This is a genomic window from Streptomyces globisporus C-1027 (assembly GCF_000261345.2).
Classification (GTDB): Bacteria; Actinomycetota; Actinomycetes; order Streptomycetales; family Streptomycetaceae; genus Streptomyces; species Streptomyces pakalii.
In genome coordinates, this window is sequence record NZ_CP013738.1 from 3,997,867 (window position 1) to 4,054,298 (window position 56,432).

Below are 56,432 nucleotides of genomic sequence, written 5' to 3' on the forward strand. Positions count from 1 at the left end.
CATGTGCGGCGGCTCGGCGAACCACCGCTGCTTGCCCGCCCAGACGAACGGCGACAGGTTCCGGTTGACCGTGGCCAGGCCCGCGCGGGCGACGCCCTTGGCCCTCGGCATCACGCCGTGCAGCGCCTTGGGCGCCTCCAGGCCGACCCCGTGGGACGTACCGCCGGCCACCACGACCAGCCAGCCGTCGGAGGCGGCCTTCTGCTGGCGGTAGCCGAACCGGTCGCCCTTGACGACGGGGGTGACGTCCAGGACGGCCCCCCGGTACTCCGTTGCCTCGTGGTCGCCGAGCCAGAGCCGGGTGCCGATCCGGGCGCGGAAGCGGGTCTGCGGGAACTGCTGCTGGAGCCGGGCCAGCTCCTCGGCGCGCAGATGGCTGACGAACATCGTGTGCAGCGGCAGCCGGGCCGCGCGCAGCCGGTCCATCCAGCCGATGACCTCCTCGACGGCGTCGGAGCCGTCGGTGCGGTCCAGCGGCAGGTGCAGCGCGAAGCCTTCGAGCCGTACGTCCTCGATCGCCGCGTGCAGCTGTCCCAGCTCCTCCTCCTTGACGCCGTGGCGCTTCATCGAGCTCATGCACTCGATGACGACCCGGGCGCCCACCAGGGCGTGCACCCCGTCGACGGAGGAGACGGACCGGATGACGCGGTCCGGCAGCGGTACGGGCTCCTCGCCCCGCCGGAACGGGGTCAGGACGAGCAGGTCCCCGCTGAACCAGTCCTTGATCCGGGCCGCCTCGTAGGTCGTCCCCACGGCGAGGGTGTCGGACCCGAAGCGGATCGTCTCGTCGGCGAGGCGCTCATGGCCGAAGCCGTAGCCGTTGCCCTTGCAGACGGGGACGAGCCCGGGGAACTGGTCGATCACGGACTTCTGGTGCGCCCGCCAGCGCGCGGTGTCGACGTAGAGGGAGAGCGCCATGGCCGGCCCGGAACCTTTCTGGTGGCTGCGGTGAATCAGGGAACGAACGGGTGGTGCCGCGAAGGGGATTGAAGCCGGTCAGCGGCGCGACATGTAGATGTCGAGCGCCTTGTGGAGCAGCTTGTTGAGCGGGAAGTCCCACTCGCCGACGTACTCGACGGCCTCGCCGCCGGTGCCGACCTTGAACTGGATCAGACCGAAGAGGTGGTCGGTCTCGTCCAGCGAGTCGCTGATGCCGCGCAGGTCGTAGACGGTCGCGCCCATCGCGTAGCTGTCGCGCAGCATGCGCCACTGCATCGCGTTCGACGGCCGGACCTCGCGCCCGATGTTGTCGGAGGCGCCGTAGGAGTACCAGACGTGTCCGCCGACGACGAGCATCGTGGCCGCGGAGAGGTTCACGCCGTTGTGCCGGGCGAAGTAGAGCCGCATCCGGTTGGGGTCCTCGGAGTTGAGGACGGTCCACATGCGCTGGAAGTACGACAGCGGGCGCGGCCGGAAGTGGTCGCGCACGGCGGTGATCTCGTACAGCCGCTGCCACTCGGCCAGGTCCTCGTAGCCGCCCTGGACGACCTCGACGCCGGCCTTGTCGGCCTTCTTGATGTTGCGGCGCCACAGCTGGTTGAAGCCCTTGAGGACGTCTTCCAGGGAGCGGTTGGCCAGCGGCACCTGGAAGACGTAACGGGGCTGTACGTCGCCGAATCCGGCGCCGCCGTCCTCGCCCTGCTGCCAGCCCATCTTCCGCAGGCGGTCCGCGACCTCGAAGGCGCGCGGCTCGATGTGGGTGGCCTCGACGTCGCGCAGGCGCTTCACGTCCGGGTCCTGGATGCCGGACTTGATGGCCGCGGAGTCCCAGCGGCGGATGACCACCGGCGGGCCCATCTTCACGGAGAAGGCGCCCTGCTGCTTGAGGTGGGCGAGCATCGGCTGGAGCCAGTCGGCCAGGTTCGGTGCGTACCAGTTGATGACCGGGCCCTCGGGGAGGTACGCCAGGTAGCGCTTGATCTTGGGCAGCTGGCGGTACAGGACGAGTCCCGCGCCGACGATCTGGCCGTCCCGGTCGAACCAGCCCAGGTTCTCCGAGCGCCATTCGGACTTCACATCAGCCCACGCCGGGACCTGGCAGTGACTGGCCGAAGGCAGGCTCTGGATGTACGCCAGATGCTGCTCTCGGCTGATGGTCCTCAGGGTCAGACTCATGCGGGGCGCTCCTCGGCAGGTGTGTCCCCATCGGTCAGGGGCTCCGGCTCTCGCGCCGAAGCCTACTGTGACCGAGGGGCGCCCGGCCTGGCCCCGGGGGGACGGAATGCGACGCGGACCGGTGCGGGGTGCCCGGGCACCCCGCACCGGTCCGCGTTCCGGCCGGTGCTCCGGTCAGGTGATCACGCCGCCGAAGAGGCCGCCGTGGGCCATGCCGAGGTAGAAGCCGACCGCGGAGGCCCCGAGCCCCATGATCAGGCCGAACCTCTCCCACGTGGTCTTCGAGATGTACTGGCCGTAGGCGCCGGTCAGAATCCCGATGAGGCCTGCCCAGGAGCTGATCAGGTGCAGATGGTGGAACATCGCCGTGACGAACGCGAGGATGCCGAGCACCCCGGTCACCACCATCAGGACGTCTTGGACGGGGTGCGGCTTACCGTCCGTCGCGAAGAGCGAACCGGTGGCGGGGCGGCCGGTCGGTGACCGGGGGCCGGCGGGGCGGATGGTCTGTGCCATGGAGTACCTCCTGGCCGACAGGTGGGCGGTGGATCCGCGCCTCTCCCGTTGCTGCGGGTGTAGCGCCTCTCACACCGCATCTGTCTCGATTGTGCCCTCTGAGCTCCTGATTTCAACCGGAAGCCGGTCTACGGGTAGTCTGTACGGTCTGCACCGGTGTCTGCCCAGGCCAGCACGGCGAGCCTCTCCCCGAACCTCCTCCACGGGATCGTTCGGGAGCGGATTGTCAGTGTCGGGTGTTCTCCTCGGGGACGCCGTTGCATCACGCATCACGACCCTCCTGCCACGGAACGACCGTGGCCGCTGAGTCCAAAGGAGGTGGGTTCCACATGCGTCACTACGAGGTGATGGTCATCCTCGACCCCGATCTCGAGGAGCGAGCAGTCTCCCCGCTGATCGAGAACTTCCTCTCCGTTGTCCGTGAGGGCAACGGAAAGGTGGAGAAGGTCGACACCTGGGGCCGTCGTCGGCTCGCCTACGAGATCAAGAAGAAGCCCGAGGGCATCTACTCGGTCATCGACCTGCAGGCCGAGCCTGCGGTCGTCAAGGAGCTCGACCGCCAGATGAACCTGAACGAGTCGGTCCTCCGGACCAAGGTCCTCCGTCCCGAAGTCCACTGAGCATCTAGCTCAGCGGTTTTCGGGTCCGAGTAGCAGCAAGCAGCCAGAAGCAATCCCCGCCGAGAGGTTCACCCATGGCAGGCGAGACCGTCATCACGGTCGTCGGCAATCTCGTCGACGACCCCGAGCTGCGCTTCACCCCGTCCGGTGCGGCGGTCGCGAAGTTCCGTGTCGCGTCCACTCCCCGCATCTTCGACCGGCAGACCAATGAGTGGAAGGACGGCGAAGGCCTGTTCCTCACCTGCTCGGTCTGGCGTCAGGCGGCGGAGAACGTCGCGGAATCGCTCCAGCGAGGCATGCGCGTCGTCGTGCAGGGCCGGCTGAAGCAGCGGTCCTACGAGGACCGTGAGGGCGTCAAGCGCACGGTCTACGAGCTGGACGTCGAGGAAGTCGGCCCCAGCCTCAAGAACGCCACGGCCAAGGTCACCAAGACCACCGGTCGCGGTGGTCAGGGCGGCCAGGGTGGATACGGCGGCGGCCAGCAGGGCGGCGGCAACTGGGGCGGCGGTCCCGGTGGCGGTGGCCAGCAGGGCGGCGGCGGTGCACCCGCCGACGACCCGTGGGCGACCGGCTCGCCGGCCGGCGGCCAGGGCGGGGGACAGCAGGGCGGTGGAGGCGGCTGGGGCGGAAGCTCCGGCGGTTCCGGCGGCTCCTCTGGCGGCGGCTACTCGGACGAGCCTCCCTTCTAGGGCTGCTCGTACCCCCACTTCTTGATCACACAGGAGAAACACCATGGCGAAGCCGCCTGTGCGCAAGCCTAAGAAGAAGGTCTGCGCGTTCTGCAAGGACAAGACCCAGTACGTGGACTACAAGGACACGAACATGCTGCGGAAGTTCATTTCCGACCGCGGCAAGATCCGTGCCCGCCGCGTCACCGGCAACTGCACGCAGCACCAGCGTGACGTCGCCACGGCTGTCAAGAACAGCCGTGAGATGGCGCTGCTGCCCTACACGTCCACCGCGCGATAAGGGAAGGGTGACAACAGCATGAAGATCATCCTCACCCACGAGGTCTCCGGCCTCGGTACCGCCGGCGACGTCGTCGACGTCAAGGACGGGTACGCCCGCAACTACCTGGTTCCGCGTGGCTTCGCCATTCGCTGGACCAAGGGCGGCGAGAAGGACGTGGCGCAGATCCGCCGCGCCCGCAAGATCCACGAGATCGCGACGATCGAGCAGGCCAACGAGATCAAGGCCAAGCTCGAGGGCGTGAAGGTCCGTCTGGCTGTTCGCTCCGGCGACGCCGGCCGTCTCTTCGGCTCCGTGACCCCGGCCGACGTCGCTGCGGCGATCAAGGCTGCCGGTGGTCCCGACGTCGACAAGCGTCGCGTCGAGCTCGGCTCGCCGATCAAGACGCTCGGCGGACACCAGGTGTCCGTCCGTCTGCACCCCGAGGTCGCAGCGAAGCTCGGCGTCGAGGTCGTTGCTGCCTAAGGGCAGAGCTCAGCAGAGCCACTGAAGGGCCGCACCCTCTGGGTGCGGCCCTTCGCTGTGTCCGGATGCGCTGCGTTCGCAGGCGCGGTGTTTCACGTGAAACGAGGGTGCTGTTTCACGTGAAACAGCACCCTCGGAACAGGCAGCGGATTCAGCTGATCAGCGGGTGGCCCCGGTCACGATCCACCGGCCCGACCGGGTCCGCAGCCAGAGCGTGATCAGGCGGACCGTCATCATGAGGGTCATCGCCCACCAGAGCGCGGTGAGTCCGCCGCCGAGAGTGGGCACCAGGAGCGCGACAGGAGCGAAGACGGCGAGCGTCACCAGCATCGCCCAGGCGAGATAGCGTCCGTCACCGGCTCCCATCAGGACGCCGTCCAGCACGAAGACCACGCCGGCGATCGGCTGAGAGACCGCCACGACCAGGAGCGCGGGGAGCAGGGTGTCCTTCACCGAGGGGTCGCTCGTGAAGAGCGGGATGAACAGCGGCCGGGCGAGCACGATGAGGACGCCGAGCACGATGCCGCAGCCGATACCCCACTCGACCATGCGGCGGCAGGCCTCGCGTGCGCCCTTCTCATCGTCCGCCCCGAGATAGCGGCCGATGATCGCCTGCCCCGCGATGGCGATGGCGTCGAGCGCGAAGGCGGTCAGGCTCCAGAGGGAGAGGATGATCTGGTGCGCGGCGATGTCGACGTCCCCGAGCCGGGCGGCGACGGCGGTGGCGATCATCAGGACGGCGCGCAGGGACAGGGTCCGGATCAGCAGGGGTACGCCGGCGCGCGCGCTGGCCCTGATCCCGGCCGCGTCGGGGCGCAGGGACGCACCGTGCTTCCGTGCTCCGCGGATCACCACGACGAGATAGACGGCGGCCATACCCGCCTGCGCGATCACCGTTCCCCACGCGGATCCTGCGATGCCGAGCCCGGCCCCGTAGACGAGGGTCGCGTTGAGGACGGCGTTCGCCGTGAAACCGCCGATGGCGACGTAGAGCGGGGTGCGGGTGTCCTGGAGGCCGCGCAGTACGCCGGTGGCGGCGAGCACGACGAGCATGGCCGGGATCCCGAGGATGGAGATCCTCAGATACGTGATGGCGTACGGGGCCGCGGTGTCGGACGCGCCGAAGACGTCGACGAGCCAGGGAGCCGTCGGGATCGCGAGGGCGACGACGGCGGCTCCGAGCAGAAGGGCGAGCCAGATGCCGTCCATGCCTTGGCGGATGGCGGCGGGCAGGTCGCCCGCCCCCACGCGGCGGGCGACGGCCGCCGTGGTCGCGTAGGCGAGGAAGACAAAGATGCTCACGGCCGTCATCAGGAGGGCTGCGGCGATGCCGAGGCCGGCCAGTTGGGGGGTGCCGAGGTGGCCGACGACGGCGCTGTCGACCATCACGAACAGGGGCTCGGCGACGAGTGCGCCGAACGCCGGGACGGCAAGGGCGATGATCTCGCGGTCGTGCCGTCGGCGGCCGTTCTTCGAGGTCGCGGAGGCCTGGGTCATGGGGTCAATCTAATCTTCCACAGGTAAGAGATGCAATTGACTAGTGGTCCTTACCTGCACCCCGCTGGGGCCAACCGTCCCGTGCCGTTTGCGCTGATCTTGAAATGAGGGCGGAAGTTTTTCTCCCCCACAGTCAGTGGACGGAGAACATGCAGGTCAGGATGGTCACGGTAGGAGTGCTATGAGTTTGTCCACAGCGCTGTCCCCCGATCCGTGCACAGGTTCGGCAGGGTTCTCCACAGCATCTGGTCCGTCGTCCACATGCCCTGTGGATAACCAGATTGGCTGACGGTGCCCAGGGGCCTACCGTGGTGCGGCGCCCGCACTCCGTTCCGGCACCGGAATCCACCGAACCAGACGCGCCGGAAGTGGAGTCGGGCGACCTGTTTGTCGGTGCCGTGCCGTAAGAAAGAGTGGCACGGCTAGGTCCGCGATGCGGACGGGAGGAGGCGGCCCGGTGAGCATTCCCGAGCCTTTGGACGACCCCTGGACCGAGACCGGTCCCGGGGACCGTCTGCCTGTCTCCCGTCAGCGTCGCGGGGACCGCAAGGGGCGCGAGGACCGCCATGACCGCGGCTCGGACGAGGCCTGGGACAGTGGCGCCCCCAGTTTCGAACGGGTGCCGCCCCAGGATGTCGACGCCGAGCAGTCGGTCCTCGGCGGCATGCTGCTGTCCAAGGACGCGATCGCCGAGGTCGTCGAGGTCATCAAGGGCCACGACTTCTACCGCCCCGCCCACGAGACCGTCTTCACGGCGATCCTCGACCTCTACGCCAAGGGCGAGCCGGCCGACCCCATCACGGTCGCCGCCGAGCTGGTGAAGCGCGGAGAGATCACCAAGGTCGGCGGAGCGCCGTATCTGCACACCCTGGTGCAGTCCGTGCCCACCGCGGCCAACGCCTCGTACTACGCAGAGATCGTCCACGAGCGGGCGGTGCTGCGGCGGCTGGTCGAGGCGGGCACGAGGATCACGCAGATGGGATACGCGGCGGACGGGGACGTCGACGAGATCGTCAACTCCGCGCAGGCCGAGATCTACGCGGTCACCGAGCAGCGCACCAGCGAGGACTACCTCCCCCTCGGCGACATCATGGAGGGCGCGCTCGACGAGATCGAGGCCATCGGCTCGCGCAGCGGCGAGATGACCGGTGTGCCGACGGGCTTCACGGACCTCGACGCCCTGACGAACGGTATGCACCCCGGCCAGATGATCGTCATCGCGGCCCGCCCCGCGATGGGCAAGTCCACGCTCGCGCTGGACTTCGCACGCGCCGCGTCGATCAAGAACAACCTGCCCAGCGTCATCTTCTCCCTCGAAATGGGGCGCAACGAGATCGCGATGCGTCTGCTGTCGGCCGAGGCGCGGGTGGCCCTGCACCACATGCGGTCCGGCACGATGACGGACGAGGACTGGACGCGGCTCGCGCGCCGGATGCCCGAGGTCTCGGCCGCCCCGCTCTACATCGACGACTCCCCCAACCTGTCGATGATGGAGATCCGGGCGAAGTGCCGTCGGCTCAAGCAGCGCAACGACATCAAGCTCGTGATCATCGACTATCTGCAGCTGATGCAGGCCGGCGGATCGAAGCGGTCCGAGAGCCGTCAGCAGGAGGTTTCGGACATGTCGCGAAACCTGAAGCTGCTGGCCAAGGAGCTGGAGGTCCCGGTGATCGCGCTCTCGCAGCTGAACCGTGGCCCCGAGCAGCGTACGGACAAGAAGCCGATGGTGTCCGACCTGCGTGAATCCGGCTCCATCGAGCAGGACGCCGACATGGTCATCCTGCTCCACCGCGAGGACGCGTACGAGAAGGAGTCACCGCGCGCGGGCGAGGCCGACATCATCGTCGGCAAGCACCGTAACGGCCCGACGGCCACCATCACCGTGGCCTTCCAGGGCCACTACTCCCGCTTCGTGGACATGGCGCAGACCTGACGGGGCTCAGCCCTTCGCCAGGGCGCGGGTGAGGAGCGGGAGCAGGCGGTCCCAGTGGAGCCGCAGGCCGGCCGGGTCGAAGGCGTCGGTGTCGGACATGGTGAAGCCGTGGACGGTGCCGGGGTAGATCTCCGAGGTGTAGGCGATCCCCGCGTCGTGCAGCGACTGGTTCAGCTCGCCGAGTGCCTCGGGGGTGATGTCCGTCCCGGCATGGCCGAAGTGGACGTCGGCGGTGAGCCGGAGCAGGCTCTCGGGCCCGTCGGCGGCGACGGGGGCGTGGAACGCGGCGAGAGCGGCCACCTGGCCGGGGTGGGCCACGGCGGTGCGGGTCGCCAGGAGACCGCCGATGCAGTAGCCGGTCACCGCGACCGGTCCCGCGCCTGCCTCGGGCTGGGCGGTGAGAAAGCCGAGGTAGGCGTTGGCGTCGCTCAGGGTGCGTTCGGGGGTCATGTCTTTGATCAGGGGCATCAGCCGGGCGATGAGCGCGGGCCGGTCCGCTTCTCCGATGTGTGCGGGAAGGTCGATGATCGGTGTCGGCCCTTCCCGGTAGAAGAAGTTGGGGACGAGCACGTAGTACCCGTGCCCGGCCAGTTCGCCGGCCAGGTCCCGGATGACGGGCCGGATGCCGAAGGCGTCCGGGTACATCAGCACTCCGGGATGGCGTTCGCCGTGGTCGGGGTAGGCGGCGAAGGCGTCGGCCAGGCCGTCGGTGGTGGGGATCTGCACGGTCTTGGTGGGAATGGCGGATCTTCCTTCTCGGGAGTTCGCGGTGCCTCGGCGTTCGCCGGAGCGACGAAGTCCGGGGTGGTCAACACGTCTGCTTGCTGCACTAGTTGACCGGGTACGACCTCGTGCAGCCCTCATACTGACGTGCGTGACCCCGATGACACCACCCGAGCCGGAGCGTGGCGCCCGGCGCTCTTGACCCGCGCTTTCCCGACTCCGGGTAAAAGGGTTCGTCAAGGAGCGGCCGGTCGGATAAGGGTGGGGCCATGACTTCTCTCGGTGAAGACCTGCTCCCCAGTACCCGGCGCGCCCTGCTGCACCGTATCGCCGTCGCGCAGCGCGACGGGCGTGCTCCGTCCCTCGTGGCTGCGGTGGGGAGGCAGGGGCGTACGGCATGGAGCGGGGCGCGTACGTGTGTCGACGGGCATGCTCCCGACGCCGATACGCAGTACCGGATCGGCTCGATCACCAAGACGTTCACGGCCGTTCTGGTGCTGCGGCTGCGGGACGAGGGCCTGATCGACCTGGACGACCCGCTGGAGAAGCACCTTCCCGGTACGGGCGTGGGCGGGGCGACCGTCTTCCAGCTGCTGTGCCACAGCGCGGGGCTGGGGGCCGAGACGCCGGCCCCCTGGTGGGAGCGGACGCCCGGCAGCCTGCGGCCGGAGATCGCCGATGTCCTGGGCGACCGGCCGCAGATGCATCCGGCCGGGCATCGTCATCACTACTCCAACCCCGGTTACACCCTGCTCGGTTCGCTGGTGGAAGCGGTTCGCGGTGTCTCCTGGGAGGAGGCGCTGCGCCGGGAGATCCTGGAGCCGCTGGGCATGCACCGGACGACGAGCGCCCCCGTGACACCGCACGCGGGCGGCTGGGCGGTCCACCCCTGGGCCGACGTGATGCTGAGCGAGCCCGCCGAGGATCTCGGGATCATGGCGCCCGCCGGTCAGCTCTGGTCGACCGTGGAGGATCTGCTGCGGTTCGCCGCCTTCCTGGCCGGGGGCGACGACCGGGTCCTCTCGGCCTCCTCCGTACGGGAGATGCGGACGCCCGCCGCCCCGGTCGAGATCGGCGCCAGTGGTTACGGTCTCGGGCTCCAGATCGTCGGGGGCGAAGGACGCGTGCTCTTCGGGCACTCGGGGTCGCTACCCGGATTCGTCGCCGGCCTCTGGGTGTGCGAGGAGGAGGACGTGGCCGCGGTCGCCCTCGCCAATGCCACCTCCGGGCTGCCCGCCGCGACAGTGGCCGCCGAACTCCTGAACATCGTCGTCGAGGCCGAGCCGCGGATCCCGGAGCCCTGGCGTCCGCTGCCCGAGGTGGACGACGAACTGCTCGCGTTGACCGGCGTCTGGCACTGGGGCACCAGCACGTTCACGCTGAGCCTCACCGGGGACCGGGGCATCCAGCTCACGCCGCTCGGCGGCAAGGGGCGCGGCGCGGCCTTCACGTACCGGCCGGACGGCACCTGGACGGGCCAGAACGACTACTACGCGGGGGAGACTCTGCGCGTCGTACGCAAGGACGACGGCTCGGTGGACCACCTCGACCTCGGCTCGTTCGTCTTCACACGGGAGCCGTACGAGGCGGGGACGGCCGTGCCCGGTGGCGTGGGCGCGGAGGGCTGGCGCGGGCTCGGTGGCTGAGCTCCGGGCCTCAGGGCGCAGAGAGCGGGTGGGTGTTTCACGTGAAACACCCACCCGCTCTCCTTCTGTCAGAGCGCCAGCTTGAAGCCCACATGGCTCGCCGTGAAGCCGAGCCGCTCGTAGAAGCGGTGCGCGTCCTCGCGGGTGACATCCGAGGTCAGCTGCACCAACTGGCACTTCTGGCGGCGGGATTCGTCCACCGCCCACTGGATGAGCTGGGTGCCGAGGCCACTGCCCCGCTCGTCGCCGTGGATGCGGACGCCCTCGATGATCGAGCGCGTCGAGCCCCGGCGGGACAACCCCGGGATGATGGTCAGCTGCAGGGTGCCGACGACGCGGGCCTGGCGTACGGCGACGACCACGTGCTGGTTCGGGTCCTCGGCCAGCCGCTGGAGCGCTTCCTGGTACGGGGTGAGGTCGTCCGGTGACTCGCGCTGCGCGCCCAGAGGGTCGTCGGCGAGCATCGCGACGACCTCGGGCAGGTCGTCCGGGGTTGCGGGGCGTATGTCGAGATCGCTCATGATCGGCATCTTAGGGCGGGCGCCGGGGACTCCAGGGTCGGTCAGACCGGTGCCTTCAGCTCTTCGACCGCCCTGACCAGAGGGGCGAGCTCCGGGTTCTCCGCCGCCTCGTCCAGGGCCGCCCGCAGTGCGCTGTCGTTCGTCGGCCGGGCGGCCTCCAGCAGTGCGAGCCCGGCTTCGGTGACGTCGGTGTAGATGCCCCGACGGTCGGTGTCGCACAGATACCGGGTCAGCAGCCCACGGTCCTCGAGCCGGGTGACGAGCCGGGTGGTGGCGCTCTGGCTGAGGACGACGGCGTCGGCGACCTGCTTCATCTGGAGATGCCCGCCGACCCCGCTGTGCTGCCGGCTCAATACGTCGAGCAGGGAGTACTCGCGTGCGCTGAGCCCGTGACCGGCCTGGAGGGCCCGCTCGATACGGGCCTCGATCTTCCCGTGGAGCAGCGAGAGCGTGCACCAGCTCTGGGCGATGGCGGTCAGGGCCGGGTCGGTCGCTGTCATGTCTCTCTCCTCCGTACGGGAGCGGTGTGACTCCAGGATAGAGGACATCCGCAATAGCCCGCGCTTGCAATTAACCTGCGCCTGCAATTATTGTGGACGCTTGTAAGGTGCAGACGCAATCTCCAGGGAAGGTCAAACGCATGCCGCTAGCGCTCCTCGCTCTCGCCATCGGGGCATTCGGGATCGGAACGACCGAGTTCGTGATCATGGGGTTGCTCCCCGAGGTCGCCGGTGATTTCCAGGTCTCGATCCCGACCGCGGGCTTCCTGGTGACCGGCTACGCGCTCGGTGTGGTCCTCGGAGCCCCACTGATGACGCTGCTGGGCACCCGTGTCACCCGTAAGCGCATGCTGATGCTGCTCATGGGGCTGTTCGTCGCGGGCAACGTGGTCTCCGCGCTCGCTCCGGTCTTCGGCGTCATGCTCGCCGGACGCGTGATCGCCTCCCTCGCACACGGTGCCTTCTTCGGCATCGGCTCGGTGGTCGCGGCCGATCTGGTCGCCCCGCAGAAGAAGGCCGGGGCCATCGCCATGATGTTCACCGGACTCACCGTCGCCAACGTCGTCGGCGTTCCCCTCGGCACGTTCATCGGACAGACCGCGGGCTGGCGGACCACGTTCCTCGTCGTCGCCGCCCTGGGCGTCGTGGGACTGCTCGGCGTCGCGAAGCTCGTGCCGGAGCAGCCCAAGGCGGAAGGCGTACGCATCCGCCACGAGCTGGCCGCGTTCCGCAACGTCCAGGTCCTGCTGGCGATGGCCATGACCGTCCTGGGCTTCGGCGGAGTCTTCGCCGCGATCACCTACATCACCCCGATGATGACCGAGATCGCGGGTTACTCGGCCTCGTCCGTCACCTGGCTGCTGGTCCTCTTCGGCCTCGGCATGGTGGGCGGCAACCTGGTCGGCGGGAAGTTCGCCGACCGCCGTCTGATGCCCCTGCTGTACGTGTCGCTCGGCGCGCTCGCCGTGGTCCTCGGTCTGTTCACCGTGACCGCTCACCACAAGGTCGCCGCGGCCGTCACCATCGTCCTGATCGGCGCTCTGGGCTTCGCGACCGTGCCGCCTCTGCAGAAGCGGGTCCTCGATCACGCGGCGGGTGCGCCGACGCTGGCCTCCGCGGTCAACATCGGGGCCTTCAACCTCGGCAACGCCCTGTCCGCCTGGCTCGGCGGGCTCGTCATCGCGGCCGGCCTCGGCTATACGGCCCCCAACTGGGTCGGCGCGGCGCTCGCCGCCTCGGCGCTGGTCCTGGCGGTGCTCTCCAGCATCCTGGAGCGCCGGGAGACCGGGAAGGGCCGGATCGTCACCGGGAGCAGTCCCGAGTCGGCCCCCGTGGTGGCTGCCCGGCACTGAGCTCCGGCGCCTCCGCGCCCGCGCACCGGCCGGACTGCGGATCGGCCGCCCCGCGGCGCGCACCGGGGACCGGCCGCCCCGCGCTTCTCCCGGCAGGGATTCAGCCGCACCGTCCTCGTGGCGGTGCGGCTGTTCGCGTGTCAGCCCGTCGCGACGGTCAGCGGGGCGTACCTGCGGGCGGCGTCACCGGGCAGATCCGGGATGCCGTACGTCATCACGGTGGTCCGGGAGAGGGGCTCCAGGCCGTGCTCCGTCAGCCAGCCGAGCAGTTCCTTGTGCCGGGCGTCGACATCGGCCCGCAGCGGCCGGTCCGTCGTGGCGGCCAGGGCCGCGACCAGGGCCTGCGCGGTGGCTGTGTCCCGGGCGATGAGCGGCCCCACCACCTCGGCCTGCCCGCTCGGCCAGAGCGCCGCGTAGCCGACCAGCTCGCCGTGCTCCTCGGCGACCTGGAGCCGGTCGGAGAAGGCGGGCAGCCGGGCGAGGAGATGCGTCCGGTCGGTGCCGAACACGGGGAGGTCGAGCCGGACCATCGTCTGCAGATCGTCCGCCGCGGCCGGCCGGGTGGTCACGGACGAGGCCGATGACGGAAGCCCCGACGCCGGGACAGCCGACGAGGAGGGGGAGGCAGAGGTGGAGACTGCGGGGGAGCCGCCGGAGCCGATCGCTTCGAAACGGCCGCCGACGCGTTCGGCCCGGCCGACGGGGGAGAAGCCGAGGTCTTCGTAGAGGGGCTGTCCCTGCTCCGTGGCGTACAGGGTGAGCGGGGTGTCCCCCGCCCTCTCCATCACATGCCGCATGAGCCGGCGGGCGATCCCCTGTCGTGCGTAGCGTCCGGCGACGAGCATCATGCCGACGGCGATGAAGTCGGATCCGTAGGGCATGGTCAGGCAGGTCGCCGCCAGCCCCTTGCCGTCCGGGGCATCGATCCCGTACCCGGTGCCGGCCGAGAGGAGCAGCCCCCACCGGTGTTCGTCGCGCGGCCAGCCGCGGTCCTCGCAGAGATCGGCGCAGGGGACCAGATCTCCCCGGTTCAGGCGTCGGATCGGCAGGTCGACGAGGGAGCGGGGTGAAGGGCTGTGCATGGGGTCAGGCTGTCTGACGGGGTGATCGCGCGTCCACCGATTTCACGGAACTGGCCGAGAACCGCAACCGCCTGCCGCGCCGGGTGAGCCCCCAGGGCTTGAGGATCGAGATCGCGGTGATGAGGAGATAGGTGGCGGTGGCCACCGACGGCGCGATCACGAGGTTGATGTCGACGGCTTTGTCGGCGGGCGCCGCGTCGATCCCGGGGCGCAGGGAGAAGACCGACAGACCCGTCGTGATCAGGGTCAGCCAGAACTTGGTCCACACCCAGCGATGCCGGGCCAGGCCCCACGGGGTGCCCAGCGCCAGCACCAGGCCGCTGACCAGGGCGAGCAGCGCCACCGGAACCACCAGCCAGTCCCCGAAGATCTTCATGGCCCGGGTGGCGGCTCCCACCGTGGCGGGATCGCCGGTGGTGAACGCGGTGATGCCGAGTGCCAGCAGGCCGACGGTCAGGCCGAGCCAGCTGACGGAGACGGCGACATGGGCGACGAGGAGCCCTCGGCGTACGGGGCGCTTGAGTGGTTTCACGTGAAACACGATGTCGAGCCCGGCCGTCCCGGGGCGTCCCGCAGCGGGAGTATCCAGGGGTACCGGCCCGGGAGTAGACGCCCCGGCCGGTACCGGGGCGTGGCCCCGCCGCGTGGACTTCAGCCCAGGTCGGGGGCGTGCATCGCGCGTACGCCCTCGATGTTGCCGTCCAGGTAGTGCCTCAGGGACAGCGGGACGAGGTGCACGGCCGCGATCCCGACCCGGCTGAACGGCACCCGGACGATCTCGTACTCCCCGGTGGGCTCGTCGATCTCCGGACCGTGCCGCAGGGAGACGTCCATCGACGCCAGCCGGCAGACGAAGAAGTGCTGGACCTTCACCCCCGTCACGCCGCCGTCCGCGATGTGCTCCACGGTGTCGACGAAGCACGGGACCACATCGACGATCTTGGCGCCGAGCTCCTCGTCGACCTCGCGGTGCAGCGCGTCGACGACGGTGGCGTCCTCCGGCTCTACCCCGCCGCCGGGCGTGAGCCAGTACGGATCGACTCCCGGCTTCGTGCGCTTGATCAGGATGAGATCGTCGCCGTCGAGCAGGACGGCGCGTGCGGTGCGCTTGACCACAGGACGTTCGGTCATGGCAAGAGAGTGGCCCGCCGAGAGCCGTCTGAAACTCCCCCGGCCTACCGGACCGCCGCGTCCAGCGCCTGTTCGACGTCGGCGAGCAGGTCCTCGGGGTCTTCCGCGCCCACCGAGAAACGGACGAAGCCCTCCGCGACGGCGTCGCCGCCCCAGCGGCCCCGGCGCTCCGCCGTGGATCGGACGCCGCCGAAGCTCGTCGCGTCGTCGACCAGGCGCAGCGTGGTAAGGAAGCGTTCCGCGGTGTCCCGGTCGGCCAGCTCGAAGGAGACGACGGACCCGAAGCGCCGCATCTGACGGGTGGCGACGGCGTACGACGGGTCGGTGGGCAGCCCCGGGTACCGCAGGCCCGTCACCTCCGTCCGCTTGGCCAGGGCCTCGGCGAGGGCGAGGGCGGTGGTGCACTGCCGGTCGATGCGCAGCTGGAGGGTGGACAGCGAGCGGTGGGCGAGCCAGGCCTCCATCGGTCCGGGGATCGCCCCGACGACCTTGCGCCAGCGCCGCACGTCCGCCGCCAGCCGGGGCTCGCGGCAGGTCACATGGCCGAGCAGGATGTCGCCGTGGCCGGTCATGCCCTTGGTGTCACTGGCGACCGAGAAGTCGGCGCCCAGTTCCAGCGGGCGCTGGCCGATCGGGGTTGCCAGGGTGTTGTCGACGGCGACCAGGGCGCCCGCCGCGTGCGCGGCCTCCACCAGCCGCCGGATGTCGCAGACGTCGAGGCCCGGGTTGGACGGGCTCTCGATCCACAGGAGCTTCGCCCCGGTCAGCAGGGCCAGCTGGGCGTCGCCGCCGGTCGGTGCGGTCCGGACCTCGACCCCGTACGCCGCCAGCTGCTCCCGTACGAGGTGGAGCGCCTGGTAGCCGTCGTCGGGCAGGACCACGGCGTCGCCCGAGCGCACCTGGGAGAGCAGCACCGCGGTGATCGCCGCCATGCCCGAGGCGAACACCGTCGTGCCCACGTCCTCGCCGGGAGCCTCCAGCTCACCGATGGCCCGCTCCAGATGGGTCCAGGTCGGGTTGGTCTCCCGGCCGTAGGTGTACGGGCCCACCGGTTCACCGGAGAGGTGGAAGTGCGCGGCGAAGACGGGGCCGGGCAGCGTGGGTTCGAACTGCTCCGGTTCCGGAAGCCCGGCGCGTACCGCACGTGTTCCGTCGCCCATGGTGCTCATGCCTTGCTCCTTCGCTGTTCTCCCTGGTGGAGACCGGTGTCCCCTGCACTCTTCCAGAGAGGTCGGGAGCAGCCTCCGGCCGCGTACCGGAATCCCGACTGCTGGGATCCGGGGGTGCCGGAACCCGGGATCCCCGGGTCAGTTCTCGTCGGGCAGGAGGACATTGAGCGCCCAGGACACGACCGAGATGATCAGTCCGCCGAGCACCGCCGTCCAGAACCCCTCGACGTGGAAGCTGAGATCGACCACGCCGGCCAGCCAGGAGGTCAGCAACAGCATCAGGGCGTTGACCACCAGGGTGATCAGCCCCAGGGTCAGGATGAACAACGGGAAGGTCAGGAGCTGGACCACCGGCTTCACCAGCGAGTTCACCAGCCCGAAGATCAGCGCCACCAGGATCAGGGTGAGGGCCTTCCGGCCCGTGCTGCCGCCCTCCAGCGTGATGTTGCCGATCAGCCAGATGGCAACGGCCAGCGCACCCGCGTTGGCGATCGTCTTGACTACGAAATTCTTCATGTGTCTGATCGTGGCAGACATGATCGGTGGTGGGCACCGACAGCACAGGTACAGCCGACAGCACGGCACAAGGGGCGGGACGGGCCATGAAGGCATTCAGACTGGACGAGCTGGAGGCGGAGCGGGCCGCCAACGACGGGGCCTATCTGCAGTTCGTGCGGGAGCGCAACATGTCGGTCGGTCTGTACGCCCTGGACGCGGGAGAGCTCGATCCGCAGCAGCCCCATCAGCAGGACGAGGTCTACTTCGTCGTCAGTGGACGTGCGTCGATCACGGTGGGGATGGAGACGACCCAGGTCGGCAGGGGAAGCGTCGTCTATGTGCCCGCGGGGGTGGCCCACAAGTTCCACCACATCACCGAGGACCTCAGGGTGATGGTCGTCTTCTCGCCGCCGGAGGGCTGAGCCGCCCGCCCCGGACCTTGCCGGGAGCACGCGTTCGCGTCAGGGATCCCTAGGGGCTCGATCAGGGGTCTTCAAGGGCTGCCAGCGCCCTCCGGGAGCCGTCGCGCCTTTAGCATCGAGGCAAGGACTCAGAGAGACGAGGTAGAGGCGATGGCCGTGCGGGAGATATTCGCGGGAATGCCCTGGTGGGTGAAGTGGATCGCGGTGCCCGTCATTGCGATCTTCGTGTTCGGCGGTCTGATCGCCAGCGTGGTCGGCTTTGTGATCGGCCTGCTCTTCAAGGCGCTGATCTTCGTCGTGCTGGTCGGTGGACTGATCTTCGTCGTCCGGAAGTTCATGTCGTCGTCGTCCTCGCGCGGTGACTGGTAGCCCACGGACCGCGGGTCGGCGCGGGGGCCGGCCTGTCCCGTCCGATCCGGGTGGGATTAGCCCAGCAGAGCTAAGTCCCGGAGGAAACCACCCGTCTGCCGCAGGCGGGCGATACAGTGGCAAACCGCTGCCGCCATCCGGAATGTGACCTTCCGTCACCTTGTCGATCGCCTGATCGCTCCTGGGTACGACAGTCCGGTCGTTGGCCTCCGATCGCCGGCGCCCGGATCGGTCCTCGCCGGTCACGGTCACCGGATCTCCGGTCCCTTCCGGCCCTCGGGATCGCGGCAGGCCCGTGGGGGCGGCCCCCACGGGAGGGCCGACGGCCCGTCACCATGCCTGGGGGTGACCTTTGACCACGGCATCGAGCACCGCTGTCCCGACGTTGATCGGTTCGGTTCAGCGGGCGTTGAGGCTGCTGGAGGCTGTGGGCGCCCATCGGGACGGGGCGCCGGCCAAGCAACTGGCGCGGGAGGCGGGGCTTCCGCTTCCGACCGCGTACCACTTGCTGCGCACGCTCACCCATGAGGGCTATCTCCGCCGTGAGAACGGTGTTTTCCTCTTCGGCGCGGCCGCCGAGAACCTGACCGCGGCGCCCGGAGTCAGGGCCCGCCCGCGCCCCATCTCCGTCGCCGACTCCCTCGGTCACTGGCGGGACGTCCTCGGAGCACCGGTGTACTGCGCCGTCTACTGCGACGGCGAGATCGACCTCATCGCGGTCGCGGACGCCCCCGACACCCCGGCGGTGGAGGAGTGGGCCTCGTTCCGGGAGACCGGCCACGCGCACGCCATCGGTCAGTGTCTGCTCGCCCAACTCGACGAGAGGGCCCGCGAGGACCACCTCGACCGGCACCCCGTTCGGCCCCTCACCCGTTACTCAGTGCGAGATCGCGCCACGCTTCTGGAACGGCTGCGCACCCTCCGACGAGGTGAACCGGTCATCGAACGCCAGGAGTACGCACTGGGGACCGTCTGTGCCGCGATTCCGGTCACGGCCGGTGCCACCATTGCGGCGATGGCCATTTCGGTACCCCTGGACCGGGAAGATCGGTTGCTGCCCGCAGTCGAACAACTACGTGGCGAAGTCGCCAGCCTCTTGCGTTCGTTCGTGTTCTCTATCAGTATCTGAAAAATCACTCCTTGTGATCTGCTATCGCGTGCACCACGATGGCGTCAATAGGGCCATGGGGGATCATTCCTGGCCAGTTTCATCTACTGCGGGGTTGAACGATGCGCGAGTCGGTTCAAGCAGAGGTCATGATGAGCTTCCTCGTCTCCGAGGAGCTCTCGTTCCGTATTCCGGTGGAGCTCCGGTACGAGGTCGGCGATCCGTACGCCGTCCGTATGACGTTCCACCTGCCCGGCGATGCCCCTGTGACCTGGGCGTTCGGACGCGAACTGCTGCTGGACGGGCTCAACAGCCCGAGCGGCGACGGAGATGTGCACATCGGCCCGACCGAGCCCGAGGGGCTCGGAGATGTGCACATCAGGCTTCAGGTCGGCGCGGATCGCGCGCTGTTCCGGGCGGGGACGGCACCGCTGGTGGCGTTTCTCGACCGGACGGACAAGCTCGTGCCGCTCGGCCAGGAGCACACGCTGGGTGACTTCGACGGGAACCTGGAGGACGCGCTCGGCCGCATCCTCGCCGAGGAGCAGAACGCCGGCTGACCGGGCGCACCCTGCCCCCAGAGCCTTCCCCGCGGCTCGCCCCCGCGTCCCGGCGGCCCGTCACCCCGTCTTACGACGACGGCCCCGGCCGGTCCGCGCGGGTGCGGCCGTAGCCGCCGGTGCGCCGCCCGGCCCCGCGCGGTCCGCGGAGACGACCAGCGCGGCGAGCACCGTGGTCACCGGCACCGAGGCGACCAGTCCGATCGACCCGACCAGCGTGCGGACGATCTCCTCGGCCACCAGCTCGCTGTTGGCCACCGTCCCCACACTGCTCTGGGCGATGGAGAAGAGCAGCAGCAACGGCAGCGCCGCGCCCGCGTACGCCAGCACCAGGGTGTTGACCACCGAGGCGATGTGGTCCCTCCCGATCCTGATACCTGCCCGGTACAGCCCCTTCCAACCCATCTCCGGGTCGGCCTGGTGCAGTTCCCAGACCGCGGAGGTCTGGGTGACCGTCACATCGTCGAGCACGCCGAGCGAACCGATGATGACGCCCGCCAGCAGCAGACCGCTCATGTCGATGTCCGGGTAGAGACCCTTGATGAGGCCGGTGTTGTCGTCGGTGTTGCCGCTGAGGCTGGCCCAGCCGATGAACAGGGAGCCCAGCAGCCCGATCAGCAGCAGCGAGATCAGCGTGCCGATGACCGCGACCGACGTACGGGCCGTCACACCGTGGCACATGTAGAGGGCCGCCAGCATGATCGCGCTGGCCCCGATCACCGCCACGACCAGCGGATTCGAGCCCTGCAGGATCGCCGGCAGGATGAACAGCGTCAGCACGGCGAACGACACGGCCAGCGCCACCAGTGCCATCACCCCGCGCATCCGGCCGACCAGGACCACCGCCAGGGCGAAGATCCCGGCCAGCAGTGCCATCGGGACCTTGCGGTTCACATCGGTCACCGAGTACTGGAGGTCGCGCGGCGCGTCGGGGGCGTACGCGACGACCACGCCCTGACCCTCCTTCAGCTGGCGCGGCGCATCCGGCTGGACCACCTCGACGAACCTGCGGCCCTTGTCGTCGCCGCTGGTCACCTCGATGGTGGCCTTCGCACATTCTCCTTCCTGCTCGTTGACGGCTTCCCGTCCCGAGGGCGTGGAGGTGTCACCGGTCGGGGGCACCTGCGCGGCGTTGACGTCCGCGCAGTCGACCTTCACGACCTGGACGACCTTGCCGTCCTGGGTCTGCCGGTCGAATCCGACACCGGTGCGCTCGTGGTCGGGTACGCCGCCGGGCCAGAACGCGATCAGGCCGACGACGACCGCCGTCGCGAACGGGATCAGCACGGCGGCGATGACCTTGCGCAGATGCCGGGAGACCGGGGCGGCCGGCCCGTGGCTGTGCGTGTGGGCGTGGGTGTGGCCCTGGGGCGGCTGGGGTGCGGGGTCGTTTTGAGGGGAGGTCACGGGGCGATCATCGCAAGAACGGGAGGGCCCTCTGGTCAGCTCGCCGGAAAGGACGCTAGCGTGGAGGCACCTTTGCACACGCGGGAGCTCGGAGCACCGGGCTGAGAGGGCGCTGGGATCGCCGTACATCCGTACGGGACACGCTGCGCCGACCGCCGAACCTGTTACCGGGTAATGCCGGCGTAGGGAGTAGGTCTCATGACCACATCGGACGCACGCACGCCTGCCTCCAAACAGAACGCCGAGAACGAGGGCGACGAGGCCGGAAAGTCCATCGGCTGGCACAAGGGGTATGTCCAGGGCTCGCGCCCGGACCTCCGGGTGCCGGTCCGACAGGTGCACCTCACCAACGGCAAGGACGTGACGCTGTACGACACGTCGGGGCCGTACACGGATCCCGCCATCGACACCGATGTCCGCCGGGGCCTCGCGCCCCTGCGGGAGAACTGGATCATCGCCCGCGGCGACACCGAGGAGTACGCGGGCCGCCCGGTCCGCCCCGAGGACGACGGGGTCAAGCACACCTCGCCGCGCGGCGGACTGCGCAACCTCGACGCGGTCTTCCCCGGCCGCCCGCGCCAGCCGCGCCGCAGCCGTGACGGACGCCCCGTCACTCAGCTCGCGAACGCCCGACGGGGGGAGATCACCCCGGAGATGGAGTACGTGGCGATCCGGGAGAACGTCGAGGCCGAGGTCGTACGGGAGGAGATCGCGGCGGGCCGGGCGGTGCTGCCGGCCAACGTCAACCACCCCGAGATCGAGCCGATGATCATCGGCAAGCGGTTCCTGGTGAAGGTCAACGCCAACATCGGCAACTCGGCCGTCACCTCCTCCATCGAGGAGGAGGTGGACAAGATGACCTGGGCGACGAAGTGGGGCGCGGACACGGTCATGGACCTGTCCACCGGCCGCAACATTCACACCACCCGCGAGTGGGTGCTGCGCAACTCCCCGGTGCCGATCGGCACCGTCCCGCTCTACCAGGCCCTGGAGAAGGTCGACGGCCGGGCCGAGGAGCTGACCTGGGAGATCTACAAGGACACCGTCATCGAACAGGCCGAACAGGGCGTGGACTACATGACGGTGCACGCCGGAGTGCGCCTGCCGTACGTCCCGCTGACGGCCCGCCGCAAGACCGGGATCGTCTCGCGCGGCGGCTCGATCATGGCGGCCTGGTGCCTGGCACATCACAAGGAGTCGTTCCTCTACGAGCACTTCGAGGAGCTCTGCGAGATCCTCGCGACGTACGACGTCACGTACTCGCTCGGGGACGGGCTGCGTCCCGGTTCGATCGCGGACGCCAACGACGAGGCGCAGTTCGCCGAGCTGCGCACGCTGGGCGAGCTGAACACGATCGCCAAGCGGTTCGGCGTACAGACCATGATCGAGGGCCCCGGGCATGTCCCGATGCACAAGATCAAGGAGAACATCGACCTCCAGCAGGAGATCTGCGAGGAGGCGCCGTTCTACACGCTCGGCCCGCTGACCACGGATGTCGCGCCCGCCTACGACCACATCACCTCGGGCATCGGTGCCGCGATGATCGCCTGGTGGGGCACGGCGATGCTCTGTTACGTCACGCCCAAGGAGCACCTGGGGCTGCCGAACCGGGACGACGTGAAGACGGGTGTGATCACCTACAAGATCGCCGCCCACGCGGCCGATCTGGCCAAGGGACACCCGGGTGCCCAGGAGTGGGACGACGCGCTCTCGGACGCGCGGTTCGAGTTCCGCTGGGAGGACCAGTTCAACCTGGCCCTCGACCCGGACACGGCCCGGGAGTTCCACGACGAGACGCTGCCCGCCGAACCGGCGAAGACGGCGCACTTCTGCTCGATGTGCGGGCCGAAGTTCTGCTCGATGAAGATCTCCCAGGACATCCGCCGTCAGCACGGTGGTTCGCAGGAGGAGATCGAGGAGGGTATGGCCGAGAAGTCGAAGGAGTTCGCGGCCGCGGGGAACCGGGTCTACCTGCCGATCGCGGACTGACCTGCAAGAGCGGGAACGACCGGCGACGACTTGAGGGAGTCGCCGGTCGTCTGCTTTCTACTGCGGGAGGTTCGGCCCGACGTTGCGGACAGCGTTGAGGACGGTGTCCTCGGCGGCGTGTACTTCGGGGTGGAGCTCCTCCGGATCCGTGTGGAGCTGGTAGTCCCAGACGAAGTCGTAGATCCCGAGCGTGACGAACGTGAGCAGGGAGTGCAGGCCGAAGCTGCGGTCGAGGGCGGGGACGGGTTCGAAGGTCACCGGGTGCCGGATGATGCCCAGCTTCGTCCAGCTCACACTGAGCCTGTCGTAGAAATCCTGTTCGGTGAGCCCGAACTCTCCGCGGATTCGGGATCGCTGGGCGCTCCGCAGCCGTTCCGGTCGCCGACTTCGGCGTCGAAGATGTTCAACGCCCTCTCCGGGACGTACGGGTGCTACACCCTGACCGGTACCGGGATGCGCTGGGTGATCCGCACCGTACGAGCAACTAGATCTGGTTCGCGGTTATTTGGCGCGGTTGATCACCTTGTTAAGCGACAGTATGGACACAGTCGTGCGGCAGCTCTGTGTACGTTCCGGGAACGAGTCAACCTGACTTGACCTGCTCCTTATCTGTGGCTTACTTTCCGGCTTGCTTGGCTGAAAGTTGGCGGCCCTGAAACAAGGGCCCGGGGAGGGGAATCACCATGAACTGGTACCTGGCCGTACTCAAGAACTACGCAGGCTTCAGCGGACGCGCGCGCCGCAAGGAGTACTGGATGTTCACGCTCATCAGCTTCGTCATCAGCCTGGTGCTCACGATCATCGGCAGCGCGATCGGCGTGGAGTTCATCTCCTACATCTACAGCATCGGTGTTCTGATCCCGACGCTCGCGGTCGCCGTACGCCGTCTGCACGACACGGGCCGCTCCGGCTGGTGGCTGCTGATCGCGCTCGTCCCCCTGGTCGGCGCCATCGTCCTGATCGTCTTCCTCGCCTCCGAGGGCAAGCCGGAGACGAACGAGCACGGCGTCAACCCGAAGCTGTCTCCGCAGGCCGTCTGATCCACCGCTCCGGTCAGTCCGGAGCATCCCCCGGGCCGGGCGCGGCATTTGCCGCCCCGGCCCGCGGTGTGTCCGGGACCGCGCGTCGGGCTCAGTCCGGCTGGTGCTCCGGGCCGCCGAAGTCCGGGCTCGTGAAGTCGGGGCTGGTGAAGGTCGGCCGGGGGCCGGCCGCCGGGCCGTCGTCCGGGCCCGAGAAGTCCGGCCTGCTGTACCCGACCTTCGGGATGCGGTTGGGCGAACGGTGCGGGGTCCGCGCGGCGGGCCCCGCGGTGGGGTCGGCCAGGGCGTCCCGGAAGAATGGGAGGATGCCCCGCTCCAGCAGTGCGTGGCGCCATGCCTCCCTGGCCCGCGCGACCTCCTCCGGAAGCTCCTGTTCCTCCTCCTCGGCGGCCAGGGACGTCGCGCCGTTGCGGAGGGCGGTGACGAGCAGTCCGACGGCGGCGACGAGGATCGCCGCGGCGGCGACGCAGGCGAAGAACCACCCGGCCGTGACCATGGTGCGGCCGAACGTCAGCGACGGGCTGACCGCCCTCAGCAGATAGCCGACGAGCAGGAAGATGAGCGCCGCGGTGCCGGCCAGCAGCGGGGTCAGGACCGTGATGACCGCGCCTATCCCGGCGCCCGATCCGGCCGAGGTGCTCTGCGGCCCGTCCAGGCCCGGGAGCCCGTCGGCCCCCTCGGCGTTCGGCGCGCGGCGCAGTTCGCCGCGGGCCTTGATGTAGTGCTCGTACTCGGTGGCCGCGGCCGCGGTGATCAGCGCCGTGGCGCCGAGCGCCATGGTGCGCAGCTGTTCGGTGTTGAGCCGGTCCCCGACGCCCTCCAGGTCCGGGCGTTCGTGGGCGTGGCGCAGTGCGTCGCCCAGGATCCGCTCGTACTCGGGTCCGTCCTCGGCCAGCAGGTGCGGAGCGCTTGTCATCTGCATCCCCCGATGCTCCGTCGGTGCCCGGCTGCCCGCGTTGGACCGGGCGATCGGGCGGAAACGGAGGAGAGCCTGCCACTGTTAGGCCGAGGATAGAGCGCTCACGGCAAGGGGTGACAGGGTGTTTCCAGAATTGGACCCGGTGACGGGCCCAGCGATCGGCGAGGTCGGCGCCGGCTGAACCTGAAGCGCCTTCCCCGCCGACGGTCAGTCATGCAGCGGGAGTTGGACCACCAGCAGCTTTCCGGCCATGGTCACTCCGCCGTCCATGGCGATGGCGAGGCCGTCCGCGTAGACGTGCGGACCGTTGATCACGGGGCCCGAGCTGTCCTCGCCCTCCTCCGTTCCGACCTCGCCCAGGAGGTACGGAATGGGGCTGTGGCCATGGACGACGCGCTGTCCGCCGTACGTCGTCAGCAGCTCGCGCACCGCCTGGGAGCCGCCCTCGTCGCGGAAGGCGAACCGCTTGGTGAGCTTGCGGAAGAGGTCCCAGCACTCGTCGGCGTCGTTACGCGTGAGAATGGCCGTGATCGTGTCGTTGACGTCCTCGATGGTGGACCCGTAGTCGAGGTAGGCCGTCGTGTCGGAGTGCATCAGCAGATGCCCGTCCTCCTCGACGACCGCGTCGAGCCGGGACATCCACTGGAGGTGGACGTCCTGGAGGCGCTCCATGTCGGTCTTCTGGCCGCCGTTGAGCAGCCAGGCCGCCTGGAAGGTGGCGGTGCCCGCCCCGGAGTTGACGGGGGTGTCGGCGAACCGCTTGGCGCCGATCAGCAGCAGTTCGTGGTTGCCCATCAGGGCCTTGCAGTAGCCGCCGGCCGCCGCCGCCTCGGCGGAGAGCCGCATGACGAGGTCGATGACCCCGATGCCGTCGGGGCCGCGGTCGGTGAAGTCGCCGAGGAACCACAGCCGGGCGTTGCCCGCGGCCCATTTGCCGTCGGCGTCGATGAGGCCCTGTTCGCCGAGGGCGGCCAGCAGTTCGTCCAGGTAGCCGTGGACGTCCCCGACGACGAAGAGCGGGCCGCGGCCGTCGTCGGACACGGGGCGCGGCTCGGCGACCGTCTGCACCTGGACCGTGTCGCCGCGGCGGATGACCGGGAGGTCCCGCTCGGTCGGGGTGTAGCCCTCAGGCTGCTCGTCGCCCACGACGGCGTTCCCGGGGTGCGGCGGGCGGGGCGGCGCGGGGGTGTGCGGCGGGACGGACGCGGCGGGCGGCACGGGCGCGCCCGGTGCCGGGGGATGCGGATCCTGCGCATGCGGCGGTACCGAGGAAGGGGGCGCCCCCTGAGCCTGCGGTGGCACGGGTGTCTGCGCGTACGGCGGAACCCGGAAGTCACGCAACGTCGCCGTCCGCACCACGGGTTCCTGACCGGCCCCCTGAGTCATCGACCCCTCCACCACCGTCGCGCCGCCGTACACCTGACGGGCCCTGCCTGGTAGAGGTGGTCCGCGGTGTCGTGCGCCCATCATAGGAATGCGGATCGATCTGTGTGACGCACCAGGGGTGGTGAATCCGGGCGCACGCGCGGTTCACCGGCCGATTGGTCCGAAAAGAGGCGATCAATCCCCGCTGGGGGAGCGCGGCGCGCTGACCGTCGTGCGCGGTGGGCGGCGTTGCGAGGAGGTCCGGACGATGAGCTCCGTCGGTATGACCTGCTCCACAGGACCGTCGTGCTCGACCCCTTCGATGGCGTCGATGAGGAGCTGGACGACGGCCGTGCCGATCCGGCGGGGCTTCAGCGAGAGCGTCGTGATGGGCGGCTCGGTGGCCGCGTACACGGTGGACTCGCTGCAGCAGACCAGCAGCAGGTCCTCGGGGACGCGCAGCCCGTAGCGCCGGGCCGCCGCGAGGAGGTCGGTGCCGTTGGGGTCGAAGAGCCCGTAGACGGCGTCGGGGCGGTCCGGGCGGGCGAGCAGCCGGTCGGCGGCGACCGCCCCCGCGCAGGGGTCGTGGGCCGGGTAGGACTCGTAGACGGGATCCTGGCCCACCCGCTCGCACCAGTGGAGGTAGGCGGTGGTGGAGAGCCGGGTGTAGGTGTCGGTGGTGTTGCCGGTCAGCAGGCCGATGCGGCGGGCCCCGGCGGCGGCGAGGTGGTCGAGGAGGTCGAGCACGGCGGCCCGGTGGTCGTTGTCGACCCAGGCGGTGACGGGGAGCGTCCCGGCCGGGCGGCCGTCGGAGACGACGGGCAGTCCCTGGCGGACGAGTTCGGTGACGACCGGGTCCTGGTCGGAGGGGTCGATGACGACGGTTCCGTCGAGCGCGACGTTCGACCAGACGTCGTGCCGGGAGGTGGCGGGGAGGATGACGAGGGCGTAGCCCCTGGCCAGGGCCGCGGAGGTCGCGGCTCTCGCCATCTCCGCGAAGTACGCGAATTCGGTGAAGGTGAAAGGTTCATTCCCGTACGTGGTCACGGTCAGGCCGATCAGCCCCGACTTGCCCGTACGGAGGGTTCGGGCCGCGGCGGACGGGCGGTAGCCCAGGCGCTCGGCGACCTCGCGGACATGGCGGCGGGTGGCGTCCGGGAGCCTGCCCTTGCCGTTGAGCGCGTCGGAGACGGTCGTGATCGAGACTCCGGCCGCGGCGGCCACGTCACGGATCCCCGCCCGTCCTGGCCGGCCGCTGCGCCGGGGTGTCTCCGTCCGGCTCACCTGGTGCTTCCCTGCTGCTGTCATGGCGAGCCGATAGTAGGGCTCCGAGGGGTGGTCGGTCCGGTCGCATATGCGCACGTTGACAGGCACGTTTCTGCAAGGTCACGCCCCATCAAATTCCTTTCAATGCAAGGCAGTTGAAGGTTACTGCATGCGTGTGTCAGGTAAGGAAGGGTGGCAGCCTGCTGAATGTGCGATGTCTCGAAGAGGTCTCAACTCACCACTTCGGGGGACGCGCGCCACGGCGCGAGCCACCGGCGCGCGCCGGAACGGGAAGCGCTCCCCCGGGCAGAGCCCTCGGGGCGGCCCCGGGGGAGGTCCCATTCCCGGGCACTGCGGTCGATTTCCCGCTCGGGCCATTCGCAGCGGGGGCCAATCCTCATAGGGTGTGCAGTATTGCTGTGAACGGACGGTCGAGGAGGACCTGCGGTGAGCGAGACGAGCCCCAAGCTGCGCGCCGAGCTGGACGGCGTTCCCGCCTATGTGCCGGGCAAGCCTGCGGCGGCCGGCGGACCGGTCGCGTACAAGCTGTCCTCCAACGAGAATCCCTATCCGCCGCTGCCGGGTGTCCTGGAGTCGGCGCTCGCCGCCGCGGGGAACTTCAACCGCTACCCGGACATGGCGTGCACCGGCCTGATGAACGAGCTGGCCGAGCGTTTCGGTGTGCCCCTCTCGCACCTCGCCACCGGAACGGGGTCGGTGGGGGTGGCCCAGCAGCTGCTCCAGGCCACCTCGGGCCCCGGTGACGAGGTCATCTACGCCTGGCGGTCCTTCGAGGCGTACCCGATCATCACCCAGGTCAGCGGCGCGACCTCGGTCAAGGTCCCGTTGACCGAGGGGGATGTGCACGACCTCGACGCGATGGCGGAGGCGATCACCGACCGGACCCGGCTGATCTTCGTCTGCAACCCCAACAACCCCACCGGCACGGTGGTGCGCCGGGCGGAGCTGGAACGGTTCCTCGACCGGGTGCCGAGCGATGTGCTGGTGGTGCTGGACGAGGCGTACAAGGAGTTCATCCGCGACGCCGATGTGCCCGACGGCATCGAGATCTACCGCGACCGGCCCAATGTGGCCGTGCTGCGGACCTTCTCCAAGGCGTACGGCCTGGCCGGGCTGCGGGTCGGGTTCGCCGTGGCGCACGAGCCGGTGGCCGCGGCGCTGCGCAAGACCGCCGTCCCCTTCGGCGTGAGCCAGCTCGCCCAGGACGCGGCGGTGGCCTCGCTCCGCGCGGAGGACGAGCTGCTGGGCCGGGTCGGTTCGCTGGTCGCCGAGCGCGCCCGGGTGAGCGCGGAGCTGGTGCGGCAGGGCTGGACCGTGCCGGAGTCGCACGCGAACTTCGTCTGGCTGCGGCTCGGTGAGCGGACCCTCGACTTCGCGGGGGCCTGTGAGCGGGCCGGTGTGGTCGTCCGCCCGTTCGCGGGCGAGGGCGTACGGGTCACGATCGGCGAGACCGAGGGCAACGACCTGTTCCTCAAGGCGGCGGAGGCGTTCCGCGCGGAGCTGTAGAGCCGCTCGCGGCGCGCTGCCCGCGCTCTCTACTACCGGTGGCCCCGGACCTCGATCGACGAGGTCCGGGGCCCTTTGCGTGCGGCGGGAGCCCGGCTGCAGGGGGCCGAGAGCCCGGTGGCGCGGGGCGTTGGCCGAAAAGGGGTACCCCCGGCGAAGGCTCCGAAAGTGTGTGCGCCATAATTGCTTGTGAATGTGAACGCGTTCACAAGCGTGCCCACTTCCTCCCGTAATCGGGGGAATCAAAGGGGCATAGTGCCGGTGTGACCACGGCGATGTAAGGAGACTGACGACGTGGACCTAGCTCTGGCGCCGGAGACCCTGGCGCGATGGCAGTTCGGCATCACCACCGTCTACCACTTCCTCTTCGTCCCTCTGACGATCTCGCTCGCCGCGCTCACCGCCGGCCTGCAGACCGCGTGGGTGCGGACGGAGAAGGAGAAGTACCTCAGGGCGACCAAGTTCTGGGGCAAGCTGTTCCTGATCAACATCGCCATGGGCGTCGTCACGGGCATCGTCCAGGAGTTCCAGTTCGGGATGAACTGGTCCGACTACTCGCGCTTCGTCGGCGACATCTTCGGCGCGCCCCTCGCCTTCGAGGCGCTGATCGCCTTCTTCTTCGAGTCCACCTTCATCGGTCTGTGGATCTTCGGCTGGGACAAGCTCCCGAAGAAGATCCACCTGGCCTGCATGTGGATGGTCTCGATCGGCACGATCCTCTCCGCCTACTTCATCCTGGCCGCCAATTCCTGGATGCAGCACCCGGTCGGCTACCGGATCAACGAGGAGCGCGGCCGCGCCGAGCTCACCGACTTCTGGCGGGTGCTCACCCAGGACACCGCGGTCACCCAGTTCTTCCACACCATCACGGCGGCGTTCCTGGTCGGCGGGGCCTTCATGGTCGGTATCGCCGCGTTCCACCTGGCGCGCAAGAAGCACATCCCGGTGATGCGGACCTCGCTGCGGCTGGGGCTGATCACCGTGGTGGTCGCCGGGCTGCTCACCGCCGTCAGCGGCGACAGCCTCGCCAAGGTCATGTTCCGGCAGCAGCCGATGAAGATGGCCGCCGCCGAGGCCCTGTGGGACGGCCAGGAGCGGGCGCCCTTCTCGATATTCGCGTACGGGGACGTCAGCGAGGGCCACAACTCCGTGGAGATCTCGCTGCCCGGGGTGCTGTCCTTCCTCGCCAACAACGACCCGAACTCCTATGTCCCGGGCATCAACGACATCAACAAGGAGTCGCAGGAGAAGTACGGGCCCGGCGACTACCGGCCCAACATCCCGGTCGCGTTCTGGAGCTTCCGGTGGATGATCGGCTTCGGGATGGCCTCCTTCGGCCTCGGTCTCCTGGGGCTCTGGCTGACCCGGAAGAAGTTCCTGCTGCCGCCGGCGCTGCGGACCGGTGAGGACGAGGTGCCGCATCTGGTCCTGTTCCGGAACAAGGCGCTGAGCCCGAGGCTCACCAAGCTCTACTGGCTCGTCGCGCTCTGGACGCTGCTCTTCCCGCTGATCGCCAACTCCTGGGGCTGGATCTTCACCGAGATGGGCCGCCAGCCGTGGGTGGTCTACGGAGTGCTGGAGACGCGTGCCGGGGTCTCCCCCGGTGTCTCGCAGGGCGAGGTCATCACCTCGATGATCGTCTTCACCCTGCTCTACGCGGTGCTCGCCGTGATCGAGGTGAAGCTGCTCGTGAAGTACATCAAGGCCGGGCCGCCGGAACTCACCGAGGACGACCTCAACCCGCCCACGAAGATCGGCGGCCACGACGAAGACGACGCCGACCGGCCGATGGCCTTCTCGTACTGAGCACAGGAGCTGAGAGATGGAACTCCACGACGTCTGGTTCGTGCTCATCGCCGTCCTCTGGACCGGCTACTTCTTCCTGGAGGGGTTCGACTTCGGTATCGGGGTCCTCACCAAACTGCTGGCCCGCGACCGCAAGGAGAAGCGGGTCCTGATCAACACGATCGGACCCGTCTGGGACGGCAACGAGGTCTGGCTGCTCAGCGCGGGCGGCGCGACCTTCGCCGCCTTCCCCGAGTGGTACGCCACCCTCTTCTCCGGCTTCTACCTGCCGCTGCTGATCATCCTGTTCTGTCTGATCGTGCGCGGTGTCGCCTTCGAGTACCGCGCCAAGCGGCCCGAGGAGCGGTGGCAGACCAACTGGGAGGCCGCGATCTTCTGGACCTCTCTGATCCCCGCCGTGCTGTGGGGGGTGGCGTTCGGGAACATCGTCCGGGGCGTGAAGATCGACGCCGACATGGAGTACGTCGGCAACTTCTGGGACCTCCTCAACCCGTACGCGATCCTCGGCGGGCTCGTCACGCTCACCCTCTTCACCTTCCACGGAGCGGTGTTCGCCGGCCTCAAGACAGCGGGCGACATCCGGGTGAGGGCCCGCTCCCTGGCGCTGAAGCTGGGGCCCGTCACCGCGGTCCTCGCGCTGGGCTTCCTGCTCTGGACCCAGGCCGACAACGGGGACGGCTGGAGCCTGGGCGCCCTGATCGTGGCGGTGGTGGCGCTGCTGGCCGCGATCGGAGCCATCGCCAAGGGACGTGAGGGCTGGTCGTTCGCGTTCTCGGGCGTGACGATCGCGGCAGCGGTCGCGATGCTCTTCCTGACGCTGTTCCCGAACGTGATGCCGTCCTCGCTGAACGACGCCTGGAACCTCACGGTCACCAACGCCTCGTCCAGCCCGTACACGCTCAAAATCATGACCTGGTGCGCGGGCATCGCGACGCCCGTCGTGCTGCTCTACCAGGGCTGGACCTACTGGGTCTTCCGCAAGCGCATCGGCACCCAGCACATCGCCGACGCGCACTGACTCCGGCGAGCTGCCGCAGGCCCCGCGAGGCCTGCGGCAGCTCCCGATCCCGCAGAGCTCACCGACCCCGCCGGGGGGATGTTTCACGTGAAACCGATCGATCCGCGTCTGCTCCACCACGCACGGGCCACCCGCCTCTTCCTGGCGGCCGTGGTGGCTCTCGGCCTGGTCGGCGCCCTGCTGGTGATCGCCCAGGCGATGCTCATCGCCGAGCTCGTGGTGGGCGGTTTCGAGGACGGGCTCACGGTCACCGAACTGCGCACCCCTCTCCTTCTCCTCGCGGCGGTCGCGCTCGGCCGGGCGCTGGTCGCCTGGCTCGCCGAACTGGCCGCCCATCGCGCCAGCGCGGCCGTCAAGTCCGAACTGCGCGGCCGGCTCCTGGAGCGGGCCACGCGGCTGGGCCCCGGCTGGCTGAGCGGACAGCGCACCGGTTCGCTGGTCGCCCTGGCGACCCGGGGGATCGACGCGCTCGACGACTACTTCGCCCGCTACCTCCCGCAGCTCGGTCTCGCGGTCGTCGTACCGGTGGCGGTGCTGGCCCGGATCGTCACGGAGGACTGGGTGTCGGCGTCGATCATCGTCGTCACCCTGCCGCTCATCCCGCTCTTCATGATCCTGATCGGCTGGGCCACCCAGTCCCGGATGGACCGTCAGTGGCAGCTGCTGTCCCGGCTCTCCGGCCACTTCCTGGATGTGGTCGCCGGGCTGCCGACCCTGAAGGTCTTCGGGCGGGCCAAGGCCCAGGCCGAGTCGATCCGCACGATCACCTCCGACTACCGCCGGGCCACCCTGCGCACCCTGCGGATCGCCTTCCTCTCCTCCTTCGCGCTGGAGCTGCTGGCGACCCTGTCGGTGGCCCTCGTCGCCGTCACCATCGGCATGCGGCTCGTCCACGGCGAGCTCGACCTCTACACCGGCCTGGTGGTCCTGATCCTGGCCCCCGAGGCGTATCTGCCGATCCGCCAGGTCGGGGCGCAGTACCACGCGGCCGCCGAGGGGCTCTCGGCCGCCGAGGAGATCTTCGCGGTCCTGGAGACCGAACCCCGGACCTCGGGCACCGAGGACGCCCCGGACACGCTGCGGCTTGAGCTGGCGGACGTGACCGTACGCCACGAGGGGCGCGCCGAACCGTCGTTGGACGCCGCGTCGCTCACCGTGGAACCGGGGGAGACCGTCGCCCTGGTCGGCCCGAGCGGCGTCGGCAAGTCCACCCTGCTGAACGTGATCCTTGGCTTCGCCCGGCCCGCCGAGGGGCACGTACGGGTCGGGGAGCGGGACCTCGCGGACCTGGACCCCGAACGCTGGCGGAGCCGTATCGCCTGGGTCCCCCAGCGCCCCCACCTCTTCGCGGGCACGATCGCCGAGAACGTCCGCCTCGCCCGGCCCGACGCCGACGACGAGGCGGTCGTCGCGGCGCTGCGGGACGCGGGCGCGTACGACTTCGTCGCCGCTCTGCCGGACGGGATGGTGACCGCGCTCGGCGAGGACGGCGCCGGGCTCTCCGCGGGCCAGCGCCAGCGCATCGCCCTCGCCCGGGCGTTCCTCGCCGACCGGCCGCTCCTGCTGCTGGACGAGCCGACCGCGAGCCTGGACGGCGAGAGCGAGGCGGGCATCGTCGACGCCGTACGGAGGCTGGCCGCCGGGCGGACCGTGCTGCTGGTCGTCCACCGCCCGGCGCTGCTGGCGGTCGCCGACCGTGTGGTGGCGCTGGAGCCGCGCACCGACGTCCGTACGGAGGCGTACGAGGAGCGCGTCACGGGCCTCGCGGCGCCGGGCCCCGCCGTACCGGAGCCTCTCGCGGGCGGCGAACTGCCGACCGCCCGCCCCGTGGAGTCCCTCGGCTCCCCCGCGCCGGCCGGGACCCGCCCGGGACGGGTGCTCGCCCGGGTCCGCGCGTCGGCCGGGGCTCAGCGGGGACAGTTGGCCCTGGCCCTGCTGCTGGGCAGTCTGGCGGTCGGGTCGGCCGTGGGGCTCATGGCGGTCTCCGGCTGGCTGATCTCCCGTGCCTCCGAAGAGCCGCCGGTCATGTACTTGATGATGGCGGTCACCGCGACCCGCGCCTTCGGTATCGGGCGGGCCGTCTTCCGCTACGCCGAGCGGCTCGTCTCGCACGACGCCTTGCTGAAGCTCCTCGCAAGCCTGCGCGTCGCCGTCTACCGGGGCCTCGAACGCATCGCCCCCGCCGGTCTGCGCACCACCCGGCGCGGGGACCTGCTGTCCCGCCTTGTCGCCGATGTGGACGCGCTCCAGGACTACTGGCTGCGCTGGCTGCTTCCTGCCGGGACCGCCGTCGTGGTGGGGACCGCCGCCGCCGGGTTCACCGGCTGGCTGCTCCCGGAGGCGGGCGTGATCCTCGCGATCGGCCTGCTGCTCGCGGGGGTCGGCGTCCCGCTCGTCAGTGGCGCCTGCGCCCGCCGTACGGAGCGTCAGCTCGCGCCCGCCCGCGCCATCCTGGCCACCCGGGTCACCGACCTGCTCGGTGGTACCGCCGAACTGACCGTCGCGGGCGCCCTGCCCGCCCGGCAGGAGCAGTTGCGCGCGGCCGACACCCTGCTGACCCGGATCGCCTCCCGGGCGGCCGCCGCGACGGCGCTGGGCGGCGGTCTTTCCGCCCTGGTCTGCGGGCTCACCGTGGTGGCCGCCGCGGCCGCCGGCGTCCCCGCCGTCAACGACGGACGGCTCTCCGGGGTCGCGCTCGCCGTGGTGGTGCTGACCCCGCTCGCCGCCTTCGAGGCCGTCGCCGGACTGCCGCTCGCCGTGCAGTACCGCCAGCGGGTCGCCCGGAGCGCGGAGCGGGTGTTCGAGGTGCTGGACGCCCCCGTACCCGTACAGGAGCCCAGGACCCCGGCCGAGGAGCCCGGCTCGCCCTTCCCGCTGGAGGTACGGGGGCTGAGCGCCCGCTACCCGGGGGCCGGGCACGACGCGCTGGCCTCGCTCGACCTGACGCTGACGCCCGGACGGCGCATCGCGGTCGTGGGGCCTTCCGGCTCGGGCAAGACGACGCTCGCCCAGGTCCTCCTGCGCTTCCTGGACGCCTCGTCGGGGACGTACCGGCTCGGCGGCGTCGAGTCGTCCGCCCTGGACTCGGACACGGTCCGGCGCGCGGTCGGGCTGTGCGCCCAGGACGCCCACGTCTTCGACAGCTCGATCCGCGAGAACCTGCGTCTGGCCCGGCCCGGGGCGACCGACGCCGATCTGCGCGACGCGCTCTCCCGGGCCCGGCTCCTGGACTGGGTGCGGGCCCTGCCGGAAGGCCTCGACACGGCCGTCGGCGAGCACGGCGCCCGGCTCTCCGGCGGTCAGCGCCAGCGCCTCGCCCTGGCCCGCGCGCTGCTCGCCGACTTCCCCGTACTCGTCCTGGACGAGCCCGCCGAACACCTCGACCTGCCGACCGCCGACGCTCTCACCGCCGACCTGCTGGCCGCGACCCGGGGGCGCGCGACGGTCCTGATCACCCACCGGCTGACCGGCCTGGAGGCGGTCGACGAGGTGCTGGTGCTGGACGCGGGCCGGGTCGTGCAGCGCGGACCGTACGCCGAACTCGCCGCCGAGGACGGGCCGCTGCGTCGCATGCTGGAGCGCGAACGGGAGACGGTGGGGGCGGGGGTGTAGGGCGGCGGGGACGGAGGTGGCCGCTGCCCTTGCGCTCAGCAGGTGCATTCCCGACTTTCGCCCTGTATCAGCACTTAATAGGCTCGGGCCATGGCAGAGCCCGATCCGCAGGACTCCCTCGACGCCGCCACCCGGGCCACCCGCAGCCTCCAGGGGCTGTCCACCGAGCTGACCGCGCGGGTGCCGCAGCTCCTGGAGGCGATGCGGTCCGTCGGCGCGGGCCTGGAACTGCACTCCACCCTGGACCGGATCTGCGAGACGGCCGCCGAGCTGGCCCACGCCCGGTACGCGGCCATCGGCGTCGTCGACGAGCTGGGTGAGGGTCTTGCGGACTTCGTCACCTACGGCGTTACGCAGGACGTGGCCGAGGAGATCGGGCGACGCCCCGACGGCCACCGGGGTCTGCTCGGCGCGCTGATCCACGACCCCGGACCGGTCCGGCTGGCCGATCTGTCCGCCGACCCGCGGTCCGCGGGGTTCCCGCCGGGGCACCCCCGGATGCGGTCCTTCCTCGGGGTGCCCATCCGGGTGCAGGGGGAGATCTTCGGCAACCTCTACCTCACCGAGAAGCACGGCGGCGCGGAGTTCAGCGACTACGACCTCCACATGGTCCGGGTGCTCGCCACGGAGGCCGGGATCGCCATCGGCAACGCCCGGCTGTACGAGGCGGCGCGGCAGCGGGAGCACTGGATCGACGGGTCGGTGGCGGTCACGACGGCGCTCCTGTCGGGCGGGGACGCCGACGAGGCCCTGTCCGTGGTCGCCGAACAGGCCCGCCGGCTCGCGGACGCCGCCGCCGGGATCGTGCTGCTGCCCGCCGAGGGGGGCGGTCTGGAGATCGTCGCCGTGTCGTCCGACGATCCCTCGTCCTCGCTCGGGGTGATCATCCCGGGCCGGAGCGCGGTGGCGGCGAAACTCCTCGCGGGCGAGGCGGTGTTCATCGACGACTCGGCCTCCGACGGCCGGATGGTGACCCGGCTGGCCGACCGGTTCGGCCCCAGCATGCTGCTGCCGCTCCAGAGCGGCGGCCGGGTGCTCGGCGCCCTGGCCACTCCCCGGTCCCGGGGGGCGCGCCCGTTCACGGAGGCCGAGCGGACGCTCGCCGCTCAGTTCGCCTCGCAGGCGGCGCTGGCGCTGATGATGGCCGAGGCGCAGCGGGACCGGGAGCGGCTCGCGGTGTACGAGGACCGCGACCGGATCGCCCGCGACCTCCACGATCTGGTCATCCAGCGGCTGTTCGCCACCGGGATGATGCTGGAGAGCGCCCAGCGCAGATCGGTGGTGCCCGAGGTGCGGACCGGTGTCGGCCGGGCGGTGGACGAGCTGGACGTGACGATCCAGGAGATCCGTACGGCGATCTTCGCCCTCCAGCAGGAGCCGGCCGAGGCCCCCTCGGGGCTGCGCACCCGCGTCCTGCGGGAGATCAACATGGCGGCCGTCCCGCTCGGCTTCAAGCCGTCGCACCGCTTCCTGGGCCCGGTGGACTCGCTCGTCGGCGAGCTGACCGGCAAGAACCTGGTCGCCGCGTTGCGCGAGGCCCTCTCCAACGCGTTCCGGCACGCGGAGGCGTCGCTGATCGATGTGGTCGTGGACGCGACGGTGACGCTGTCGGACGGGCGGGCCGCGGTACGGCTCTCGGTCGCCGACGACGGGGTGGGCATCCCGGAGGGCGGGCGCCGCAGTGGGCTGCGCAACCTGGCACGCCGGGCCGAGTCCCTGGGCGGGTCGAGCCGGATCGAGCCGGGCATCGGGGAGGACGGCGGCGGTACGACGGTGGTGTGGGAGGCGCCGTTGTGAGGGGGCGCCTCCTTGTTGTGCCGAAAGGTTTCAGCGGGCCTCGGTGCGGCCGTCCGCGCGGGTGGCGAGGATCCGCTCGATGACGAGGGCGACCCCGTCCTCCTCGTTGGTCGCGGTCCGGCCCTTGGCGGCGTTCACCACGTCCGGGTGGGCGTTGCCCATGGCGAAGGAGGCGCCGGCCCAGCTGAGCATCTCGATGTCGTTGGGCATGTCCCCGAAGGCGACCACCTCGGCGGGCGCGATGCCGCGCTCGGCACAACAGGCGGCCAGGGTCGTGGCCTTGGAGACGCCGAGCCCGCTGACCTCCAGCAGCGCGGACGGGCTGGAGCGGGTGATGGACGCCCGGTCGCCGGCCGTCGCGCGGGCCAGGTCGAGGAACGCGTCGGGCGCCAGCTCGCTGTGGTGGGCCAGCAGCTTGAGCACCGGCGCGCCGGCGCCCGGGGTGTCCTCGTGCAGCAGCTTCTCGGCGACGGCGACCGAGGCCCCCGGGTCCAGGTGGAACGGCGGGTAGGCCGGTTCGTAGTTGATGCCGGTGGTCATCTCGACGGCGAACGAGGTGCCGGGGGCCGCCTCGCGCAGGGTGCGCACTACGTGGAGGGCGGCGTCGCGCTCCAGCGCCCGTACGGCGAGGAGATCGCCGTCCGTCCGCAGATCGGTGACCACGGCGCCGTTGGCGCAGATCGCCGTGGAGTGGCTCTGGACGTGGTTCCGTACGACGTCCATCCAGCGGGCCGGCCTGCCGGTGACGAAGAAGACCTCGATCCCGGCCTCCTCGGCCGCCGTGAGGGCCGCGACGGTGCGCGCGGACAGCGTCTTGTCGTCGCGGAGCAGGGTGCCGTCGAGGTCGGTGGCGATCAGCCGGGTCACGGCGGGAAGAGGCGTATCGGTCACTGAGGTCACCGGGCCATTCTCGCCCACGAGGGTGCACGGGCGTGCGAAGGGGCGCACATGTGAGTGGGTGGGGGTGCTGATCTGCGGAAAAGTCCTCTGGCATATGCCAAAGCCATCGGGTGGTCGCGGAGCAGGGGCACGGTCGTAGGCTCAGAGGCATGAGCCCCCGTCTGAGCACCGTGATCCTTCCCGTCCACCGCTGGCACGAGGGCGGTCGTGACCGCTGGCGGCGCGCGGAGGAGCTGGGCTTCCACACGGCTTACACCTACGACCACCTGTCCTGGCGGACCTTCCGGGACGGCCCGTGGTTCGGGGCCCTGCCCACGCTCACCGCCGCGGCGACGGCTACCGAACGCCTGCGTCTGGGCACCCTCGTGACGTCGCCGAACTTCCGCCACCCGGTCACGCTGGCCAAGGAGCTGATCTCCCTGGACGACATCTCGGGCGGCCGGATCACGCTCGGCATCGGCGCCGGAGGCAACGGCTTCGACGCCACCGCCCTGGGCCAGGAGGCCTGGACCCCGCGCGAACGTGCCGACCGCTTCGCCGAGTTCGTACCGCTCCTGGACCGCCTGCTCACCGAGGACGCGGTGACCGAGCGCGGGACCCACTACACCGCGGACGAGGCCCGGAACATTCCCGGCTGTGTCCAGCGGCCCCGGCTGCCCTTCGCGGTCGCCGCGACCGGGCCGCGCGGGCTGAAGCTCGCCGCCCGCCACGGGCAGGCGTGGGTCACCACCGGAGACCCGAAGCTGTACGAGAACGGCACCCCGGAGGAGTCGCGGGCGGCGCTGCGGGCGCAGAGCGAGAAGTTCACGGCGGCCTGCGCGGAGATCGGCCGGGACGCCTCGGAGCCGGACCGGATCCTGCTGACGGGCTTCACCCCGGACCGCACCGCCCCGCTGGAGTCCGTGGACGCGTTCGTCGACTTCGCGGGCCGCCATGCGGAGCTGGGCTTCACCGACATCGTCGTCCACGCCCCGATCCCGGACTCGGTCTTCGACGTCGACCCGAAGGTCTTCGAGCGCATCGCCACCGAGGCGCCCGCGCAGCTGGCGTAGGCGCGACAGCCGGCGCAGATCCGGCGGTTCCCGCTCCCGGGGCCCCTCAGTCGCGCAGGCGCAGGAACTCCGGCGGCACCGCGTCGGCGAGCCAGACACCGTTGGCGCTGACCCGGAAGACATGCCCGGCACGGTGCATCGCGCCCGCGTCGACGGTGAGGACGAGGGGGCGGCCGCGCCGGGCGCCGACGCGGGTGGCCGTCTCCCGGTCGGGCGACAGGTGCACATGGTGGCGGGTCATGGGGCGCAGGCCCTCGGCCCGGATCGCTTCCATCACCCGGGCGACCGTGCCGTGGTAGAGGTACGCGGGCGGTTCGGCCGGCGGCAGGTCCAGGTCCACGGCGACCGTGTGGCCCTGGTTGGCGCGGATGCGGTCGCCGTCCACCGTGAAGCGGCGCTTGTCGTTGACGGTGACCACGTGGTCGAGTTCGGCGCGGCTGATGGTGAAGCCGTGGAGGGCCGCCGCGCTCAGCAGCGTCTCGACGCCGACCCAGCCGTTCTCGTCGAGCGTGATGCCGATGCGTTCCGGCTGGTGCCGCAGATGTTTCGAGAGGTACTTGGACACCTTGACGGTGCGACGTTCGTCCATCCCGCCAGAGTGCCCGTGCGCGGTTCGTCGGTGCATCCGGATTTCTTACAGACTTCTTTTCGTCTTTCTCCGCGTCGATGTTTGATCCACAGCCAACTCAACTTATCCACAGCCTATTTGGCGACTCTGTGGACAACTGGGTTGACAATTTAACCCTTTTGGTCAATTTTATTGTCTCTTGTGTGAGATGAGGTGAGCGCGTCCAAGGTGCGTGCCTGCACCTCGCGTTCGGCGGCTGCCGCGACGAACGCTGCCACCTGCTCGGCGCCAACGAGTTCCTGCACAGCCTGCGTTGTCCGGCGCGGAAGAAGCACTGGACGGGTCTCACTCCCCTCGATGGTGCTTTCCTGGGCGCCTAGGTGGTGATGCAGATGTCGGGTGGCGAACAACTGCATGGCGCGGGCCAGTTCGGCGTCCACCGTCTGCTGCGCGAGCGGCCGCAGACGGCGCACCATGGACGCCGCCTCGGCCGCGTCGGAGTCGGTGGGCGGCCGGTGGCCCAGGTAGCGGGCGAAGACGTGCTCGGTGGTGAACTCCAGGAAACGGGAGGCTATGTGCTCGACCTGGCCGCGAAGCTCCCGCAGATGGCCGGAGATTGCCATCAGCGGCACCCCGGCCGCGTGCAACTCGACTGCGACCGCCAGCTCTTGCGGACTCGGTACGAGGAACTCGTCGTCCCGGCCGGGCACGCGCTCCAGCACGCCGAGCGCCACGGCTTCCGCGATCGCCTCGTCGTCCTGCGCGCCGCCGAACTTCGCGTCCAGCTCCGTTCGGGTGATCCGGTCCGCCTCCTCGTCCGTCCACGGCCCCTGCACCTCCGCGACGAGCCCGAGCACCCCGCCGAGCCCCCGCCCCGCGTCCCACGCCTCCAGCAACTCCTTGATGCTGGCCAGCGTGTAGCCCCGGTCGAGCAGGTCCGCGATCTGCCGCAGCCTGGCCAGATGGGCCTCCCGGTACACATTGGCCCGTCCGCGCCGCTCGGGCGTCGGGAGCAGCCCCCGGTCCTGATAGGCGCGGATCGTGCGCACCGTGGCCCCGCTGGCGTGCGCCAGGTCCTCGATCCGGTACTCGGCGGACCCCGCTTCCGTCCCGGCCCCGGTCACAGCGGCGGCTTCAGCCGGGCGACGGAGCGCAGCGTCCCGGGGCTCACCCGGGACAGCAGCCGGGCGCCGCGCGCCTCCGGGGTCACCGGGACCACGGCCTGGTTGCGCACGACCGCCCGCAGAATCGCGTCGGCGACCTTCTCCGGCGGGTAGTTGCGCTGGCCGTAGAGCCGGCTGGTCCGCTTCTGCAGCCGCTCCTCCTCCGCCGCGCCGGCCCCGGCGAACCGTGTGGTGGCGGTGATGTTGGTGTTGACGATGCCGGGGCATATCGCGCTCACGCCGATCGACTTCTCCGCCAGTTCGGCCCGCAGGCACTCGCTGAGCATCAGCACGGCCGCCTTCGACGTGCTGTACGCGGGCAGCACCCGGGAGGGCTGGAAGGCCGCGGCCGACGCGGTGTTGACGATGTGGCCGCCCTGGCCGCGGTCCGCCATCTGCTTGCCGAAGAACCGGCAGCCGTGGATGACGCCCCACAGATTGACGTCGAGGACCTTCTTCCACTCCTCGCTCGTGGTCTCCAGGAAGGAGCCGGAGAGTCCGATCCCGGCGTTGTTGACCAGGACGTCGACGATTCCGTATTCGGCGGCGACCCGGGCGGCGAGCTTCTCCATCTCGTCCTCGTCGCTGACGTCCACGGCCTCGCCCCAGGCCGCGGGCGCCCCGATCAGCCGCGCCATCTCCGCGGTGCGGGCGGCACCCTCCGCGTCACGGTCCACGGCCACGATCCGGGCGCCCGCCTCGGCGAACGCGAACGCCGTGGCCCGTCCGATCCCGGAGGCCGCGCCCGTCACCAGGACCAGCTGACCGCCGAACCGCTCCGCGTAGGGGCCCTGAGCCACCGTCTGCTGCACGGGCCCGCCGTCCCGCGCGGCGGACTCGTTCGCGGTGACGAACTCGTCGATCCAGGAGGCGAGCTGGTCCGGCCGGGTGCGGGGCACCCAGTGCTTGGCCGGCAGCGAGCGGCGTACCAGCGTGGGGACCCAGTCCTCCAGGCCGTCGTAGAGCCGCTCGGAGAGGAAGGAGTCCCCGGTCGGGGTGATCAGCTGGACCGGCGCGTGGGCGTAGGCGTCCGGGCGGGGCCTGCTCAGCCGGGCACGCACGTTGTCGCGGTAGAGCCAGGCGCCGTGCGCCGCGTCGTTCGGGAGGGAGGCGGTGGGGTAGTCGCCCGCCGGGACCTTCTCCAGCCGTTCCAGGATCCCCGGCCAGCGTTTGCCGAGCGGCCCGCGCCAGGCGAGCTCGGGCAGGACGGGCGTGTGGAGCATGTACACGTACCAGGACTTCGCGCCCTGGCCGAGTAGTTGGCCCACCTTGCGCGGGGTGGGGCGGGCCATGCGGCGCTTGATCCAGTGCCCGAAGTGGTCGAGGGACGGCCCGGACATCGAGGTGAAGGAGGCGATCCGGCCCTCGGTCCGGCCGACCGTGACGAATTCCCAGGACTGGACGGACCCCCAGTCGTGACCGACCACGTGCACCGGCCGGTCCGGGCTGACCGTGTCGATCACGGTGAGGAAGTCGTCGGTCAGCTTCTCCAGGGTGAAGCCGCCGCGCAGCGGCTTGGGCGCGGTGGACTTTCCGTGCCCCCGCACGTCGTACAGCACCACGTGCCAGTGCTCGGCCAGCCGGACGGCGACGTCCGACCAGACCTCCTTGCTGTCCGGGTAGCCATGGACCAGCACCACGGTCGGCCGGCCCGCGTCGCCCAGCTCGGCGACGCACAGCTCGACACCTCCCGTACGCACGGTCCGCTCACGCGCCTGAGACAGATTCACGCCGCCACCTTCTCCTCAGCCCAGCGCCGCACATGCGGCAGATCGTCGTCCAGCCAGAAGGCGCTCTGCTCGGGGTCCTTGGAGTCGGTGACCACCAGGATCTCCTCGAACTTCGCGCCCGTACCCCGGAATCCGAGGTGGGGTTCGACCGCCCACAGGCCCGGCTGCGGCGGGTGGTCGGAGAAGCGGTAGGGGCTCCACAGCGGCGACCAGCCCTCCCGGTGGCCGTGCAGCGCGTCGCTCACGAGCCCCTTGAGGGCCTGGGTGCCGAAGCCGAAGACCTGGGGGGACCAACGGCGTTCGGCGACGCGGTCGACCTTGTGGGCGATCACACCGAAGGGGTAGGCCCGGTGCCGGTTCGCGTATCCCTGTGCCGTCATGAGGCGTTCGACGTCCTCGTAGATCTCGCGCAGCGAACGGCGCTCGCGCACCTCGCGCAGGATCAGCTCGCGGTGGGCCTCCAGATCGGCCAGCAGCCTGTCGTGCAGCGGATTGAGGCCGAGGCAGCCCGCATACCCGACATCGGCGGTGAACCCCTTGTACACCGGGGCCATGTCGAGGATGAACGGCATGCCCGGCTCCAGCTTCCGGTCGGTCGGGAAGAACTGCAGCGGCACCTTGAACCCGGCGAACGCCGTACGGTCCCCGAACCAGGCGAACGGGAGGTGGAACCAGTCCCGCACACCGCGCTCGCGCAGCCACACACGCTGCATCCGGGCCGCCTCGCGCTCGGTCATACCGGAGCGCAGCTGACCGGCGACCGCCTCAGCGCAGGCATAGGCGAGGCGCTGAACCTCTCTGAACCCGCGCAGCTCCGGGGTGTTGGTGTCCTGCACTGCCTTGGCCAAGCCGGTCATGCCACCGTCCGTTCCCTGCCGTGTGCGGTACGTGCCCGTAACGTGACACTGATGAATGTGACAATGTCTGGCGGCTGCGTCAAGGGGTGTGCACGGCCTGTGGAAAACCCCGGCTCCGCGGTGGATCCACGGCGTATCCCCCTACGGGCGTGTACGCCTGGAGTCTGACGCGGATCCAACCGTCAGGGCTGACGACCCCTGTGGTCCGCGCCACTAACGTCATTTCCGTGACAGCCGTAATCGCTACCGAAGCCCTGAGCATGCGGTTCCCCCGGGTGACCGCGCTTGACCGGCTCACGTTGGACATCGGACCGGGTGTGACCGGTCTGGTGGGTTCCAACGGAGCCGGCAAGTCCACACTGATCAAGATCCTGCTGGGTCTTTCCCCCGCCACCGAAGGCCGGGCCGCGGTGCTCGGGCTCGACGTCGCGACCAGCGGCGCCGCCATCCGGGAACGGGTGGGGTACATGCCCGAGCACGACTGCCTGCCGCCCGACGTCTCGGCGACCGAGTTCGTCGTGCACATGGCGCGCATGTCGGGGCTGCCGCCCACGGCGGCCCGCGAGCGTACGGCCGACACCCTGCGCCACGTCGGCCTCTACGAGGAGCGCTACCGCCCCATCGGCGGCTACTCGACCGGCATGAAGCAGCGGGTGAAGCTGGCCCAGGCCCTCGTCCACGACCCCCAGCTGGTCCTGCTCGACGAGCCGACCAACGGCCTCGACCCGGTCGGCCGGGACGAGATGCTCGGTCTGATCCGGCGGATCCACACCGACTTCGGCATCTCCGTGCTGGTGACCTCGCACCTCCTCGGCGAGCTGGAACGCACCTGCGACCACGTCGTCGTCATCGACGGCGGAACGCTCCTGCGCTCCAGCTCCACCAGCGACTTCACCCAGACCACCGCGACCCTCGCGGTCGAGGTGACCGACAGCGACACCCACCCCGACGGCACCGGTGCGCTGCGCAAGGTCCTCACTGACGCCGGGGTCACGCTCATCGGCCACGACGGGATCGACACGGAGGGGCTGCCGGGCGCGGGCCACATCCTGCTGATCGAGGCGACGGGCGAGGAGACGTACGACGTGGTCCGCGACAGCGTCGCCGGGCTCGGGCTCGGCCTGGTCCGCATGGAACAGCGCCGCCACCAGATCGCCGAGGTCTTCCGTACCGAACAGGGCGCGGCGCAGACAGCCTCCGTCCCGGCCGCGGCCGCCACCGCCGGGGCCGTCCAGCAGAAGGGAAGCGGTCGCGATGAGCACTGAGACCAAGGCCGCGGCCGGGCGCGACGCCTCCCGGATCCACAACATCGGCTACCGCTCCTACGACGGACCGCGGCTCGGCCGGGCCTACGCCCGCCGCTCCCTGTTCTCGCAGACCCTGCGGGGCTCCTTCGGACTGGGCCGTTCCGCCAAGTCCAAGGTGCTGCCCATGCTGCTGTTCGGCGTGATGGCACTGGTCGCGGCGATCCTGGTGGCGGTCTCCATGGCCGCGCCGGACGCCAGCAAGCTGGTGGTCAAGTACACCTCGTACGCGATCTACCTCCAGGCCGTCATCGGCCTCTTCATCGCCGCCCAGGCCCCGCAGGCGGTCTCCAGGGACCTCCGCTTCAAGACCGTCCCCCTGTACTTCTCGCGGCCGATCGAACACGCCGACTACGTGATCGCGAAGTTCGCCGCCACCGCCTCCGCGCTCTTCATCCTCACCGGTGCGCCGCTGCTCATCCTTTATGTGGGCTCTCTGCTCGCGAAGTTCGACTTCGCCGATCAGACCAAGTGGTTCGGCCAGGGGCTGGTGTCGGTGGCGCTGCTGTCCGTGCTGTTCGCCGGGCTCGGCCTGGTGATGGCCGCCCTGACCCCGCGGCGCGGCTTCGGCGTCGCCGCGGTGATCGCCCTCCTGACCATCACCTACGGCGCCGTCTCCACGGTCCAGGCCATCGCCTGGGAGACCGGTTCGGAATCCGCCGTGCAGTGGCTCGGCCTCTTCTCGCCGATCACCCTGATCGACGGCGTCCAGACCGCGTTCCTGGGCGCGACCTCAGCCTTCCCCGGAGGGGAAGGCCCCGGCGCCGGAACCGGCGTGGTCTACCTGATCGTTGTTCTCGCGCTCGTCGCCGGCTCGTACGCCGTCCTGATGCGCCGCTACCGGAGGGTCGGGCTGTGACCACCATCGAGATCGACCACACCTCGCGCTGGTTCGGCAACGTGGTCGCCGTCAACGACGTCTCCATGACCGTGGGCCCCGGCGTCACCGGACTCCTCGGCCCGAACGGCGCCGGAAAGTCCACCCTCATCAACATGATGGGCGGATTCCTCGCCCCCTCGACGGGAAAGGTCACGCTCGACGGCCGGACGATCTGGCGCAACGAGGCCGTCTACAAGGAGATCGGCATCGTCCCGGAGCGGGAAGGGATGTACGACTTCCTCACCGGCAAGGAATTCGTCGTCGCCAACGCCGAACTCCAGGGTTTGGGAGGGGCCGAGGCGCAGAGGGCGCTCGCCACGGTCCAGATGGAGTACGCGCAGGACCGCAAGATCGCCACGTACAGCAAGGGCATGCGCCAGCGCGTGAAGATGGCCTCCGCGCTGGTCCACGAGCCCTCGGTGCTGCTCCTGGACGAACCGTTCAACGGAATGGACCCGCGCCAGCGGATGCAGCTCATGGAGCTGCTGCGGCGGATGGGCGCCGAGGGCCGTACGGTCCTGTTCTCCTCGCACATCCTCGAAGAGGTCGAGCAACTGGCCTCGCACATCGAGGTGATCGTGGCGGGCCGGCACGCGGCCTCCGGAGACTTCCGGAAGATCCGCCGGCTGATGAAGGACCGGCCGCACCGCTATCTGGTCCGCTCCAGTGACGACCGGGCCCTCGCGGCCGCGCTCATCGCCGACCCCTCCACGGCGGGCATCGAGGTCGACCTCACCGAGAAGGCGCTGCGCATCCAGGCCGTCGACTTCGGGCGGTTCACCGAGCTGCTGCCGAGGGTCGCCCGGGAGCAGGGCATCCGGCTGCTCACCGTCTCGCCGTCCGACGAGTCCCTCGAATCGGTCTTTTCCTATCTTGTAGCGGCCTGAGTAGTGGCCTGAAAGGAGCTGTGCACCGTCATGTACGACCCCACAGTCGCCCGGCTCACCTACCGGGCCCTGCTCGGCCGGCGCCGGGCCGCCATCCTGTTCGTCCTGCCCGCCCTGCTGCTGCTCATCGCAGCGGCCGTGCGGATGTTCGCCGGGGCCGACGACCAGATCGCCTCGAACGTCCTCGGCGGTTTCGCCATCGCCACGATGGTGCCGCTGATCGGCGTGATCGCGGGCACCGGGGCGATCGGCCCCGAGATCGACGACGGATCGATCGTCTACCTGCTCGCCAAGCCGGTGAAACGTCCCACGATCATCTTCACCAAGCTGATCGTGGCCATCGCGGTGACGATGGTGTTCTCGGCGCTGCCGACGCTGCTCGCGGGCCTGATCCTCAACGGCAACGGCCAGCAGATCGCCGTCGCCTACACGATCGCGGCGCTAGTCGCCTCGATCGCGTACAGCGCCCTGTTCCTGCTGCTCGGCACGGTCAGCCGGCACGCGGTCGTCCTCGGTCTGGTCTACGCGCTGGTCTGGGAGGCCCTCTTCGGCAGCCTGGTGGCCGGTGCGCGGACGCTCAGCGTCCAGCAGTGGTCCCTGGCGGTCGCCCAGAAGGTGTCGGGCGACGGCGTGGTGACCTCGGAGGTCGGCCTGCCGCTCGCCACGGTCCTGCTGGTCGCGGTCACGGTCGCCGCCACCTGGTACGCGGGCCAGAAACTGCGGGCCCTGAAGCTGGCGGGCGAGGAGTGAGGCCTGCGGCCTGAGCCCCCTGCCGCGTCCCGACGATCCCCGCCCTTGCCCCGGCAAGGGCGGGGATCGTCGTATGACCGGACAGACGTGCGCGTGACGTTGTGTTTATCGGGTCGTTGGGCAGGGTGCGTGGAGGCAACTGGAATCCGTGGCGTCGTAGCGATCGTGAAATCGGGGAATGCCGGCACCGGGTGCGGCTCAGCCCACCGGACCGGTCATCGAGTGAGTGGCAACCGTGAGCGTCCTCCACCCCTGAAGCCCAGGGTGTGGGCCGTCGTCGTCATTCCCTCGTACGAAAGGCATACCCATGCCCACGGAAGTCGCCCTGCTCGAATCGCGCGCGCTGCGCGGGGAGCAGATGGGGCGCGTCGATGTCCTCGACAAGGTGAAGAGCCTTGTCATGCTCCCGGACGGAATTCACGTTCGCACAGAGGACGTGGCTCGTTACTTCGAAGTATCCACAGGGGCGGTCAGGAGGCTGACCGACCGGCACCAGGAGGAGTTCACCGAGAACGGCATGCGCGTGCTGCGCGGCGCTGACCTGCGGTCTTTCCAAAGCGACATGATGTCGCTATGGGTAGGCGACGGGGTGGAAAGTTATCCACAGGCGGCCACTCAGCTGCGGCTCTACACCCGCCGCACCGTCCTCAACATCGCCCTGCTTCTTCGCGACAGCGACATCGCCCGCTGCGTGCGCACGTACCTCCTCGACGCCGAGGAGTCGCTCCGCACGCAGTATGCCTCCCTCGACCACCGCGTCACGCGCATCGAGAGCTGCCTCACCGGAGTCGGCAGTGCGCTGCAGGAGCTCGGGCCGGTGCTGGTGCGGATGTCGGAGCGGCTCGACAGTCTGGACCGGAAGGTGGAGATGACGCATCAGGTGGTCGGCGCGATGAGTCTGAGGCTGACGGATGTGCAGCAGGACGTCGTACGGCTCGACGGGCGGATGGACGCCTTCGCCGGGAAGCTGAAGGATCTGCGCCGCCGTAACGGGCAACGCGGGCAGCGCTGAGTGAAGCGGCCCGGCACCGTGGGAAACGGTGCCGGGCCGCTGTCGTGCTGTCCGGGGTGCGGGTCGTGCCGTCCTACCGCGCGGGCTGTACGGGCGCCGAGCGGAGCAGTTCCTCCAGCACCACCGCGATGCCGTCGTCCTCGTTGGACGCCGTGATCTCGTGGGCGACGGCCTTCAGGTCGTCGTGGGCGTTGGCCATGGCCACCCCGTGCTGGGCCCAGCCGAACATCGGGATGTCGTTCGGCATGTCCCCGAAGGCGATCGTGTCGGCCGCCTTCACCCCGAGCCGACGGGCGGCCAGCGAGAGGCCGGTCGCCTTGCTCAGGCCCAGCGGCAGGATCTCGACCACACCGGCCCCCGCCATGACCACGTCGACCAGGCTGCCGACGGCCGCCCGCGCGGCGAAGGCCAGCGCGTCGTCGTCCAGCTCCGGGTGCTGTATGTAGACCTTGTTGAGCGGGGCCGTCCACATCTCGGTGGCGTCGTCCACGAAGAGATACGGAAGCGGCCCCTCCTGCACCCGGTAGCCGGGGCCGACCAGGACTTCGCCCTCAAGACCGTCGCGGCTGGCCGCCAGGTGCAGCGGGCCGACCTCCGCCTCGATCTTGGACAGCGCGAGACCGGCGAGCTGGCGGTCCAGGGTCAGCGAGGTCAGCAGCTTGTGCTCGCCCGCGTGATAGACCTGCGCGCCCTGACCGCAGACCGCGAGCCCCTCGTAACCGAGGTCGTCCAGGATGTGCCGGGTCCAGGGGACCGCGCGTCCGGTGACGATGATGTGCGCGGCACCGGCCGCCGTGGCGGCGGCCAGGGCCTCGCGGGTGCGCTCGGAGACCGTGTCGTCGCCGCGCAGCAGCGTGCCGTCGAGGTCGGTCGCGACGAGCTTGTACGGGAAGGTCACTTGGCGACCGGTTCCAGGACCTCGCGCCCGCCCAGGTACGGACGGAGCACCTCGGGAACGCGGACCGAGCCGTCGGGGAGCTGGTGGTTCTCCAGGAGCGCCACGATGGTGCGCGGTACGGCGCAGAGCGTGCCGTTCAGCGTGGCCAGCGGCTGGACCTTCTTGCCGTCGCGCATCCGGACGGACAGGCGGCGGGCCTGGAAGCCGTCGCAGTTCGACGCGGAGGTCAGCTCGCGGTACTTGCCCTGGGTCGGGATCCACGCCTCGCAGTCGAACTTCCGCGAGGCCGAGGCGCCGAGGTCACCGGTGGCGACGTCGATCACCTGGAAGGGCAGTTCGAGACCGGTGAGCCACTGCTTCTCCCACTCCAGGAGCCTGCGGTGCTCGGCCTCGGCGTCCGCCGGGTCGACATACGAGAACATCTCGACCTTGTCGAACTGGTGGACGCGGAAGATGCCGCGGGTGTCCTTGCCGTACGTGCCGGCCTCGCGGCGGAAGCACGGGGAGAACCCGGCGTACCGCAGGGGCAGCTTGTCGGCGTCGATGATCTCGTCCATGTGGTACGCGGCGAGCGGGACCTCGGAGGTGCCGACCAGGTAGTAGTCGTCCTTCTCCAGGTGGTACACGTTCTCCGCGGCCTGGCCGAGGAAGCCGGTGCCCTCCATGGCGCGGGGGCGGACCAGCGCCGGGGTCAGCATCGGGGTGAAGCCGGCCTCGGTGGCCTGGGCGATCGCCGCGTTGACGAGGGCGAGCTCCAGGAGCGCGCCGACGCCCGTGAGGTAGTAGAACCGCGAGCCGGAGACCTTCGCCCCGCGCTCCATGTCGATGGCGCCGAGCGCCTCGCCGAGCTCCAGGTGGTCCTTGGGCTCGAAGCCTTCGGCGCCGAAGTCGCGGATGGTGCCGTGCGTCTCCAGGACGACGAAGTCCTCCTCGCCGCCGACCGGCACGTCCTCGTGGACGATGTTGCCGAGCTGGAGCAGCAGCCGCTTGGCGTCGGCGTCGGCCTCGTCCTGGGCGGCGTCGGCCGCCTTGACGTCGGCCTTGAGCTGCTCGGCCTTCTTGAGGAGCTCGGTGCGCTCCTCGGGAGTGGCCTTGGGGATCAGCTTGCCGAGCGACTTCTGTTCGTTGCGGAGTTCGTCGAAGCGGACGCCGGACGACCTGCGCAGCTCGTCGGCGGAGAGCAGGGCGTCGACGAGGTCGACGTCCTCTCCACGGGCGCGCTGGGAGGCGCGAACACGGTCGGGGTCCTCACGGAGCAGGCGAAGGTCAATCACCCCTCCAGGCTACCGGTGCGCGGTTCTGGCACTCGAACCGATATTGCCGAGCGTGTCTCTATGACCGAATTGCCGGAATTGATATTTCTGGGGAGGAATCCCGCTCGGTGGTGGTCCCGGAGCGGAAGGGGGGCGTCAATAGTGGCGCTTAACTCCCCTGAACAGGGCAGAAGGTGCGGCTCGCCTTGACGTACCGGCCTTGAGGGAGGCGGGAGTTGGGAGGGTGTCCGTCCCTGTTGTCCACAGGAGGGTCGGTGTCGAAATAGTTATCCACAGGGTGTGTGGAAGTTCTGTGGATGCCGGAGGGCATTCTTCCGGAAGTCGGACGAAGCCCCGCGGAATCTTCGCTCAAACCCGTCCCGCGTGCTCTTTCGGATGGGATTCCATCGCCCCAAAGAGTTGATCAAGGGAATTGAGGTGACACGCGCACCCCATGGCGCCTCACGCGTCTGTGGACGGCTCTGGTGTGACTGGGTTGATTTGTCGACGATGTCGCATTGTGGTGTCGACTTGTCCCCAGGTCGAGAGCCCCTCCTGTGGATAACTCTCCGGAGTGCGTGACTATCTGTAGATCGCACCGCTGCGGAGCGCGTGAGGAGGCTCCCGGCAGCCTTGCGCCGGGCTCCTCCCCGCTCTTCCGTCAGATCCGGCCGTCCTGGCTGCGCGCCAGCCAGTCGGAGGCTTCCGTGAACGCAGCGTCCGACGTGCCCGCCCGCAGCGGCCGCACCTCGTCCGGCGAGACACCCGCCCGCGGATACGAGCCGAGGAACCGCACCTTCGGGCTGATCCGCTTCAGCCCCATCAGGGCCTCCCCGACCCGCCGGTCAGCGATGTGCCCCTCCGCGTCCACGGCGAAGCAGTAGTTGCCGATGCCCTCGCCGGTCGGGCGGGACTGGATCAGCATCAGGTTGACACCACGCACCGCGAACTCCTGGAGCAGCTCCAGCAGGGCGCCGGGATGGTCGTCGGCCAGCCAGATCACCACGGAGGTCTTGTCCGCGCCGGTCGGTGCGGAGGGCCGGGCGGGCCGGCCCACCAGGACGAAGCGGGTCTGGGCGTTCGCCGCGTCGTGGATCTCCGTCACCAGCGGCTCCAGGCCGTAGGTGGCGGCCGCGAACTCCCCGGCGAACGCGGCGTCGTACCGCCCCTCCTGGACCAGCCGGGCCCCGTCCGCGTTGGACGCCGCCGACTCCCACAGGGCTCCCGGGAGGTGCTCCGCCATCCACTTGCGCACCTGCGGCTGGGCGGCCGGGTGCGCGGTGACCGTCTTGATGTCCGACAGCTTGGTCCCGGGCCGTACCAGCAGGGCGAAGGTGATGGAGAGCAGCACCTCGCGGTAGATCATCAGCGGGTCCCCGCCGGCCAGCTCGTCCAGCGTCGCGGTGATACCGCCCTCGACGGAGTTCTCGATCGGTACGAGCGCTGCCGCCGCCTCCCCGTTGCGTACGGCGTCCAGGGCGGCCGGTACGGACAGCATCGGGACGAGTTCCCGGGTGGCGGCCTCCGGGAGCGTACGGAGGGCGACCTCGGTGAAGGTGCCTTCAGGGCCGAGATAGGCGTAGCGCGTGGCTGACATACGGTCACCCTAATGCGCCCTGCCAGGGCCGCCGCGCTGTCTCAGGATGCGGTCGAACGCCCTCCCGGGCCGTACGCGTGCCTACGACTCCAGGAGCCGCTGTCCCACGTACTCGCCCTCCGCCGCCCCGCCCGGCACCGCGAACACCCCGCTCGCCTCGTGCCTCAGGAACGGCGACAGCGCATCGCCCCGGTCGAGCTTGCGCTGCACCGGCACGAAGCCCCGGAACGGGTCCGCCTGCCAGCAGATGAACAGCAGCCCGGCGTCCGGAGTGCCGTCCTCCGTGATGCCGTCGTGGTACGAGAACGGGCGGCGCAGCATGGCGGCCCCGCCGTTCTCCTCGGGCGAGGAGATCCGGGCGTGGGCGTTGTCGGGGATCACGAGCCTGCCGTCCGGGCCCGCCTTGCCGAGGTCCATCTCCGTGGTCTCGGTCCCCCCGCTCAGGGGCGCCCCGTCCGCCTTGCGCCGCCCGATGACCCGCTCCTGGCGCTCCACCGGAAGCTTCTCCCAGTCGTCCAGGAGCATCCGGATCCGGCGGACGACGGCGTACGAACCGCCCTCCATCCACTCCTGCGGCTTGCCGGGGGACGCGGGGACGAAGACGCGTTGGCCGAAGTCCTCCTCGGACGGTTTCGGGTTGCCGGTCCCGTCGATCTGGCCCATCAGGTTGCGGGCGGTCATCGGCCGGGCCGTCGCGCCGGGGGTGCGGTTGAAGCCGTTCATCTGCCACCGCACCCGTGCCGTTCCCGCGGCCTCCTTCTGGAGCGCCCGCAGAGCGTGGAAGGCGACCAGCGCGTCGTCCGCGCCGATCTGCACCCACAGGTCGCCGTTCGACCGCTTGGCGTCGAGGGCGTCGGCGGAGAACGCGGGCAGCGGGTCGAGCGCGGCGGGCAGGCGGTCGGTCAGACCCGTGCGCGCGAAGAATGTCCGGCCGAAGCCGAATGTGACGGTCAGGGACGACGGCCCCGCGTCCAGGGCGATCCCAGTGTCATGCCCGGGGCCGTCCGTTGCGCCCGCCGCCGGGCGGCCCGCCATCAGCTCCTTCGCCACCGCGGACCAGCGCCGCAGCAGCGTCGCCGCCTCCTTGCGCCCCGCGCCCGCCGCCAGGTCGAAGGCGGTGAGATGGCCCCGGGCCTGAAGCGGAGTGGTGATCCCCGGTTGATGTTTCCCGTGAAACATCGCCTCGGTCGCGCCGACCGTCGTCAGCGCGGTCGGCTCCTCGGGGCGGGTGGCGGCGTAACCGGCGGCCCCGCCCCCGGCGCCCAGCACCAGCCCCGTGGCGCCCGCGGCGCCCGCCGTACCCAGCAGCCGCCGCCGCGAGACGCCGGTCGGGGCGGCCCCGTCACCGGCGGCCCCGTCGCCGTCGCCCGGGGCGACGGCCGTGGCGGCATGGGCCGATGGGGCCTGCTTCCTGGTCTTGCTCACGTGCTCAGCCGATCTTCGCGTTCTTGTCGATGGTGACCTGGTCGATGTCCGACGTCCGTACCGTCACGTCGATCTTCCAGTCCCCGGCCATCGGAATCTGTACCGCACTCGCCGACCAGTGCCCCTCGGCCAGCCGGTCCGGGACGACCGGCAACGGGCCGATGTCCTTCGACTCCAGGGTGAGGGCCAGCTTCAGTTCGGGGACGTCCATGGGCTTGCCGTCGCTGCCGTCGATCCACACGTGCAGATCGTTGGAGCCGGTGCGGCCGGGCTCGATGTCGATGCGGACGGTGCCCTTGCCGTTCTGGCCACCGGTGTCGAACGGCATCTTCAGGTTGACCGGGCCGCCCGCGGCGGGAGCGCTCGCGGACGGGGTGCCGCCCGCGGCCTCCTCCTCCGTACGACCGGGCTCGGTCGACGTCAGCATGGTGGTCACGGCCAGCAGGACGACGGCGACGGCGGCCTCGGCCAGGACCGAGCGGCGCAGTCCGGAGCGCTGCGGGTCGGCGTCCCGTATCCGCTTCTTCTTCGTCGCGGTCAGGGCGGCCCGCTGACGGGCCAGTTGCGCGGCGCGCTCGGGGTCGGCCGAGACGCTTTCGGACTCGGATTCGGGCTCCTCCTCGGCCACGTCCTCCGAAGCCACCGCCGAGTCCGTCAGCCGGCCCGTCCAGCGCCGGGAGAACCAGGCGACCGCCAGCAGGACGGCGATCAGCGCCACCTTGAGGATGAGCAGTTGCCCATAGCGCGTACCGGTCAGCGCCGACCAGGAGCCGACCTGCCGCCAGGACTGGTAGATCCCGGTCGCCGCCAGGACCACGACACTGCCGAACGCGACCGCGGAGAACCGCCGTACCGCCGCGCTCCCGATGTCCGGCGTCCGGTACAGCGCCACCAGCAGCGAGGCGAGTCCGCCGAGCCAGGCGGCGACGGCCAGCAGGTGGAGGACGTCCACCGGCATGGCGATGTTCGCCTGGATGCCGGTCGAGGCGTGCTCGGACATCGCCCAGGTGGCGGCGATGCCCGTCGCGACGACCCCGCCCCCGACGGCGAGCCCGAAGGTGAGGTCCTTCTTCTCGCGTTCGTCCTCGCGCCGCGCGTACGTACCGAACAGCACGGCGATGAACAGGGCGGCGGCCCCGAGCAGCAGCAGCCGGGAGACGAGGGCGGCGCCGGGCTTGGTGTCCAGGACGGACTGGAGTCCGGCGAGGTCGAAGGCGTCGGCGAACTTCCCGCTGCCGGTGTACGGGTTGCGCAGCAGCAGCATGACCAGGGTCGCCGCGGTCAGGGTGAGCCAGCCGCGGACCACGAGCCGCTGCATCGGCAGGGCGGTCGCGCCGCCCCGCCAGCAGACGAGGACGAACGCGCTGCCGCCGACGAGCAGGACGAATCCGCCGTACGCCGCGTAGCGCGCGATGTCGTAGACGACGCCGACCGGGCCGCCGCCCGCCTCCTGGGAGGGCAGGGCGACGGTGGTGTCGGAGGGGGCGCCGATGGAGAACGTGAACGCGCCGGAGATCGGGTGGCTGTCGGCTGAGATTGCCTGCCAGGCCACCGTGTAGGTGCCGTCCGGCAGCCCGGAGTGGAGCGCTACGCCGTAGCGGACGGTGGAGCCCTCGGACAGGTCCTTCGGCTCGGCCTCGGTGTCGGCGCGCTTGCCGCTCGGGTCGAGGACCCGGATGGAGTCATCGCCCACGGCGATCGCCTCGGAGAAGCTGAGGGTGACCTCCTTGGGCGCGGTGTCCACCACCGCCCCGTCCGCCGGGTCGCTCCCGGTGAGGGCGGCGTGCGCCGACGCCGGGCCCGCGCCGGCCAGCAGCAGCCCGAACACCAGGCTGACGAGGGCGGCGAGGAGCACGGCGGCGGCGAGGGGCCGGCGTATCGGGGACGGTCCCGCGTACGGGGCGGTGGCAGACATCGGATTCAGTCCCTCACTGCTTCTTCGGGTTGTGGGTGGTTTCCTTCACCGGCAGGTCGACCGTGATGGGGTCGGCCTTCTCGAAGTGCAGCTCGACGGAGACCTTCTCGCCCTGCTTGGGCTTCTGCTTGAGCTTCATGAACATGATGTGGTTGCCACCGCGTTCGAGATCGAGCTCGCCGTTCGCGGGCACCTCGAACGAGGAGACCTCGCGCATCTTCTGGTTCTTCGTCTCATGGATCGTGACGTCGTCGGAGAGCGGGCTGGTCACCGAGGTGAGCCGGTCCGCGGTGCCGCCGCTGTTCTGTACGACGAGGAAACCGGCGGCCATGTCGCTGACGGGCTGCGGCATGAAGGCGCCGACGACCTTGAGCTCCGGCTCGCCGCCCGACCCGCTGTCCGACGAGCACCCGGCCAGCGTCAGCCCGGTGGTGAGGGCGAGGACGCCGACGAGAGCCGTGCGGCGGCGGTTCACGGCGTCTCCCCCTTGATCAGCTTGGGGAGGTCCTTGGTGTACTCCTCGGCGGAGGTGTCCTCGCCGTAGAGCACATACCCCTCGTCCGTCTTCGGGGAGAAGGCGATGACCTGGGCGCCGTGCATCGACACGACGGTCCCGTCCTTCTCCTTCTTCGGCGCGTCGATGCCGATGCCGATCTGCCGCGCCCCGGCCTGGATGGTCGGGAAGTCGCCGGTGAGGCCGGTGAAGGTGGGGTCCTGGGCGGAGAGCCACTTGCCGAGCGAGGCGGGGGTGTCGCGCTCGGGGTCGGTCGTGACGAAGACGACCTGGAGCTTGTCCTGGTCGGCCTTGGGCAGCTCCCGCTTGGCGAGGGAGATGTTGCTCATGGTCAGCGGGCAGACGTCGGGGCAGTTGGTGTAGCCGAAGTAGATGAGTGTCGGCTTGCCCTTGGTCGCCTCGCGGAGGTCGTACTCCTTGCCGTTCGTGTCGGTGAGGACGAGGTTCGGCTTGGTGAACGGCTGGTCGAGGACGGTCGCGGCCTTGTCCTTCGGCGCGGCGCTGACGTCGGCGATCGCCGAGGAGCCCGTCTTGTCGTCACCGGAGCCGCAGGCGGAGAGGGCCAGTGCGGCCGCGGCGGCGAACGCCACGGCCGTCACTGCTTTTTTGTTGCGCATGAAAGAGATGTCCTGAACGTGGTGCGGGTGAGGGAACCGGCCGGTCAGGCCGAGCGGCGGCGTCCGGCGAGCACGCCGAACGCGACACCGGCGACACCGATGACGATGCCGATGATGCCCAGGGTGCGGGCGGTGGTGTCGCTGGAGGAGGAGGACGCGGCGGCGTGG

The 56,432-nt window shown here is 70.1% G+C and carries 54 protein-coding genes (2 of these 54 only partly in view); 24 read left to right on the top strand and 30 right to left on the bottom strand.

Annotated elements, in window-relative coordinates:
• The 3 genes from WQO_RS17330 to WQO_RS17340 all read right to left on the bottom strand — a co-directional run.
• Positions 1 to 918: the 5' portion of an alanine racemase gene (locus WQO_RS17330; RefSeq protein ID WP_003967862.1), read on the bottom strand. It extends 114 nt beyond the left edge of the window; the window shows 918 of its 1,032 coding nt (coding positions 1-918); it begins with the start codon at positions 916 to 918; its stop codon lies beyond the left edge, outside the window.
• Between the two features lie 78 nt (positions 919 to 996).
• On the bottom strand, positions 997 to 2,115 hold the full coding sequence (locus WQO_RS17335) for a lipid II:glycine glycyltransferase FemX (RefSeq protein WP_010060447.1): 1,119 nt from the start codon (positions 2,113 to 2,115) through the stop codon (positions 997 to 999).
• Positions 2,116 to 2,289: 174 nt separating this feature from the next.
• Positions 2,290 to 2,631 carry a hypothetical protein gene (locus WQO_RS17340; RefSeq protein ID WP_010060448.1) on the bottom strand — a complete coding sequence of 114 codons (342 nt, stop codon included), beginning with the start codon at positions 2,629 to 2,631 and terminating at the stop codon, positions 2,290 to 2,292.
• A 329-nt stretch (positions 2,632 to 2,960) separates the two neighbouring features.
• On the opposite strand from WQO_RS17340, the gene rpsF reads away from it, so the two are divergent.
• The 4 genes from rpsF to rplI all read left to right on the top strand — a co-directional run bounded on the left by rpsF (position 2,961) and on the right by rplI (position 4,685).
• Entirely contained in the window at positions 2,961 to 3,251 is a 291-nt protein-coding gene (gene rpsF / locus WQO_RS17345; RefSeq protein WP_006126011.1) for a 30S ribosomal protein S6, read from the top strand.
• Positions 3,252 to 3,325: 74 nt separating this feature from the next.
• A complete protein-coding gene (locus tag WQO_RS17350; protein ID WP_006126012.1) occupies positions 3,326 to 3,940 on the top strand; it encodes a single-stranded DNA-binding protein in 615 nt (204 codons plus the stop codon).
• A gap of 43 nt (positions 3,941 to 3,983) precedes the next feature.
• Positions 3,984 to 4,220, top strand: a complete 237-nt coding sequence (gene rpsR / locus WQO_RS17355; protein WP_003967857.1) for a 30S ribosomal protein S18 — start codon at positions 3,984 to 3,986, stop codon at positions 4,218 to 4,220.
• Positions 4,221 to 4,238: 18 nt separating this feature from the next.
• Entirely contained in the window at positions 4,239 to 4,685 is a 447-nt protein-coding gene (gene rplI / locus WQO_RS17360) for a 50S ribosomal protein L9 (RefSeq protein WP_003967856.1), read from the top strand.
• Positions 4,686 to 4,844: 159 nt separating this feature from the next.
• Here rplI and WQO_RS17365 read toward each other — a convergent pair whose 3' ends face one another.
• Positions 4,845 to 6,182, bottom strand: a complete 1,338-nt coding sequence (locus tag WQO_RS17365) for an MATE family efflux transporter (protein WP_010060452.1) — start codon at positions 6,180 to 6,182, stop codon at positions 4,845 to 4,847.
• A 475-nt stretch (positions 6,183 to 6,657) separates the two neighbouring features.
• Between WQO_RS17365 and dnaB the strand changes: the two genes are divergently transcribed.
• Positions 6,658 to 8,115: a replicative DNA helicase gene (gene dnaB / locus WQO_RS17370; RefSeq protein ID WP_193407278.1), complete on the top strand. Its 1,458-nt coding sequence runs from the start codon at positions 6,658 to 6,660 to the stop codon at positions 8,113 to 8,115.
• A 6-nt stretch (positions 8,116 to 8,121) separates the two neighbouring features.
• Here dnaB and WQO_RS17375 read toward each other — a convergent pair whose 3' ends face one another.
• Positions 8,122 to 8,841 carry a dienelactone hydrolase family protein gene (locus tag WQO_RS17375; RefSeq protein ID WP_010060456.1) on the bottom strand — a complete coding sequence of 240 codons (720 nt, stop codon included), beginning with the start codon at positions 8,839 to 8,841 and terminating at the stop codon, positions 8,122 to 8,124.
• A 266-nt stretch (positions 8,842 to 9,107) separates the two neighbouring features.
• Here WQO_RS17375 and WQO_RS17380 point away from each other — a divergent pair, with 266 nt between their 5' ends.
• Complete coding sequence (locus WQO_RS17380) at positions 9,108 to 10,484, top strand: serine hydrolase domain-containing protein (protein ID WP_010060457.1); 1,377 nt, start codon at positions 9,108 to 9,110, stop codon at positions 10,482 to 10,484.
• Between the two features lie 68 nt (positions 10,485 to 10,552).
• Here the strand turns inward: WQO_RS17380 and WQO_RS17385 are convergent, their stop codons facing one another.
• Both WQO_RS17385 and WQO_RS17390 read right to left on the bottom strand, forming a co-directional pair.
• Positions 10,553 to 11,005, bottom strand: coding sequence for a GNAT family N-acetyltransferase (locus WQO_RS17385; RefSeq protein WP_010060458.1), 453 nt, complete (start codon positions 11,003 to 11,005; stop codon positions 10,553 to 10,555).
• Positions 11,006 to 11,046: 41 nt separating this feature from the next.
• Complete coding sequence (locus tag WQO_RS17390; RefSeq protein WP_010060459.1) at positions 11,047 to 11,505, bottom strand: MarR family winged helix-turn-helix transcriptional regulator; 459 nt, start codon at positions 11,503 to 11,505, stop codon at positions 11,047 to 11,049.
• Between the two features lie 140 nt (positions 11,506 to 11,645).
• Here WQO_RS17390 and WQO_RS17395 point away from each other — a divergent pair, with 140 nt between their 5' ends.
• Positions 11,646 to 12,857, top strand: a complete 1,212-nt coding sequence (locus WQO_RS17395) for an MFS transporter (RefSeq protein WP_010060460.1) — start codon at positions 11,646 to 11,648, stop codon at positions 12,855 to 12,857.
• A gap of 140 nt (positions 12,858 to 12,997) precedes the next feature.
• Here WQO_RS17395 and WQO_RS17400 read toward each other — a convergent pair whose 3' ends face one another.
• The 5 genes from WQO_RS17400 to WQO_RS17420 all read right to left on the bottom strand — a co-directional run bounded on the left by WQO_RS17400 (position 12,998) and on the right by WQO_RS17420 (position 16,755).
• Complete coding sequence (locus tag WQO_RS17400; RefSeq protein ID WP_058954017.1) at positions 12,998 to 13,939, bottom strand: GNAT family N-acetyltransferase; 942 nt, start codon at positions 13,937 to 13,939, stop codon at positions 12,998 to 13,000.
• Positions 13,940 to 13,943: 4 nt separating this feature from the next.
• Positions 13,944 to 14,471 (bottom strand): hypothetical protein, encoded by a 528-nt coding sequence (locus WQO_RS17405; protein WP_029182269.1) that lies wholly within the window; start codon positions 14,469 to 14,471, stop codon positions 13,944 to 13,946.
• Between the two features lie 119 nt (positions 14,472 to 14,590).
• Positions 14,591 to 15,070: an NUDIX domain-containing protein gene (locus WQO_RS17410; RefSeq protein WP_010060465.1), complete on the bottom strand. Its 480-nt coding sequence runs from the start codon at positions 15,068 to 15,070 to the stop codon at positions 14,591 to 14,593.
• A gap of 44 nt (positions 15,071 to 15,114) precedes the next feature.
• Complete coding sequence (locus WQO_RS17415) at positions 15,115 to 16,239, bottom strand: cystathionine gamma-lyase (protein WP_010060466.1); 1,125 nt, start codon at positions 16,237 to 16,239, stop codon at positions 15,115 to 15,117.
• Between the two features lie 138 nt (positions 16,240 to 16,377).
• Positions 16,378 to 16,755 carry a phage holin family protein gene (locus WQO_RS17420; RefSeq protein WP_010060467.1) on the bottom strand — a complete coding sequence of 126 codons (378 nt, stop codon included), beginning with the start codon at positions 16,753 to 16,755 and terminating at the stop codon, positions 16,378 to 16,380.
• A gap of 86 nt (positions 16,756 to 16,841) precedes the next feature.
• On the opposite strand from WQO_RS17420, the gene WQO_RS17425 reads away from it, so the two are divergent.
• From WQO_RS17425 to WQO_RS17440, 4 genes are all read left to right on the top strand, one after another.
• On the top strand, positions 16,842 to 17,159 hold the full coding sequence (locus tag WQO_RS17425) for a cupin domain-containing protein (RefSeq protein ID WP_006126030.1): 318 nt from the start codon (positions 16,842 to 16,844) through the stop codon (positions 17,157 to 17,159).
• Between the two features lie 156 nt (positions 17,160 to 17,315).
• A complete protein-coding gene (locus tag WQO_RS17430) occupies positions 17,316 to 17,528 on the top strand; it encodes a DUF5326 family protein (RefSeq protein WP_029182270.1) in 213 nt (70 codons plus the stop codon).
• A gap of 352 nt (positions 17,529 to 17,880) precedes the next feature.
• Positions 17,881 to 18,657 (top strand): helix-turn-helix domain-containing protein, encoded by a 777-nt coding sequence (locus WQO_RS17435; protein WP_010060470.1) that lies wholly within the window; start codon positions 17,881 to 17,883, stop codon positions 18,655 to 18,657.
• A gap of 101 nt (positions 18,658 to 18,758) precedes the next feature.
• Positions 18,759 to 19,196, top strand: a complete 438-nt coding sequence (locus WQO_RS17440; protein WP_029182272.1) for an SsgA family sporulation/cell division regulator — start codon at positions 18,759 to 18,761, stop codon at positions 19,194 to 19,196.
• Positions 19,197 to 19,256: 60 nt separating this feature from the next.
• On the opposite strand, the gene WQO_RS17445 is transcribed toward WQO_RS17440, so the two are convergent.
• A complete protein-coding gene (locus WQO_RS17445; RefSeq protein ID WP_010060474.1) occupies positions 19,257 to 20,603 on the bottom strand; it encodes a YibE/F family protein in 1,347 nt (448 codons plus the stop codon).
• Between the two features lie 198 nt (positions 20,604 to 20,801).
• On the opposite strand from WQO_RS17445, the gene thiC reads away from it, so the two are divergent.
• Positions 20,802 to 22,592: a phosphomethylpyrimidine synthase ThiC gene (gene thiC / locus WQO_RS17450; protein ID WP_010060476.1), complete on the top strand. Its 1,791-nt coding sequence runs from the start codon at positions 20,802 to 20,804 to the stop codon at positions 22,590 to 22,592.
• Positions 22,593 to 22,649: 57 nt separating this feature from the next.
• On the opposite strand, the gene WQO_RS17455 is transcribed toward thiC, so the two are convergent.
• Positions 22,650 to 22,886 (bottom strand): DUF4234 domain-containing protein, encoded by a 237-nt coding sequence (locus tag WQO_RS17455; RefSeq protein WP_010060477.1) that lies wholly within the window; start codon positions 22,884 to 22,886, stop codon positions 22,650 to 22,652.
• Positions 22,887 to 23,275: 389 nt separating this feature from the next.
• On the opposite strand from WQO_RS17455, the gene WQO_RS17460 reads away from it, so the two are divergent.
• Positions 23,276 to 23,632: a DUF805 domain-containing protein gene (locus WQO_RS17460; RefSeq protein ID WP_010060478.1), complete on the top strand. Its 357-nt coding sequence runs from the start codon at positions 23,276 to 23,278 to the stop codon at positions 23,630 to 23,632.
• A 91-nt stretch (positions 23,633 to 23,723) separates the two neighbouring features.
• On the opposite strand, the gene WQO_RS17465 is transcribed toward WQO_RS17460, so the two are convergent.
• From WQO_RS17465 to WQO_RS17475, 3 genes are all read right to left on the bottom strand, one after another.
• Entirely contained in the window at positions 23,724 to 24,554 is an 831-nt protein-coding gene (locus WQO_RS17465) for a hypothetical protein (RefSeq protein WP_010060479.1), read from the bottom strand.
• A gap of 204 nt (positions 24,555 to 24,758) precedes the next feature.
• Positions 24,759 to 25,952 (bottom strand): metallophosphoesterase, encoded by a 1,194-nt coding sequence (locus tag WQO_RS17470; RefSeq protein ID WP_248844743.1) that lies wholly within the window; start codon positions 25,950 to 25,952, stop codon positions 24,759 to 24,761.
• 159 nt (positions 25,953 to 26,111) lie between these two features.
• A complete protein-coding gene (locus WQO_RS17475; protein WP_006126041.1) occupies positions 26,112 to 27,224 on the bottom strand; it encodes a LacI family DNA-binding transcriptional regulator in 1,113 nt (370 codons plus the stop codon).
• Positions 27,225 to 27,629: 405 nt separating this feature from the next.
• Between WQO_RS17475 and hisC the strand changes: the two genes are divergently transcribed.
• From hisC to WQO_RS17500, 5 genes are all read left to right on the top strand, one after another.
• Complete coding sequence (gene hisC / locus WQO_RS17480) at positions 27,630 to 28,709, top strand: histidinol-phosphate transaminase (RefSeq protein WP_010060483.1); 1,080 nt, start codon at positions 27,630 to 27,632, stop codon at positions 28,707 to 28,709.
• A gap of 294 nt (positions 28,710 to 29,003) precedes the next feature.
• Positions 29,004 to 30,515, top strand: a complete 1,512-nt coding sequence (locus tag WQO_RS17485) for a cytochrome ubiquinol oxidase subunit I (RefSeq protein ID WP_010060485.1) — start codon at positions 29,004 to 29,006, stop codon at positions 30,513 to 30,515.
• A gap of 16 nt (positions 30,516 to 30,531) precedes the next feature.
• A complete protein-coding gene (cydB, locus tag WQO_RS17490) occupies positions 30,532 to 31,533 on the top strand; it encodes a cytochrome d ubiquinol oxidase subunit II (protein WP_010060487.1) in 1,002 nt (333 codons plus the stop codon).
• Positions 31,534 to 31,620: 87 nt separating this feature from the next.
• Positions 31,621 to 35,145 carry a thiol reductant ABC exporter subunit CydD gene (gene cydD, locus WQO_RS17495; protein WP_010060488.1) on the top strand — a complete coding sequence of 1,175 codons (3,525 nt, stop codon included), beginning with the start codon at positions 31,621 to 31,623 and terminating at the stop codon, positions 35,143 to 35,145.
• A gap of 90 nt (positions 35,146 to 35,235) precedes the next feature.
• Positions 35,236 to 36,942 carry a sensor histidine kinase gene (locus tag WQO_RS17500; protein ID WP_010060489.1) on the top strand — a complete coding sequence of 569 codons (1,707 nt, stop codon included), beginning with the start codon at positions 35,236 to 35,238 and terminating at the stop codon, positions 36,940 to 36,942.
• 30 nt (positions 36,943 to 36,972) lie between these two features.
• Here the strand turns inward: WQO_RS17500 and WQO_RS17505 are convergent, their stop codons facing one another.
• Positions 36,973 to 37,842: a Cof-type HAD-IIB family hydrolase gene (locus tag WQO_RS17505; protein ID WP_032748379.1), complete on the bottom strand. Its 870-nt coding sequence runs from the start codon at positions 37,840 to 37,842 to the stop codon at positions 36,973 to 36,975.
• A 149-nt stretch (positions 37,843 to 37,991) separates the two neighbouring features.
• Here WQO_RS17505 and WQO_RS17510 point away from each other — a divergent pair, with 149 nt between their 5' ends.
• Positions 37,992 to 38,894 carry an LLM class flavin-dependent oxidoreductase gene (locus WQO_RS17510; protein ID WP_010060491.1) on the top strand — a complete coding sequence of 301 codons (903 nt, stop codon included), beginning with the start codon at positions 37,992 to 37,994 and terminating at the stop codon, positions 38,892 to 38,894.
• 46 nt (positions 38,895 to 38,940) lie between these two features.
• Here WQO_RS17510 and WQO_RS17515 read toward each other — a convergent pair whose 3' ends face one another.
• The 4 genes from WQO_RS17515 to WQO_RS17530 all read right to left on the bottom strand — a co-directional run bounded on the left by WQO_RS17515 (position 38,941) and on the right by WQO_RS17530 (position 43,212).
• Positions 38,941 to 39,483, bottom strand: a complete 543-nt coding sequence (locus WQO_RS17515; RefSeq protein WP_010060492.1) for an RNA 2'-phosphotransferase — start codon at positions 39,481 to 39,483, stop codon at positions 38,941 to 38,943.
• A 149-nt stretch (positions 39,484 to 39,632) separates the two neighbouring features.
• Positions 39,633 to 40,586 (bottom strand): MerR family transcriptional regulator, encoded by a 954-nt coding sequence (locus WQO_RS17520; protein ID WP_010060494.1) that lies wholly within the window; start codon positions 40,584 to 40,586, stop codon positions 39,633 to 39,635.
• Positions 40,583 to 42,355, bottom strand: coding sequence for an SDR family oxidoreductase (locus tag WQO_RS17525; RefSeq protein ID WP_010060495.1), 1,773 nt, complete (start codon positions 42,353 to 42,355; stop codon positions 40,583 to 40,585). Before WQO_RS17525 ends, WQO_RS17520 begins: the two co-directional genes overlap by 4 nt.
• Positions 42,352 to 43,212, bottom strand: coding sequence for a M24 family metallopeptidase (locus WQO_RS17530; RefSeq protein WP_010060497.1), 861 nt, complete (start codon positions 43,210 to 43,212; stop codon positions 42,352 to 42,354). The genes WQO_RS17525 and WQO_RS17530 overlap by 4 nt, the downstream gene beginning before the upstream one ends.
• A 260-nt stretch (positions 43,213 to 43,472) precedes the next feature.
• On the opposite strand from WQO_RS17530, the gene WQO_RS17535 reads away from it, so the two are divergent.
• The 5 genes from WQO_RS17535 (at position 43,473) to WQO_RS17555 (ending at position 48,045) form a co-directional block, all read left to right on the top strand.
• A complete protein-coding gene (locus WQO_RS17535) occupies positions 43,473 to 44,477 on the top strand; it encodes an ABC transporter ATP-binding protein (RefSeq protein WP_010060499.1) in 1,005 nt (334 codons plus the stop codon).
• Positions 44,467 to 45,375, top strand: coding sequence for an ABC transporter permease (locus WQO_RS17540; protein WP_010060501.1), 909 nt, complete (start codon positions 44,467 to 44,469; stop codon positions 45,373 to 45,375). Before WQO_RS17535 ends, WQO_RS17540 begins: the two co-directional genes overlap by 11 nt.
• Positions 45,372 to 46,283: an ABC transporter ATP-binding protein gene (locus WQO_RS17545; protein WP_010060503.1), complete on the top strand. Its 912-nt coding sequence runs from the start codon at positions 45,372 to 45,374 to the stop codon at positions 46,281 to 46,283. The genes WQO_RS17540 and WQO_RS17545 overlap by 4 nt, the downstream gene beginning before the upstream one ends.
• 30 nt (positions 46,284 to 46,313) lie before the next feature.
• On the top strand, positions 46,314 to 47,033 hold the full coding sequence (locus tag WQO_RS17550; RefSeq protein WP_010060505.1) for an ABC transporter permease: 720 nt from the start codon (positions 46,314 to 46,316) through the stop codon (positions 47,031 to 47,033).
• A 307-nt stretch (positions 47,034 to 47,340) separates the two neighbouring features.
• Complete coding sequence (locus WQO_RS17555) at positions 47,341 to 48,045, top strand: hypothetical protein (protein ID WP_010060507.1); 705 nt, start codon at positions 47,341 to 47,343, stop codon at positions 48,043 to 48,045.
• Positions 48,046 to 48,118: 73 nt separating this feature from the next.
• Here WQO_RS17555 and WQO_RS17560 read toward each other — a convergent pair whose 3' ends face one another.
• From WQO_RS17560 to WQO_RS17595, 8 genes are all read right to left on the bottom strand, one after another.
• Entirely contained in the window at positions 48,119 to 48,943 is an 825-nt protein-coding gene (locus WQO_RS17560) for an HAD family hydrolase (RefSeq protein ID WP_010060509.1), read from the bottom strand.
• Positions 48,940 to 50,217, bottom strand: a complete 1,278-nt coding sequence (gene serS, locus WQO_RS17565; RefSeq protein ID WP_010060511.1) for a serine--tRNA ligase — start codon at positions 50,215 to 50,217, stop codon at positions 48,940 to 48,942. The genes WQO_RS17560 and serS overlap by 4 nt, the downstream gene beginning before the upstream one ends.
• A 640-nt stretch (positions 50,218 to 50,857) precedes the next feature.
• Positions 50,858 to 51,793 carry a prephenate dehydratase gene (gene pheA, locus WQO_RS17570; RefSeq protein ID WP_010060512.1) on the bottom strand — a complete coding sequence of 312 codons (936 nt, stop codon included), beginning with the start codon at positions 51,791 to 51,793 and terminating at the stop codon, positions 50,858 to 50,860.
• An 81-nt stretch (positions 51,794 to 51,874) separates the two neighbouring features.
• A complete protein-coding gene (gene efeB / locus WQO_RS17575) occupies positions 51,875 to 53,218 on the bottom strand; it encodes an iron uptake transporter deferrochelatase/peroxidase subunit (protein ID WP_010060513.1) in 1,344 nt (447 codons plus the stop codon).
• A 4-nt stretch (positions 53,219 to 53,222) separates the two neighbouring features.
• Positions 53,223 to 55,133: a copper resistance CopC/CopD family protein gene (locus WQO_RS17580; RefSeq protein ID WP_058954018.1), complete on the bottom strand. Its 1,911-nt coding sequence runs from the start codon at positions 55,131 to 55,133 to the stop codon at positions 53,223 to 53,225.
• Positions 55,134 to 55,146: 13 nt separating this feature from the next.
• Positions 55,147 to 55,608 (bottom strand): copper chaperone PCu(A)C, encoded by a 462-nt coding sequence (locus tag WQO_RS17585; protein WP_010060514.1) that lies wholly within the window; start codon positions 55,606 to 55,608, stop codon positions 55,147 to 55,149.
• The gene (locus tag WQO_RS17590; protein WP_032748381.1) at positions 55,605 to 56,264 is read right to left on the bottom strand and encodes an SCO family protein; all 660 of its coding nucleotides are present in this window, start codon (positions 56,262 to 56,264) and stop codon (positions 55,605 to 55,607) included. The genes WQO_RS17585 and WQO_RS17590 overlap by 4 nt, the downstream gene beginning before the upstream one ends.
• Before the next feature lie 44 nt (positions 56,265 to 56,308).
• Positions 56,309 to 56,432, bottom strand: the final stretch of a protein-coding gene (locus tag WQO_RS17595; protein ID WP_010060516.1) for a YcnI family copper-binding membrane protein. It continues 626 nt past the right edge of the window; only the last 124 of its 750 coding nucleotides appear in the window; its start codon lies off the right edge, out of view — the gene reads right to left on this strand; the stop codon is at positions 56,309 to 56,311.

Bases quoted from the DNA above. Each gene is read 5' to 3' on its own strand.
- WQO_RS17335 (WP_010060447.1), bottom strand. From the start codon at position 2,115: ATGAGTCTGACCCTGAGGACCATCAGCCGAGAGCAGCATCTGGCGTAC.
- WQO_RS17340 (WP_010060448.1), bottom strand. From the start codon at position 2,631: ATGGCACAGACCATCCGCCCCGCCGGCCCCCGGTCACCGACCGGCCGC.
- rpsF (WP_006126011.1), top strand. From the start codon at position 2,961: ATGCGTCACTACGAGGTGATGGTCATCCTCGACCCCGATCTCGAGGAG.
- WQO_RS17350 (WP_006126012.1), top strand. From the start codon at position 3,326: ATGGCAGGCGAGACCGTCATCACGGTCGTCGGCAATCTCGTCGACGAC.
- rpsR (WP_003967857.1), top strand. From the start codon at position 3,984: ATGGCGAAGCCGCCTGTGCGCAAGCCTAAGAAGAAGGTCTGCGCGTTC.
- rplI (WP_003967856.1), top strand. From the start codon at position 4,239: ATGAAGATCATCCTCACCCACGAGGTCTCCGGCCTCGGTACCGCCGGC.
- WQO_RS17365 (WP_010060452.1), bottom strand. From the start codon at position 6,182: ATGACCCAGGCCTCCGCGACCTCGAAGAACGGCCGCCGACGGCACGAC.
- WQO_RS17380 (WP_010060457.1), top strand. From the start codon at position 9,108: ATGACTTCTCTCGGTGAAGACCTGCTCCCCAGTACCCGGCGCGCCCTG.
- WQO_RS17385 (WP_010060458.1), bottom strand. From the start codon at position 11,005: ATGAGCGATCTCGACATACGCCCCGCAACCCCGGACGACCTGCCCGAG.
- WQO_RS17390 (WP_010060459.1), bottom strand. From the start codon at position 11,505: ATGACAGCGACCGACCCGGCCCTGACCGCCATCGCCCAGAGCTGGTGC.
- WQO_RS17395 (WP_010060460.1), top strand. From the start codon at position 11,646: ATGCCGCTAGCGCTCCTCGCTCTCGCCATCGGGGCATTCGGGATCGGA.
- WQO_RS17400 (WP_058954017.1), bottom strand. From the start codon at position 13,939: ATGCACAGCCCTTCACCCCGCTCCCTCGTCGACCTGCCGATCCGACGC.
- WQO_RS17410 (WP_010060465.1), bottom strand. From the start codon at position 15,070: ATGACCGAACGTCCTGTGGTCAAGCGCACCGCACGCGCCGTCCTGCTC.
- WQO_RS17415 (WP_010060466.1), bottom strand. From the start codon at position 16,239: ATGAGCACCATGGGCGACGGAACACGTGCGGTACGCGCCGGGCTTCCG.
- WQO_RS17420 (WP_010060467.1), bottom strand. From the start codon at position 16,755: ATGAAGAATTTCGTAGTCAAGACGATCGCCAACGCGGGTGCGCTGGCC.
- WQO_RS17425 (WP_006126030.1), top strand. From the start codon at position 16,842: ATGAAGGCATTCAGACTGGACGAGCTGGAGGCGGAGCGGGCCGCCAAC.
- WQO_RS17440 (WP_029182272.1), top strand. From the start codon at position 18,759: ATGCGCGAGTCGGTTCAAGCAGAGGTCATGATGAGCTTCCTCGTCTCC.
- thiC (WP_010060476.1), top strand. From the start codon at position 20,802: ATGACCACATCGGACGCACGCACGCCTGCCTCCAAACAGAACGCCGAG.
- WQO_RS17460 (WP_010060478.1), top strand. From the start codon at position 23,276: ATGAACTGGTACCTGGCCGTACTCAAGAACTACGCAGGCTTCAGCGGA.
- WQO_RS17465 (WP_010060479.1), bottom strand. From the start codon at position 24,554: ATGCAGATGACAAGCGCTCCGCACCTGCTGGCCGAGGACGGACCCGAG.
- WQO_RS17475 (WP_006126041.1), bottom strand. From the start codon at position 27,224: ATGACAGCAGCAGGGAAGCACCAGGTGAGCCGGACGGAGACACCCCGG.
- cydB (WP_010060487.1), top strand. From the start codon at position 30,532: ATGGAACTCCACGACGTCTGGTTCGTGCTCATCGCCGTCCTCTGGACC.
- WQO_RS17500 (WP_010060489.1), top strand. From the start codon at position 35,236: ATGGCAGAGCCCGATCCGCAGGACTCCCTCGACGCCGCCACCCGGGCC.
- WQO_RS17510 (WP_010060491.1), top strand. From the start codon at position 37,992: ATGAGCCCCCGTCTGAGCACCGTGATCCTTCCCGTCCACCGCTGGCAC.
- WQO_RS17515 (WP_010060492.1), bottom strand. From the start codon at position 39,483: ATGGACGAACGTCGCACCGTCAAGGTGTCCAAGTACCTCTCGAAACAT.
- WQO_RS17530 (WP_010060497.1), bottom strand. From the start codon at position 43,212: ATGACCGGCTTGGCCAAGGCAGTGCAGGACACCAACACCCCGGAGCTG.
- WQO_RS17535 (WP_010060499.1), top strand. From the start codon at position 43,473: ATGCGGTTCCCCCGGGTGACCGCGCTTGACCGGCTCACGTTGGACATC.
- WQO_RS17540 (WP_010060501.1), top strand. From the start codon at position 44,467: ATGAGCACTGAGACCAAGGCCGCGGCCGGGCGCGACGCCTCCCGGATC.
- WQO_RS17550 (WP_010060505.1), top strand. From the start codon at position 46,314: ATGTACGACCCCACAGTCGCCCGGCTCACCTACCGGGCCCTGCTCGGC.
- WQO_RS17555 (WP_010060507.1), top strand. From the start codon at position 47,341: ATGCCCACGGAAGTCGCCCTGCTCGAATCGCGCGCGCTGCGCGGGGAG.
- pheA (WP_010060512.1), bottom strand. From the start codon at position 51,793: ATGTCAGCCACGCGCTACGCCTATCTCGGCCCTGAAGGCACCTTCACC.
- WQO_RS17580 (WP_058954018.1), bottom strand. From the start codon at position 55,133: ATGTCTGCCACCGCCCCGTACGCGGGACCGTCCCCGATACGCCGGCCC.
- WQO_RS17590 (WP_032748381.1), bottom strand. From the start codon at position 56,264: ATGCGCAACAAAAAAGCAGTGACGGCCGTGGCGTTCGCCGCCGCGGCC.